Origin of the sequence: Chitinophaga jiangningensis, assembly GCF_900142605.1 — a bacterium.
GTDB classification, from domain to species: Bacteria; Bacteroidota; Bacteroidia; order Chitinophagales; family Chitinophagaceae; genus Chitinophaga; species Chitinophaga jiangningensis.
Genome location: NZ_FRBL01000003.1, coordinates 1 through 57,671 on the forward strand (window position 1 = coordinate 1; position 57,671 = coordinate 57,671).

Annotated in this window: 45 protein-coding genes (1 of these 45 running past the window's edge); 27 read left to right on the forward strand and 18 right to left on the reverse strand. The window is 48.8% G+C overall.

Annotation, left to right across the window (positions count from 1 at the left end; genetic code table 11):
* Positions 1-126: 126 nt before the first annotated feature.
* Genes BUB18_RS07610 through BUB18_RS07625 form a run of 4 tightly spaced genes read right to left on the reverse strand, consistent with a single transcriptional unit; the run spans position 127 to position 6,973 of the window.
* Positions 127-1,296, reverse strand: a complete 1,170-nt coding sequence (locus BUB18_RS07610) for a TlpA disulfide reductase family protein (protein WP_073079606.1) — start codon at positions 1,294-1,296, stop codon at positions 127-129.
* A 13-nt stretch (positions 1,297-1,309) separates the two neighbouring features.
* Complete coding sequence (locus BUB18_RS07615) at positions 1,310-2,542, reverse strand: TlpA family protein disulfide reductase (RefSeq protein WP_073079607.1); 1,233 nt, start codon at positions 2,540-2,542, stop codon at positions 1,310-1,312.
* A 22-nt stretch (positions 2,543-2,564) separates the two neighbouring features.
* Positions 2,565-3,902 (reverse strand): RagB/SusD family nutrient uptake outer membrane protein, encoded by a 1,338-nt coding sequence (locus tag BUB18_RS07620; protein WP_073079609.1) that lies wholly within the window; start codon positions 3,900-3,902, stop codon positions 2,565-2,567.
* A gap of 11 nt (positions 3,903-3,913) precedes the next feature.
* Entirely contained in the window at positions 3,914-6,973 is a 3,060-nt protein-coding gene (locus tag BUB18_RS07625) for a SusC/RagA family TonB-linked outer membrane protein (RefSeq protein WP_083549549.1), read from the reverse strand.
* A gap of 199 nt (positions 6,974-7,172) precedes the next feature.
* Between BUB18_RS07625 and BUB18_RS07630 the strand changes: the two genes are divergently transcribed.
* The 3 genes from BUB18_RS07630 to BUB18_RS07640 are packed head-to-tail and all read left to right on the forward strand — an operon-like array spanning position 7,173 to position 9,885.
* Positions 7,173-8,117: a histidine kinase gene (locus BUB18_RS07630; protein ID WP_143159868.1), complete on the forward strand. Its 945-nt coding sequence runs from the start codon at positions 7,173-7,175 to the stop codon at positions 8,115-8,117.
* A 9-nt stretch (positions 8,118-8,126) separates the two neighbouring features.
* Positions 8,127-9,188: a sensor histidine kinase gene (locus BUB18_RS07635; RefSeq protein WP_073079614.1), complete on the forward strand. Its 1,062-nt coding sequence runs from the start codon at positions 8,127-8,129 to the stop codon at positions 9,186-9,188.
* Between the two features lies 1 nt (position 9,189).
* Positions 9,190-9,885, forward strand: coding sequence for a LytR/AlgR family response regulator transcription factor (locus BUB18_RS07640; protein ID WP_073079615.1), 696 nt, complete (start codon positions 9,190-9,192; stop codon positions 9,883-9,885).
* A 77-nt stretch (positions 9,886-9,962) separates the two neighbouring features.
* Here the strand turns inward: BUB18_RS07640 and BUB18_RS07645 are convergent, their stop codons facing one another.
* Positions 9,963-12,443: a hypothetical protein gene (locus BUB18_RS07645; protein WP_073079617.1), complete on the reverse strand. Its 2,481-nt coding sequence runs from the start codon at positions 12,441-12,443 to the stop codon at positions 9,963-9,965.
* Between the two features lie 433 nt (positions 12,444-12,876).
* Between BUB18_RS07645 and BUB18_RS07650 the strand changes: the two genes are divergently transcribed.
* From BUB18_RS07650 to BUB18_RS07670, 5 genes are all read left to right on the forward strand, one after another.
* Entirely contained in the window at positions 12,877-15,498 is a 2,622-nt protein-coding gene (locus tag BUB18_RS07650; RefSeq protein WP_073079619.1) for a glycoside hydrolase family 2 protein, read from the forward strand.
* 54 nt (positions 15,499-15,552) lie between these two features.
* Positions 15,553-16,209: a GDSL-type esterase/lipase family protein gene (locus BUB18_RS07655; protein WP_073080412.1), complete on the forward strand. Its 657-nt coding sequence runs from the start codon at positions 15,553-15,555 to the stop codon at positions 16,207-16,209.
* 245 nt (positions 16,210-16,454) lie between these two features.
* Entirely contained in the window at positions 16,455-17,783 is a 1,329-nt protein-coding gene (locus BUB18_RS07660) for a sensor histidine kinase (protein ID WP_073079621.1), read from the forward strand.
* 293 nt (positions 17,784-18,076) lie between these two features.
* The gene (gene cfa / locus BUB18_RS07665; RefSeq protein WP_073079623.1) at positions 18,077-19,228 is read left to right on the forward strand and encodes a cyclopropane fatty acyl phospholipid synthase; all 1,152 of its coding nucleotides are present in this window, start codon (positions 18,077-18,079) and stop codon (positions 19,226-19,228) included.
* 26 nt (positions 19,229-19,254) lie between these two features.
* A complete protein-coding gene (locus BUB18_RS07670) occupies positions 19,255-21,765 on the forward strand; it encodes a cation-translocating P-type ATPase (RefSeq protein WP_073079624.1) in 2,511 nt (836 codons plus the stop codon).
* Here BUB18_RS07670 and BUB18_RS07675 read toward each other — a convergent pair.
* A complete protein-coding gene (locus BUB18_RS07675) occupies positions 21,762-23,021 on the reverse strand; it encodes an outer membrane protein assembly factor BamB family protein (protein WP_083549551.1) in 1,260 nt (419 codons plus the stop codon). The genes BUB18_RS07670 and BUB18_RS07675 overlap by 4 nt on opposite strands.
* Before the next feature lie 72 nt (positions 23,022-23,093).
* Between BUB18_RS07675 and BUB18_RS07680 the strand changes: the two genes are divergently transcribed.
* A complete protein-coding gene (locus BUB18_RS07680; RefSeq protein WP_073080413.1) occupies positions 23,094-23,477 on the forward strand; it encodes a VOC family protein in 384 nt (127 codons plus the stop codon).
* A 198-nt stretch (positions 23,478-23,675) separates the two neighbouring features.
* Positions 23,676-24,611, forward strand: coding sequence for a LysR family transcriptional regulator (locus tag BUB18_RS07685; RefSeq protein ID WP_073079626.1), 936 nt, complete (start codon positions 23,676-23,678; stop codon positions 24,609-24,611).
* On the opposite strand, the gene BUB18_RS07690 is transcribed toward BUB18_RS07685, so the two are convergent.
* Positions 24,608-25,354, reverse strand: a complete 747-nt coding sequence (locus BUB18_RS07690) for a LytR/AlgR family response regulator transcription factor (RefSeq protein WP_073079628.1) — start codon at positions 25,352-25,354, stop codon at positions 24,608-24,610. The two genes, BUB18_RS07685 and BUB18_RS07690, sit on opposite strands and share 4 nt — an antisense overlap.
* Positions 25,338-26,408 (reverse strand): sensor histidine kinase, encoded by a 1,071-nt coding sequence (locus BUB18_RS07695; RefSeq protein ID WP_073079630.1) that lies wholly within the window; start codon positions 26,406-26,408, stop codon positions 25,338-25,340. The genes BUB18_RS07690 and BUB18_RS07695 overlap by 17 nt, the downstream gene beginning before the upstream one ends.
* Before the next feature lie 204 nt (positions 26,409-26,612).
* On the opposite strand from BUB18_RS07695, the gene BUB18_RS07700 reads away from it, so the two are divergent.
* From BUB18_RS07700 to BUB18_RS07740, 9 genes are all read left to right on the forward strand, one after another.
* Entirely contained in the window at positions 26,613-28,469 is a 1,857-nt protein-coding gene (locus BUB18_RS07700; protein WP_073079632.1) for an alpha-amylase family glycosyl hydrolase, read from the forward strand.
* Between the two features lie 60 nt (positions 28,470-28,529).
* Positions 28,530-31,502: a SusC/RagA family TonB-linked outer membrane protein gene (locus BUB18_RS07705; protein ID WP_073079633.1), complete on the forward strand. Its 2,973-nt coding sequence runs from the start codon at positions 28,530-28,532 to the stop codon at positions 31,500-31,502.
* Between the two features lie 18 nt (positions 31,503-31,520).
* Entirely contained in the window at positions 31,521-33,104 is a 1,584-nt protein-coding gene (locus BUB18_RS07710; RefSeq protein ID WP_073079635.1) for a RagB/SusD family nutrient uptake outer membrane protein, read from the forward strand.
* A gap of 11 nt (positions 33,105-33,115) precedes the next feature.
* Positions 33,116-34,156 carry a SusE domain-containing protein gene (locus tag BUB18_RS07715; protein WP_083549555.1) on the forward strand — a complete coding sequence of 347 codons (1,041 nt, stop codon included), beginning with the start codon at positions 33,116-33,118 and terminating at the stop codon, positions 34,154-34,156.
* Positions 34,157-34,595: 439 nt separating this feature from the next.
* Positions 34,596-35,390: an MlaE family ABC transporter permease gene (locus BUB18_RS07720; protein ID WP_073079639.1), complete on the forward strand. Its 795-nt coding sequence runs from the start codon at positions 34,596-34,598 to the stop codon at positions 35,388-35,390.
* 4 nt (positions 35,391-35,394) lie between these two features.
* On the forward strand, positions 35,395-36,168 hold the full coding sequence (locus BUB18_RS07725) for an ABC transporter ATP-binding protein (RefSeq protein WP_073079641.1): 774 nt from the start codon (positions 35,395-35,397) through the stop codon (positions 36,166-36,168).
* Positions 36,169-36,171: 3 nt separating this feature from the next.
* Entirely contained in the window at positions 36,172-37,197 is a 1,026-nt protein-coding gene (locus BUB18_RS07730; protein ID WP_073079643.1) for an MlaD family protein, read from the forward strand.
* 117 nt (positions 37,198-37,314) lie between these two features.
* Complete coding sequence (gene rluF, locus BUB18_RS07735) at positions 37,315-38,082, forward strand: 23S rRNA pseudouridine(2604) synthase RluF (RefSeq protein WP_245805626.1); 768 nt, start codon at positions 37,315-37,317, stop codon at positions 38,080-38,082.
* A 12-nt stretch (positions 38,083-38,094) separates the two neighbouring features.
* On the forward strand, positions 38,095-39,243 hold the full coding sequence (locus tag BUB18_RS07740; protein ID WP_073079644.1) for a putative sensor domain DACNV-containing protein: 1,149 nt from the start codon (positions 38,095-38,097) through the stop codon (positions 39,241-39,243).
* 6 nt (positions 39,244-39,249) lie between these two features.
* On the opposite strand, the gene BUB18_RS07745 is transcribed toward BUB18_RS07740, so the two are convergent.
* The 4 genes from BUB18_RS07745 to BUB18_RS07760 all read right to left on the reverse strand — a co-directional run bounded on the left by BUB18_RS07745 (position 39,250) and on the right by BUB18_RS07760 (position 43,641).
* Positions 39,250-40,389 (reverse strand): lactonase family protein, encoded by a 1,140-nt coding sequence (locus BUB18_RS07745; protein WP_073079646.1) that lies wholly within the window; start codon positions 40,387-40,389, stop codon positions 39,250-39,252.
* Between the two features lie 95 nt (positions 40,390-40,484).
* Positions 40,485-40,886 (reverse strand): VOC family protein, encoded by a 402-nt coding sequence (locus tag BUB18_RS07750; RefSeq protein ID WP_073079648.1) that lies wholly within the window; start codon positions 40,884-40,886, stop codon positions 40,485-40,487.
* An 89-nt stretch (positions 40,887-40,975) separates the two neighbouring features.
* Positions 40,976-42,697, reverse strand: a complete 1,722-nt coding sequence (locus BUB18_RS07755; RefSeq protein ID WP_073079650.1) for an ATP-binding response regulator — start codon at positions 42,695-42,697, stop codon at positions 40,976-40,978.
* Between the two features lie 176 nt (positions 42,698-42,873).
* Complete coding sequence (locus BUB18_RS07760) at positions 42,874-43,641, reverse strand: nuclear transport factor 2 family protein (protein ID WP_073079652.1); 768 nt, start codon at positions 43,639-43,641, stop codon at positions 42,874-42,876.
* Positions 43,642-43,869: 228 nt separating this feature from the next.
* On the opposite strand from BUB18_RS07760, the gene BUB18_RS07765 reads away from it, so the two are divergent.
* Both BUB18_RS07765 and BUB18_RS07770 read left to right on the forward strand, forming a co-directional pair.
* Positions 43,870-44,451, forward strand: coding sequence for a dihydrofolate reductase family protein (locus BUB18_RS07765; protein ID WP_073079653.1), 582 nt, complete (start codon positions 43,870-43,872; stop codon positions 44,449-44,451).
* Positions 44,452-44,502: 51 nt separating this feature from the next.
* Positions 44,503-45,195, forward strand: coding sequence for a GNAT family N-acetyltransferase (locus BUB18_RS07770; protein WP_073079655.1), 693 nt, complete (start codon positions 44,503-44,505; stop codon positions 45,193-45,195).
* A 483-nt stretch (positions 45,196-45,678) separates the two neighbouring features.
* On the opposite strand, the gene BUB18_RS07775 is transcribed toward BUB18_RS07770, so the two are convergent.
* A complete protein-coding gene (locus BUB18_RS07775; RefSeq protein WP_073079656.1) occupies positions 45,679-46,560 on the reverse strand; it encodes an NmrA family NAD(P)-binding protein in 882 nt (293 codons plus the stop codon).
* A 78-nt stretch (positions 46,561-46,638) separates the two neighbouring features.
* Between BUB18_RS07775 and BUB18_RS07780 the strand changes: the two genes are divergently transcribed.
* Positions 46,639-47,055 (forward strand): winged helix-turn-helix transcriptional regulator, encoded by a 417-nt coding sequence (locus tag BUB18_RS07780; protein ID WP_073079658.1) that lies wholly within the window; start codon positions 46,639-46,641, stop codon positions 47,053-47,055.
* Between the two features lie 60 nt (positions 47,056-47,115).
* Entirely contained in the window at positions 47,116-48,198 is a 1,083-nt protein-coding gene (locus BUB18_RS07785; protein WP_083549559.1) for a mechanosensitive ion channel family protein, read from the forward strand.
* Between the two features lie 60 nt (positions 48,199-48,258).
* Here BUB18_RS07785 and BUB18_RS07790 read toward each other — a convergent pair whose 3' ends face one another.
* Positions 48,259-48,639 (reverse strand): YidH family protein, encoded by a 381-nt coding sequence (locus BUB18_RS07790; RefSeq protein ID WP_073079662.1) that lies wholly within the window; start codon positions 48,637-48,639, stop codon positions 48,259-48,261.
* 111 nt (positions 48,640-48,750) lie between these two features.
* Between BUB18_RS07790 and BUB18_RS07795 the strand changes: the two genes are divergently transcribed.
* Positions 48,751-49,506: a DUF72 domain-containing protein gene (locus BUB18_RS07795; RefSeq protein ID WP_073079664.1), complete on the forward strand. Its 756-nt coding sequence runs from the start codon at positions 48,751-48,753 to the stop codon at positions 49,504-49,506.
* A 24-nt stretch (positions 49,507-49,530) separates the two neighbouring features.
* Here BUB18_RS07795 and BUB18_RS07800 read toward each other — a convergent pair whose 3' ends face one another.
* From BUB18_RS07800 to BUB18_RS07810, 3 genes are all read right to left on the reverse strand, one after another.
* Positions 49,531-50,553 (reverse strand): LLM class flavin-dependent oxidoreductase, encoded by a 1,023-nt coding sequence (locus BUB18_RS07800; RefSeq protein WP_073079666.1) that lies wholly within the window; start codon positions 50,551-50,553, stop codon positions 49,531-49,533.
* A gap of 18 nt (positions 50,554-50,571) precedes the next feature.
* Positions 50,572-51,030: a DinB family protein gene (locus BUB18_RS07805; protein WP_073079668.1), complete on the reverse strand. Its 459-nt coding sequence runs from the start codon at positions 51,028-51,030 to the stop codon at positions 50,572-50,574.
* A gap of 87 nt (positions 51,031-51,117) precedes the next feature.
* Positions 51,118-52,425 carry a methyltransferase gene (locus BUB18_RS07810; protein WP_073079670.1) on the reverse strand — a complete coding sequence of 436 codons (1,308 nt, stop codon included), beginning with the start codon at positions 52,423-52,425 and terminating at the stop codon, positions 51,118-51,120.
* A 112-nt stretch (positions 52,426-52,537) separates the two neighbouring features.
* On the opposite strand from BUB18_RS07810, the gene BUB18_RS07815 reads away from it, so the two are divergent.
* Entirely contained in the window at positions 52,538-54,088 is a 1,551-nt protein-coding gene (locus tag BUB18_RS07815; RefSeq protein ID WP_073079672.1) for an MFS transporter, read from the forward strand.
* A 116-nt stretch (positions 54,089-54,204) separates the two neighbouring features.
* Entirely contained in the window at positions 54,205-54,831 is a 627-nt protein-coding gene (locus tag BUB18_RS07820; RefSeq protein WP_218588010.1) for an ankyrin repeat domain-containing protein, read from the forward strand.
* A gap of 31 nt (positions 54,832-54,862) precedes the next feature.
* Here BUB18_RS07820 and BUB18_RS07825 read toward each other — a convergent pair whose 3' ends face one another.
* Complete coding sequence (locus tag BUB18_RS07825; RefSeq protein ID WP_073079674.1) at positions 54,863-56,854, reverse strand: TonB-dependent receptor; 1,992 nt, start codon at positions 56,852-56,854, stop codon at positions 54,863-54,865.
* 244 nt (positions 56,855-57,098) lie between these two features.
* Between BUB18_RS07825 and BUB18_RS07830 the strand changes: the two genes are divergently transcribed.
* Positions 57,099-57,671: the 5' portion of a hypothetical protein gene (locus tag BUB18_RS07830; protein WP_073079676.1), read on the forward strand. It continues 543 nt past the right edge of the window; the window shows 573 of its 1,116 coding nt (coding positions 1-573); the start codon lies at positions 57,099-57,101; the stop codon falls past the right edge of the window.

The following is a 57,671-nucleotide window of genomic DNA, read 5'->3' on the forward strand; positions in this document are numbered from 1 at the left end:
TCCAATAAATCAAAATGAGAGAAAAACTCTCATAATGTGAGATATATACTTAAAAAGGAAAGAGGGCGTCTCAGGTATTTTTGAGACGCCCTCTTTTGCACTAAATAAAAAACCAACATCAGAAATTTACTCTCCGAATATCTTTTTCAGTTCCTGGTCCAGTCCTTCACCACCGGTACCTACTTCTTTATAAATAATTCTACCGGTTTTATCCAGCAGTAATTTTGTAGGGAATCCGGTTACCGCGTAAGATGCTACCAGGTCGGCTTTCACTTTGTCGTAGTTGTTGAGTACGTGTAACCATGGCAGTCCATCATCTTTTACAGCCTTTTTCCATGCTGCTTCAGCGGCAGGCAGCTCATCTGCTTTTTCGTTAGCTACACCCAGGATTTCAAAGCCTTTTGCATGGTATTTAGCATACAGCTCTTTCAGATGTGGGTTACCGGCTCTGCATGGGCCGCACCAGCTACCCCAGAAATCTACCAGTACATATTTCCCCTGTAATGAACTCAGCGAAAGCAGGTTTCCGTTTAAGTCAGGTTTAGTAAAGCCCGGTGCTTTAGAACCTACAGCGGTTGTTTTTACGCCTTTGATTCGTTCAGCAAGATATTTACCCATTTCGCTGGCCTTCAGTGAGGGCGACAATTTATTATAAGCCGCTTCATATTCATTAATCGGCATGCTCTCAAACAGGCGGGAAAGCAATACCACGCTTGCGTAAGACTTCGGATGTCTGGCAATGAAATCACGCTGATATTCTTCTATAACCTTGTTGTTGGCTTTCGTTTCTTCCCCGTATGCCTTGATCTGTACACTGTCGGTTTTCCATTTCAGCTTCATGGAAGTTTTCCTTATCTCCCAGTTCTTTTCTATCAGCGGCAAGGCTTTTTCCTTGTAGGCGTTAAACTCTTCATTGATTTTGCCACCTGTTACTTTCGCTTTGTAGAGTTCAGCTGCATTACCGGTAATGGTAACAGGCTTGTCTGTAACAAAAAAGTCCAGCGCTGGCCCCGGAACAAACATGCCACCTTTTACCACCTCGAACTTTGAAGAAGGGTGATTGCTGGTCATCATCACCAGTGTTTCTCCGTGATAGCTGCCCTTAAATTCCATGTGGTCTCCCTGTACAATTACAGGTGTATCAACACCCTTTTTTATACCGGTTACCATAGTGGCATTTAGTTTATAGCCTTCGATTCCTTTAATATCGGCATTGATATTATACGATTTCTCCTGCGCGTTGGCAAAAGTGGCCAGCAGTAAACTGCTGGCCAGGGTTAAGGTTGTTTTTTTCATGGTTGGTGTTTGATTAAAAGCTAGTCATTGGAATACTGGCGGCCTTTTTTGCTGCAGGCTTAGCACCTTTCTCCAGGATATTTTTTACTACTGCCTGTGCATCTTCCGTAAAGCCGGTGAAACGTTCTACAATGTTGCCATTCGGATCTACCAGGTACATAGTTGGAATGCCGGAGAACTGGAATACTTTCATGGTGGTATCTTTGTTATCGCTCAGGAGTTGCAGCCATGGCATGTTTTCTTCCTCCATCGCTTTACGCCATGCTTTGTCATTTGTATCTATGGAGATGCTGGCGACCTCAAAACCACGATCTTTGTAGGAAGTGTAGAGTTCTTTCACTTTCGGTATGGCCTGACGGCAAGGACCGCACCAGCTGGCCCAGAAATCAACCAGCAGGTATTTACCCTTGTACTGATCCAGACCAGCCAGTTTGCCATCCGGTGTCGGATAGTTGATGGAAGGCATAGGCTGACCATTCTTCAGCTTCTTTGCCTGATTAGTATTGTAGATGATGTTTTCTTTCAGCGCCTTCGCTTCTGTGAGCCATGGGTATTTCGCTACCAGATCATCCAGTAGTTTCATGGCTTTATCATACTTTTCACCTGCTTCGGTACCAGCCATACCGCGGATGGCGTATATCGTAACGGGACGGCCTTTGTATACGCGCATCAGCAGTTCCTGGCGTTGTGCATAATCCTGACCAATCGGACTATATACTTTTCTGTTATTCAGGTAAGATATAAAGTTCGTATCGGTAGATTTTTTCGCGTAGTACTCCATGTTATAGTCATCAATACTCCTGCGGTAGTTGTTTTCACTATTGAGGATATATTGATTAATGAAGTTATTGTCGGAAGAGCCTTCCACAAAGTTGTAATGTGGCACTTTAACTTTATATCTGGCAGTATCATAGCCACGCATAGCTACCTGTACATCCGCATCGCTCCAGAAGGTAGCACGATCCCAATGCATAGCATCAATCGTATAGGCACCCTGGTGGTCTTGCTTTAGCTGAAATTTGAAACTTTTATCGGCACCCACAATAGCGGAGTCAATCACCTCGCCTTTACCATAGAGTGACTCTTTCATTAACCAAACTTTGTTCTCAGGCTGCTTCGGGTCAATAAATTCTACGGTTCCCTTTACGGTTATGGATTTCACCACTTTCGTCTGCTGTGCCAGCAGGGCCGATGGTACGGCGATCAGCGCCAGTGGCATCCACATTTTTAATACTACTTTTTTCATTGGTGGTATGTTGTTTTAAAAGTTACTTACTGTAGTCCGGATTTTGTTCCAGATATGGGTTGATGGAAAATTCGCGGGAAGGCAATGGCAGCAATGCGTGGCTGGACGGTACGCCATAGGATTTTATCCAGGCTTCCCTTTTTCCAAATCGCTCCATGTCCTGCCAGCGCTGATGCTCACCCACAAACTCTCTCCTGCGCTCCGCTTCGATATCAACAAGGAAGGCAGCTGCATTGGCAAAATCCGTGTTATTTTTTATGCTGGCTTTACGGGCACTACGGAGCTGGTTATACGCAGTTACATCTACCGTTCCTTTGCGTGCCGTAGCTTCTGCAGCAATCAGGAATGCCTCACTGTAGCGGCAGATAGGGTAGGAGTTAACAGATTCCTGCGGGAACTTAGTGAGGAAATATACCTGTTCAGTAATACCGGCTCCTTTTACTTTCGTGAAAAATGGCCTGCGGATATCTGTTGACTCATAGGATTTGACAATTGCTGAATCAATCCAGTTGTTACCGTTGCCCGCTATGTTTGCACCTGCAGCAGCACCGGGTCCCAGCCAGTTGGGTAGGCCATATTTGTCAGTGGTAGGTGCAGGCGTTTCGTTTAATTTATATAGCGCCTCCGGGCTGTTTACGCCGGATTTAAAAATATCTCCGAAATTGGAAGTCAACGACAGTTTTCCGGAGCTGATCACCGTATTTGCCAGCGTCAATGCCTCTTCATTTCTGCCGGTATTTAAATACAACCTTGCCAGCAGCAGTTGTGCGGCCTGTTTGGAACCAATGGTGGCATTAGTATAATCCGGTAACAGGGTAATCGCTTTCTGGTAATCTTTTTCCATTTGCTGGCGTACCTCTGCAAGGGTATTGCGCGTGGCACGTTGTCTTGGATCTTCATTGCCGTACACCAGCGGAACACCGCCAAAATGGTCCGACAACCAGTTGTAAGCATAAGCACGCAGTAAATAGGCCTCGCCGGCAGCACCGCGGATGGTGCTGTCTCCTGCATGTTCCTGCTCATAACGGATCACCATGTTCACCGTAGCAATGGTGGCATATGGCTGCTTGAAAATATAGGTGAGGCCGTTATCCAAAGGAGATACATTATTCCCTTCCCAGGTAGGGAAAGTGAGGGAGGTAATATCGTCGGACATCACATCCTGGTAAGAATAAAAGAGATACAGGGAATTGTTGTTCATAAACGACAGCTTCGCACCATTGATCACCAGCGGCAGGTTGCTGCTGCTTAAATTGTCGAAACTGATCCTGGTATCTGGTACCAGGTCATCCAGCTTTTGGCTGCACGAAGCTGCCAGCAACAGGGAAGAAAGTAGGAGTGGATATATAAGCAATTTCATGGAAGTAGTTTTTAGAATGAAACATCAATACCAATAACAGCCGACTGTGGATTAGGCACGTTGGTGCTCACCACACCTGAATTGGAAGCTGCTTCCGGATCAAAGCCAATGTATTTGGTGATGGTAAACAGGTTCTGTGCCGCGACGTATATTCTAGCACTGTTAATCTTCGCCTTGCTGATCAGGGTTGCAGGCACGGCATAACTCAGGTTGACGTTGCGTAAGCGGAAATACGAAGCATTGTAGATGAACTGAGTAGATGGGCGGTAGTTCCAGTCCGCCGTTTGACCTGCACCATGTTTGCCGGTAATGGCGCGTGGCACATCTGTAACATCACCTGGTTTCCTCCAGCGTTTGGTTACCACGTCAAACATATTGGGCATTGCGCCATAAAAGTCACGGTCATAGCTTCTCAATGTCTGCTCATAGTAATCATATACCTTATTGCCCACTACATAAGTAAATAAGGCGTCGAGTGTAAAGCCTTTGTAACCGAAGGTAAGTGTGGTGCCACCTGTAAACTTCGGCATTGCAATCGGCACAGTGATCATATCATTCGTATTCCACAGCCCATCTTTATTGCGGTCGGTGTAAATCATATCACCCGTTTGCGGGTCCACCCCCTGGGATTCGTATACTAATACCGAACCTACGGACTGACCTACTTTTGCTTTAGATTGCGGACCGCCGAATACAAAGGTGCCATAGTTAGTCAGGGAGTCTTTCAGGCTGATGATCTCATTTTTGTTGATGTTCATGTTGGTGGATACTTTCCAACTGAATTTTCTTCCTGCCTTGCTGCTCAAACCCATTTCAAGATCAACGCCCTTGTTGCGGATATTACCGATGTTATCCGGGGTAGAGGCCGCGCCATATACCCAGGATACCTGGTTGGAGCTCATTAGCCCGTCGGTAGTTTTATTGTAATAGTCCAGCACAATGGTGAGCCTGTTACCGAACATGGTAGCGTCAATACCTGCGTCTACCTGCCGGGTACGCTCCCACCTGATGTTGGGGTTTCCGATGATACTGTTGATCTGGAGGGCCGACAAGCCATTATAAGAAGTGGCCAGCAGCAGGTTTTGTGCATCCCAGTAACCCAGCGGACGGATATTACCACTCATGCCATAGCTGGAACGAAGTTTCAGTTGACTGATCAGCTTATTGCCATAGAGGAAGTTTTCTTTCGCGATATCCCATCCGCCTGAAATGGAAGGGAACCAGCTATATCGGTTATCAGCCAGCAGTTTTGAGGAACCATCTCTTCTGAGGGAAGCGTTTAGCAGGTACTTGCCTTCCCAGTCAAACCCGGTGCGGGCAAAAAATGCATCCGATAATTCTTTGTTATAGATATTATAGTTCGCAATAGCACCAACGCTGCCATAAGCAGAACCTGCACCAGCACCCGTGATACCATCTACCACAGGATAGCCGTTCAGGTCATAACCGATCGCATTCAACTCCGTGCTATAGTAGGTGTAACCAGCCACTGCATTGATGCCCAGCTTATTGACTCTTTTGGTGTAAGTAAAGTAGTTATCAAAAGTAAAATTGAAATTATCCTGCCCGGAAGTTTTGGTACTGCCCTTGGAAGAGGTACCAAGATAAGTGAGAGGAGAGTAGAAATCCCTGCTGAGTGAGTTATATTTGCTGGCATTGAAGGAGGAACGGAACTGCAAATCTTTGGTAAAGCTGATATCTGCCGTCAGGCGCCCAATATAACTAAATACTTTATTCCTGTTCTTATTGTCTTGCATCACTCCCAGCGGATGCTGCTGCATACCTATATAATATCCCAATGAACCATCCGCGTTACGAACCGGTTCATCCGGTGTATCAGGCCTGGCCTGGAAGGCAGTGGCAATCGGATTGGAGAGGTTTTTAAGCACACTCTGATTAATGGATAAGCCACCGTTGAGTTTCAGCCAGTTGTTTACGGTTTGCGTAATGTCCAGCTTTGCCGTATAACGCTCATAGTTGCCGGAGCCCCATACCATCTCTTCCGCATAGCGGCCGAGCGACATATAATAACTGCTCTTTTCACTGCCGCCGGACATGCTGGCCTGTATATTGTTGATGGGTGCATTTTTATTCTTAATCCTGTCAATCCAGTCGGTACTTCTATTGGCCATATTCAGGCCGGCTATCTGGGATTTCAGGTTATTAATTTCATTGTTTAGCTGCGTGATCTCATTAGCAGGAGTAGTAGGATCTTTCAGACGTTTATCAATATCCGCCAGCCGGTTGTTGCGTGCATCATTGAAGGCGGAAGTATATTCTTCGGTATTCAGCATTCTGCGGGAGGTAGGCACGTTATTGACGCCGGTATAGGCATTCAGACTAAACGCAGGTTTGCTGTTGGTTTTACCTTTTTTGGTGGTGATGATGATAACGCCGCCACTGCCCCTGGCGCCGTAAATAGCGGCTGATGCGGCATCTTTCAGCACTTCCATGCTTTCAATGTCCTGAGGGTTGATGGTGTTGAGATTGACGGTATTGCCTTCCACTATCAATCCATCTATAACGATGAGTGGATTGGTACCAGCCGCGCTTACTGACTGCGCGCCCCTGATCTGAATGTTAGGTGTGGCGCCGGGTGTACCGCCGGTGCTGGCTACGTATACACCAGCCACTCTGCCCTGCAGGGCTTTTGCCGCGTCGCTTACAATATTTTTTTCCGGAGTGAGGGAACTGCTGCTAACAGTGGAGATGGCGTTAGTAACTGTAGCCCGTTTCTGGGTACCATAACCCACCACCACGGCGCTGCTTAAGTCTACAGCCTGTATCTTCAGGAGTACCGGGCCGGTGGAGATGAGTGCCGCTTTCACGATCACATTCTCAAATCCCATACTGGAAATCTGCAGCTGTGCGTTGGCGGGCACGTTCAGCTCAAATTCGCCGGCAGCATTGGTGGTGGCGCCTTTGTTACTACCTACTACTTTTACTGTGGCGCCGGGGACCGGCTGTTTGGTCAGGGAATCTTTTACCGTTCCCTTGAGTACTTGCTGTGCCGCAGCGGTCATGCTGCCCCCTAAAAGCAAAGAAAGGGATAAGACGATTAGCTTTCTCATACAATAGTTGGTTGATTTTTGTAAAGGATACCCAGCTGGAATAGGCTACCAAGTTAAGTATCAGCAAATTATATGCTCCCGGAAAAAGGACGTACACGACTCAAAAATGTACGATCAGGTTTTTCACGGGGACGAAAAAAAGAAAGGCCGGTTTACTGCGTACTCCCGTCAGATTGGTGTAATTTCATTGTTCTTAATTATGAAGGCACACAAGGAACCATACCGCTACCTCGTACATCTGGCCATCGTTATGGCGTTGCTGTTGCTGTATACTTACAGGCAACTGCCTGCTGCTTTTACAGGAGCCTTTGCTGCCCGGTGGTTGTTCATCCGGTATTACCTGTATGGCTTTATTAACTTTAATTTGTTTTACCTATTGGTTTTCTGGCTGATCAATCAACCGGTAAAGCAGCATAGGTACGCCCGCTCCATAACAATTGCCCTGGGAGCGGCGGTTGTTTTTTCATTGCTCAAATATGCCATCGGCATGCTATGGGGCCATGATGTGATCATCCAGCGCATGATTACTATTAAACCCGCAAATGGTGGAAAGCCTCCTGCTGAATATTTATTCTCTTTCTGGGAATATTTCAGGGTGGCCTTCAAAACCAGTATGGGAGTGGTAATTCTGGCTTTTGCCTATCGCCTTTTCCTGGATTATCGCAACGAAGATCCTTTGGCAAATCAGCTGGCCCAGGTGGAATCCAACGCATCCAGGCTAAGTGCCGGGTCGCAGTTATTGCTGCTGCATCTCAAAGCACTCACGCCGCTACTCACTGATCAGGTGCGACGCAGCGAAGAGGGGGTACAGGCAATTTTATTGATTTCCGAATTACTCCGCTACCTGCTTTACGATAAAGAAACCACCCAGGGAGCCACCACGCTAAAAAAAGAATTATATTTTTTACAACAATACCTCTCCCTCCGTGCCTGTCTTTATCCGGATCAAACCATTACTTTGCAGGTAACAGGGGAGGAGGATGGAGCAACGGCGATGCCTATGCAATTACTTTTACAGGCAGAAAAACTGTTGCGCCAACGCGAAAACTGTAATGGCGCCTTACAGATCGCCGTTAATGTTGAAAATAAAATGCCGGTAATGCGAATGTATGAAGTATCCGGTGCGCTTACAACCATTGAATAAAATAAAATTGTGAACCGGAAAGATATCTCAGGATTTTTTATATTACTCCTGCTGTTTATGGCAATAGTGCTGGGGATAAACCTTTTTACTCTCAGCGTATATTCCCGTGAAAGCCTGATCAGTCTTGCCATTCGGGACGGATTGTTTGGGCTGGTTAATTTTTTTCAGTTCTATATTTTTTTCCGGTGGATTGTTCCTTCCTTTCTGCACTCGCGCAACTGGCAATTGTTGTTACTACGGGTGTTCCCTGTGGTAGCGGCTTTCAATAGCTTTAAATATCTACTGGCCTCCGGCGTATTTCCGAAAATAATGCTGTACCAGGGCTATAGGTACGACCTGGGCAGCAAACGCCGTATTGAACTATTCACCACTTTCGGAGCCTATTTCACCAATGCGTTATGGACCAGCCTTGTACTGCTGGCAGCAGCATTTGCTGTACACCTGTTTCTGCACTGGCTCCGCGAAGATAAAAGGAGAGCGCTCCTGCAACAACAACAGGTGAAGGCGGAATCCGGGTTTCTTAAAATGCAGCTCAATTCTCATTTCCTGATCAACAGCCTGAACAGCATCTATTCTCTCGCTATAACAGGCTCCCCGGAAGTAGTGCAGGCCAATAATACGCTGGTGCACCTGCTAAGTTACATGCTCGATCAGCCGGATGATATTGATTTCCGAAGCCCTATCCGAGATGAAATTCAATATCTGCAGGATTTCATCAGTCTCCAACAACTGCGTACAGGTATCAAAGAAGGTATACAGGCGGATTTCGCCGGCACCCTGCCTGACAAGCAAATTGCACCCATGCTGCTCGTACCGTTTGTAGAAAACGCTTTTAAACACGGTGTCACCAATCATCCTGCGCATCCTGTAACCATTGTGCTGGCAGGGGATGAACAAATGCTTAGCTTTGTAGTAAGTAATAAAAAATCGATTTTTAATAAAGATAAAACCGGTGGCATAGGACTGGAAAATGTAAGGAAACGCCTGCAGCTGATTTATCCGCAAAAGCACGACCTGCAAATAACAGACACGGAAGCAACTTATCAATGCCACCTGAAAATATACTGGTAATATGGCTTTAAAATGTATTGTGGTAGACGACGAGCCGTTGGCCATACAGGTGCTGCTGGCATTCATCAAAAAAATGCCGGAGCTGGAATTGCTGCGTAGCTTCAATAATCCGCTGGAGGCGCTGGCATTTGTAAAAACCAATCCGGTGGACCTGGTATTTCTCGACATCCAGATGCCGGAACTCAGCGGCATGGAATTTATGCAACTCCTGCAGCAGGATGCATCCGTGATCATTGTTTCGGCTTACGACGATTACGCCATCGAAGGTTTCGAGAAAGAAGCACTGGACTACCTGCTGAAGCCTGTTTCATTTGAACGTTTTGTGAAAGCGACGCAACGGGCCATTAACCGCCGGGCCTTGCCGGAAAAGCCTTCCGCCAACCTGGGCAAGCACTTGTTTGTACGGACAGACAAGCGCATCATTCGACTGGATATCAGCGATATTCTTTACATCGAAGCGCTGCGCAATTACGTAGCCATACAAACGCCTACCCAAAAAATTATGACCCTGCAAAACCTGCGTAGCTTTGAAGAAGCGCTGGGTAAGGAGTTTATGCGGGTACACAAGTCTTTTATCGTGGCGCTGAATAAAATCGACAGCATCGAAAGGCAGCGCATTTTTATTCAGCAATACCATGTGCCTATTGGTGATGCCTATTTTAAACAGTTTATGGAGGCCATTGCCATGTTGAAATAAAAGAGCGGGCGCGGGGCGCCAGCCCCGAACCCGCTCTTCCATCTGGTGCCGAAGGCGCCAGATGGAACAAAATAAAATTATCCTCTCCTCGGTCTTCCGCCACCACCACCGGAAGGAGCTGCCCTTGGTGCCTGCCTTGGCGGCGTACTGAAATTCTGCTGCCGCATACCACCTCTCTCACGTTGCATCTGGATCCGCTGCATTTGTTGTTGCTGCTGCTGTGGCGCTACCCGCCAGCCATTGTTCTGTCTTTGCTGCCAGCCATTATTTTGTCGCCGGTAGATGTTACCGTCCCCGTCACTCATAATATTATTCTGTCCCCGGCTGGGCCTTGCCTCTGGCCGGGTAGGTATGCGGTTGTTATTACCCGGGAAGGTGCTGTTGCCAGGCTCTCTGCCGGGGCGGGTATTATTTCCGGGAGATGTAGCACCAGGCACCCGGTCATTACCACCGCCAGGGGGCACGTTCCCAGGCTCTCTGCCCGGACGGGTTGTGTTACCGGGAAGGGTAGATCCGGGTGTCGTATTTCCGGGCTCTCTGCTGGGCCTGCCGGTATTGCCCGGTAGGGTGCCACCGGGTACGCGGTTGTCGTTACCGGGTTCCCTGTTCGGGCGGCCTGTATTGCCCGGCACGGTACCACCCGGAAGGCGATTATTCCCACCCGGCATTGTGGTACCGGGCTCTCTGCCTGGGCGGCCATTATTACCCGGTAGGCGCGACGGGCGATCCGCCGTTTGAATATTCACGCGGTCGCGGTATAAATTATTACTGATGCCGGGCCTACCAGGATAGGTATTGCCTGCCCGCACAGGTCTTGTACCGGCATTAATAGGACGGTTGTAATTGATGTTAGGCCGGTTGATGCTCCAGTGCGGCCGTCCATAATACCCGCCGTTGTAACCCCAAGGCCTGAACGGAGGCCGGTAAAGTGGAGGGCCAAACCATCCGCCATAATAGCCGCCACTCCAATACCTGAAATTCATCCAGCCGAAGTTAAACGTCCAGCCAAAGCCCAGGCTCCAGCCATACCAGGGATTATAGCTTACGCCAAAGCCCCAGGTGAGTGGTCGTGGATAATAGATGGGCCCCCACCATGGCCGGTACCGCCAGCCGGTGCCCCACACTACAGTAGGCCCGTAGATGAAGCAGTTCAGGTATCCCGGCGTATAGCCGGTATAGATATACTGGGGAGTTACCTCATAAATGTATACATACTTGGTGTTGTAAGCCTCGCTGGTAGCGGGAATCCGATCCACATCAGCAGGGCGGTCGGTACTCAGCTCCCAGGGGCCGGTAGCGGAATTACTGGTAAACCATACGCCATTGTCCACCGCATAGAAGCGGTTGCCCGACTGCATCACCGTGAGGTTACTATTTTCCGCAAGTGTTAGATTAGTCCCTTCGATGGGTTGAAATTGCGGGGTGCCATCGTAGGTAACGTTGGTTTGGGCACTGGAACGGTCTACCTTGGCGGTTTGCGGTATCTCTGCATCCACAATCGCTTCCTCCGCAGCGGAGGTGCCCGCTACGTTGGCCAGCACACCATCTTTTTCGGAGCCTTCCGGAATTTTCGCGAAATCTGCCGGCAGCTCATCGCTGGGAACATATTTCCATGGCCCTTGCAGTGATGCGGAAGCATACCACCTGCCGGCCAGCAGGATGTAGTTTAATTGGGTGTTGATGTCTTTGAAAATATCTTCCAGGGAGTTATCTACATACAGCAGGCTGGTGCCTTGCAGGTTTTTGTAGGAAGCCGCACCATCCGTTTGTATCAGTTCCGCTGGGCTGGTACGCACAATAATATCAAGAGGCAGCGGGTTATTAAATTTAGGGAGAGAATCATTTTTTCCTTTTGCTTTAAGGTCCGCGTCTATGGCCCGGATGGTAGCAGGGAGATTGCGATTCACCACATACCCGCTTTTTACATTGTTGGAGGTGTACCAGAACGTGCCACCATAGAGGTAATATTTTTTGTCGGTTGGATTTTGCACAATCAGGTTTGGGGTATTCACTACCCGCTGCATGTTCAGGTCTTTATCGAGCTGGAGTCGTGGCTCCCCGTCCATGATCACCAGCAGCGAGGGTTTGGTGCGGTAAATCACTTCCGGTGGCTCCGTGCTGATGTTGTTATCGCGGATACGCTGCTCCGACCGGATGGAGGTCAGCAGCTCGTCCAGCGACATCGTCAGGTCCCATTTGGGTACTTCCTTTTCGAGCAGACTGGAAATTTGCATCAGTCGCGAGTTATCCGTGATGTCCGGGATTTTTATGCGTGTAACACTGACTGTTTCCAGCGTAGCCGTGCGCCTGGTCTTGTCCGTATTCAGCAGGCAGTTGGCCCACACCACTCCAAAAATTGGTTCTGAGCTGGCAGTTTCCCTCACCGATACGGCTGCACGAAGAAAGAGATTATTGCCCTGCAGGTTCTCGGGCTGGGGCTGATAAATGGTGATTTTGCCTCCGCCGCTGACAGGTATTTCTTTTGGCCAGCTGATATCTTGCGCACGCACCTGCGATAGAAAGCAAAACAACAGCAGTCCTGAGATGAATTGACGCATGAACTGGATGTTAACTGGTGAAAAAAGACAATCTGGTTTGATAATAACAGTAATGGCGGGGAGATGGTTGTTTTGTCTTTTTTCTCGCAGAGGCGTGTAAGTAGGTAAAGAACGCAAAGGCGCCTTCGGCGCCGGGAGAGCGATCTTTTTTTCTCGCAAAGCAGCCAAGCAGGTAAGCAGCAAAGAATTGTGTTATGTTAGTAAAACGGATTCAGGTCCGCCCTTCGGCGGACCTGAATCCGTTTTAGGAGAGACCTTCGGTCTCTCCTAAAACAAACAAAAACAAACACCCTAAAATAAAACGCAGGCCTTTGCTGCTTACCTGCTTGGCCGCTTTGCGAGAAAAAAAGACCACAGGGGCCGAAGGCCCCGGAACAAAACGAAGGCAATAAAACCCAATAAAAAAAGTAATTTGAACCGTTAAATAAAGATTATGACGCGTAGACTAATTGTATCAGGGCTGCTGCTCTGTGCCGCCGCCACCGGCCAGGCACAGGAACAGTACGAGCTCAATAGCGGATGGAAGTCCATGCCGGTAAAGGAAGTAAAGCTGGATGGTACTAAAATTTCCCAGCCTCAACAGGCACTCAACAACTGGGATGCTGCCATTGTGCCAGGCACAGTATTAACTACCATGCTGCACAACAAGCAGGTGCCCGATCCCTTCTTTGGCATGAATAACAACCGTATTCCCGATATCTATACCACCGGACCGGAACACTATACCCGCTGGTTTGTAAAGGACTTTACTGAAACCGCCCCCGCTGCCGACGGGCAGGTGTGGCTGCACTTCAGAGGCGTTAACGACGGCTGTGACATCTACCTGAATGGAAAAAAAGTAAACGCTGAAAGACATTATGGTGCGTACCTGCGCCAGACCTATAATATCACCCCTTTCCTCGCCAAAGACGGCCGCAACAGGCTGGCAGTAATCGTTTATCCGCCGGCTGTAGTGGGAGATCCTAACGGCGGCCAGGGCGGCGATGGTACCATCGCCCGGAATGTAGGCCCGCAGTATACCGCAGGGTGGGACTGGATTCAGCCCATGCGCGACCGTAACACCGGCATCTGGGATCAGGTGACTATCGAAAAAACAGGCGCTGTTCGTATCAAAGACCCGCATGTAGTCACCCTCGTACCAGGCACTCGCCAGCCGGAAGGCAGGCAGGCGCCCGCTACTATTCAGGTGACCGCCACGCTGGAAAATGCCGCTGCTACCACTGTGACAGGTCAGCTTAAATATGTACTGAATGGTAAATCGATTCAGCAAACGGTAACGCTTTCCCCTAAAGGATTTACGAAGATTACGCTTCCGGATCTGCTGCTGGAAAATCCCCGGCTCTGGTGGCCTGCCGGCTACGGCCCGCAAAATCTCTACGAGCTCCCGCTGGAATTTACCGCCAACGGAAAAGTTAGCGACATGGAAGCCGTGGAATTCGGCATAAGGGAAATCCAGACCACCTGGAACACCCATACCCGCAGCCGTGAAATAAGTGTCAACGGCCAGCGCATCTTTATCAAAGGGGGCAACTGGATTACCTCCGACGCCATGTTCCGCTTCAGCAGGGAACGCTACGACGCGGAAGTGCGCTTCCACCGCGATATGAACCTCAACCTCATTCGCATATGGGGCGGTAGCCTCACGGAAAGACCTGAATTCTTCGAGGCCTGCGATAAATACGGGCTGCTGGTGTTTCAGGATTTCTGGATGTCGGGCGACTGCAACGGCCGCTGGGTGGACCCTAAGAAAAAGGAAGACCAGTGGACCCGCCGTCAGTACCCGAATGATCATGGGCTGTTTATCAGCAGCGTAGCCGACCAGGTGAAAATGCTGCGTAACTACCCATCCCTGGCCTTCTGGTGCGGTGGTAATGAAATTACGCCGCCGCAGGATATCCTGGCGGCTATCAAAGATAGTATCCTGCCTTCCCTTGATGGCACCCGCTACTTCTTCGACTTCTCCAACTCCGACAGTATGTCCTACAACTTCATCGGCGGCAACGGCGACGGCCCATACGGTATTCAAACCATCGAGCATTTCTGGGCACACCGCACCTTTCCGTTCAACTCAGAAGTGGGCTCCGTTGGCGTAGGAGACATCACCAGCCTGAAAAGATTCCTGCCAGCTGAAAACCTCGTAGCGCCTGACTTTGCAGCCAATAAGGTGGACAGCGTTTGGGATTACCATAAATACATCTCCTATAACAACAGCCTGGAGCCTTATGGCCGCGCCAAAAACCTGGAAGACTGGGCCAACAAAGCGCAGCTGGTCAATTACGATCAGTACCGCGCCCTGATGGAAGGCTTCAGCGCACATATGTGGGACTGGTATACCGGTACCATCATCTGGAAAACACAAAACCCATGGACGGCCATGCGCGGACAGATGTATGATTACTACCTCGACCCCAATGCCTGCCTGTACGGACTCCGCAGCGGCAGTAAACCATTACATGCGATGTACGATCCGGTGAATAAAATTATCATGGTGGTGAATAATACTTTTCAATACCACCGCGACCTGATGCTGGAAGTAAACGCTTATGATATGAACGGTAAGCAGTACCCGGTGGAGCAATTATTTGTAGAGGCCTCCCCATCCAGTGTACAACGGCATATTGAACTGAAAACCAAGCTGGACGCGTTAAAGGAGAAAAAAGGCTTGTTCCTTTCCCTGCGGCTCCGCACTCTTCATAAAGAAATATTAGATGATAATTTCTATTGGCTGCCTGCGGCAGATGGCCAGTACAGTGGCTTGCAGGAATTAAAACCGGTGAAACCAACCATCACGGCTCAACGTAAAAGCAAAGAGATAGTTGTTACCATCTCCAACCCAAAAGATGCACCGGTCGCATTTTTTAACCGCGTGTCGCTGGTAGATGCCAATACTAAAAATAGGATACTGCCTGTTTTTTATTCTGATAACTACATATCTGTATTACCCGGTGAACAAAGGGAAATCCTGATCAGTGGCGAAAAAGTAAGCACCGCCGGCAATGCGTTGGTAGAAGTATTCGGACAAAATGTAGCCACCCAACTGGTGAATATTAAATAAACTTTCAAATGTAATTTCATAATTTGTATGCCGATTTTTAAAGCAATCCATGTTATGAAGCAATTACTATTAGTGATGCTGCTGGCTGTACAAGTGCTTACAGCAGCAGCACAGGAGAAGCCACGTTACTGGGAGGATGTGCAGACGATCAAGAAATTCGATCAGATGTACACACCTCCGGCACATCCGTTACTGTTTATCGGAAGTTCCTCCATCCGTAAATGGGGTGATCTGGAGCGCACCTTTGCGTCCTATACAGCCATGAACAGGGGAATAGGCGGGGCCATTGTCAACGATATTATCTTTTACCTGAACGATATTGTGTTTCCTTACCAGCCCAAACAAATTGTGATTTATGTGGGCGACAATGATGTGGCAAAAGAAGAGTATACCGCTGACACCATTCTTCAGCATACGAAAACGCTGCTGACTGGAATCCGCGCTAAATTGCCGGAGGTGCCGGTAGTGTATATTTCCATCAAACCAAGTCCTGCCCGCGCAAAATGGATAGAGAAAATTAAAACAGCGAACAAGCTGATCCGCGAGTATATAGCCACCCAAAAAAATATGCAGTTCGTGGATATTTTCCGCCCGATGCAGGATGCCAAAGGAAACAACAGGCCGGAGCTTTTCCTGCAGGATATGGTGCATATGAATAGCAAAGGGTATGATATCTGGCGCAAGGCTTTGTTACCTTATCTTAAAAAATAAATAAATTTTTAATTCAGCAGCATGTCCGCCGCTGGCGGACGTGCTGCCAGCGCAAAATAAAAGAGACCGAAGGTCTCTTTTATTTTGCGCTGAAATCGGCTTGCAGCAAGCCTTCTACGGTTTGAGGAGCAGGCAGATTTTTATTTCGTAATTTGAAATCCTACCCGAAAAACACCCACTTCATCTTATTACAATAAATCTACATCTAAATATCCATCGAAAATTCCGGGTATATTTGTAGTCCTATGCTTAATGACCTGCAGCGTATTGCTCATGAAAAGATTGTCCTGCTCTGGAATGCCATCGTCAACGTTGGTATCCATCCGGGCATGCCTTTCATGGAAATCCGCCGCACCAAAATGTTGAATCTGCTGGCATTACCCTGTATACCGTGCATGTTCTTTTTCTGCCTGCTCAATCTTTACCAGGGCAGATACCTTTTATCCAGTCTGAATCTTTGTACTACACTAGGCGCGTTAGGTGTATTATACCTGCATTATAACCGTAAGTATTTGTCTGCCCGCCTGTCCCTGATCGTTAGCAGCGCCATCGTATATACGTTTACGGGCTTTTACTTTCACAATGGTTCGGAATACTTTCTGATTAACATCGTGATTGTGATTGTGCTGGTGTACGACAACTGGTGGATCATCGGCATTGCGAGTTTATGCCTGATTACCATATTCCTCGGCATCGTGTATTTCCCCCAGCATATGGACGGCGTGGTGCCGGTCCCTAAGGAACGGGTATGGCTCAACGCTACCATCTCCCTGGCTTTCCCCGTGATTGGGCTTACGTTTTTCAAATCCATACAGGCCGATTACCAGAAGGAAATTGAACATTCCCGTTCCAATCTGGTAACCATGAATAAGGATAAGGAAAAGTTGTTTTCCATCGTTGCGCATGATGTAAGGAGTCCTCTCGCTACCCTGGAAGTATTGCTGGATATGTATCTGAAAGGTGAGTACCCGGAAAAAGATATGAAAGAGGCTGCTCAGGTTTTGCATGAAAAAGTGGCCCAGCTGGGAGGTTCACTGGATAATATTCTTCGCTGGAGCAGCCGGAGCATGAAAGGCATTCATGCCAATCCTTCGCTGTTCCCGTTGTTGCCGCTGGTAACGGATGTTCTGTATTTCTTCCGCCTGCAACTGATGCAGAAGAATATTGCGATCCGGATGAAAGTAGAGGAAAATGTGGTGTTATATGCCGACAGAGATCATGTTTCAGTGATACTGCGTAATTTCATCAGTAATGCGCTGAAGTTCAGCTATGCCGGCGGAGATGTGGTGATTGAAGCGAAGTTGCAGTCGGATCAGGTAGCAGTCAGCATTACTGACGAAGGAAAAGGCATGAGTCCGAAACAGGTCGGGGAGCTGTTTTCCTATAGCAACCATCCGGAATATGGTACCAACGGAGAAAGAGGCACCGGTCTCGGCCTGGTGCTGTGCCGGGAGTTTGCCATTCAAAACGGCGGCAGTATCAACGTGGAAAGTATGACCGGCAAAGGCACCAGTTTCACCATTTCACTCCCTGCGGTAGCGCCCGGCGATGAAGAGGATGATTGTTTTAATTAGAAACGTAAGCCATACGCTTATTAAATATTTTTTATTTATTTCATTGTTGATATTCATTTTTTTATTATTTTACGGCCCCCAAAAAAATATTGACATTCTCTCTATAGGATTAACAGGGAATGTCCGGAACTAAGGTTCTGAAAATTTAGATTTTGCTTATGAGGTAGACGGGCCGGAACTTATTCTTATTCACCGGCCCCTCAATAACGACCTCGCCTATACGACGGGCCTACCAGGAGCCGATAACCTTTTTCCTCTCGCAGTTGTTAACCAGCATATAGCCCATTCAATTTATGGAAAGCAGTAAAAATATGGTAATCAGGCTGTTGTCAGCTGCCGGCATCAACATCAACGGGGATATGCCCTGGGATATTCATGTGCACGATGAACATTTTTACCCGGCCGTCCTGAAGTACGGGTCGCTGGCGCTGGGGGAATCCTATATGGCCGGCTGGTGGGACAGCCCCGAAGTAGACGAAACCATCCATCACATGCTCAAAGCTCGTTTGGATGAGCAAATAAAAGCCAGCTGGGCGCTTAAAAGGGATATCCTGCTATCGCGGTTGTTTAACTTCCAGCATCCGGAACAGGCGTTTAAAAACGGTCGCCGCCACTACGACCTCGGCAACGATCTCTTTAGCCTCATGCTGGATAAACGCATGACGTACACCTGCGCCTTCTGGGAACATGCCGATACCCTGGATGCCGCCCAGGAAGAAAAGCTGGATCTTACCTGTCGCAAACTTCATCTGCAACCAGGTATGCGAGTACTCGACATTGGCTGTGGCTGGGGCAGCTTCGCGAAATATGCCGCCGAAAACTATGGAGTGCACGTTACCGGTATCACCATCTCCGAAGAGCAGGCTCGCCTCGCGGCCGAACGCTGCCAGGGGCTGTCCGTGGATATCCGCGTAATGGATTACCGCAGCATGACGGAGAAATTTGACGCCATCGCCTCGCTCGGCATGTTTGAGCACGTAGGCTACCGTAACTACCACGCCTATATGAAAATGGCCCGGACCTGCCTGCGGGATAACGGCCTGTTTCTGCTGCACACCATAGGCGGCAACCGCTCCTTTACCATGGCCGATCCCTGGCTGGGTAAATACATCTTCCCCAATACCACTATCCCATCCATTGCCCAGATAGGCAAAGCCATAGAGGACTACTTTGTGATGGAACACTGGCAAAATTTCAGCGTGTACTACGATAAAACACTGATGGCCTGGTACCGGCAGTTCAATGACCACTGGGATCAGCTGAAAGACCGGTACGACAACACCTTCCGCCGCATGTGGAACTATTACCTGCAATCCTGCGCAGGTTCCTTCCGGGCACGCTGCAGTCAGCTCTGGCAGGTGGTTTTATCGCCCTACGGCGTACCCGGGGGATATAATATCCCCGAAAAGCAGGTGGCGACCGCCGAAAAAATCCTACATTCATAGCCAAACCTTATTTCAACCTGCCGCTTATGGCCGATTACAGGAAGTTACCCGATCATATTACCGGCCTGGATAACGAGGCGGTGCTCCAGTCCCGCCAACAGTACGGAAAAAATGAATATGCCGGCAAACAGCAAAACCGGTTGCTGGCCTTGTTGTCCGAACTGCTGTCTGAGCCCATGCTCATCCTGCTGGTAGCCGTTACCATCATTTATTTTATTCTGGGAGAAACCAGTGAAGCCTATTTCATGCTGGCGGCCATCATCGTGGTATCCGGCATCTCCATATACCAGGAGGGCCGTAGTAACAAGGCCCTGGCAGCACTCAAAAAGATCAACCAGCCGCTAACCCTCGCGGTGCGCAATAAAAAGATTATCGGCATCCCCACTGCCGACATCGTAGTGGGCGATATAATGGTAGTGGAAGAAGGTAATACCATCAATGCAGACGGTACCGTGATCCACGCTAATGATTTTTCTGTAAACGAGTCCGCCCTCACCGGGGAAGCCTATACGGTATTTAAAACGCCCGATGGCGATAAAACCGTGTATAGTGGTACGCTGGTAGCCTCGGGGCTCGCGTTTGTACAAGTGGAGAAAGTAGGTGCACAAACAAAAATAGGGGAGCTCGGTAATGCCATCCTTACTATGAAAGATGAGCCCACTCTGCTGCAAAAGCAAATAACCCGCTTTGTAAAAGGTATGGCCATCATTGGCCTGGCAGTGTTTCTGGCCGTGTGGGGATATAACTTTTACATCAGTGGTAGTTTAATCGGTAGTCTGCTCAAAGGCTTAACCCTGGCTATGTCTATACTGCCGGAAGAAATTCCCGTGGCATTTACCACGTTTATGGCATTGGGTGCGCGGCGACTTATGCAGCTCGGTATTATCGTGAAAAAAGTGCGCACCGTGGAAGCGCTGGGTAGTGCTACGGTGATCTGTACCGATAAAACCGGAACCATAACTGAAAACAGTATGCAGCTGCATAATGTGTATGATCTTGCCACCAACAAAGTATATACATCGGACAACTGGAATACCGAAGCAGCAAGGAAAATCATTACCTGGTCGATGTGGGCGAGTGAGCCCGTGCCGTTCGATCCAATGGAGAAAACACTGCATGCAGTATATGGCAAGATAACGGATCAGGATATACGAAGCAATTTCCATTTCGTACATGAGTACCCGTTAGGCGGCACTCCGCCGATGATGACGCATGTGCTGGAAGATAATAGCGGGCAGCGGATCATTGCTGCTAAAGGTGCGCCGGAAGCGATATTCGCTGTGTCGAACCTGGATGAGGCAAGCCGGAAAAAAGCAATAGAACAGTTGCAGGCTTTCACGCATGAAGGCTACCGTGTTTTGGGTGTAGCCGCTGCTACCTTTAGTGGTAATGATTTCCCGGCGGAGCAGCAATCGCTTTCATTCCGCTTCCTGGGGCTGATCACCTTCTATGATCCGCCCAAAGCCAATATCAAAGAGGTGTTCAATAAATTTTATGATGCGGGTATTATTGTAAAAATAATTACGGGAGATAACAGTGCCACTACGAAAGCCATCGCGGCCCAGGCTGGCCTGAGAGGGGCAGGAGCCAGTATCGATGGGGACGTGCTGATGCAGCTGGATGAAAAAGAGCGGCAGGTGAAAATGGAGTCGGTGAATATTTTTACCCGCATGTTCCCGGAAGCCAAGCTGGCGGCGATCAATGCACTTAAGGCGGATAATGAAATAGTAGCTATGACCGGCGACGGCGTCAACGACGGCCCCGCCTTGAAAGCTGCGCACATTGGCATCGCCATGGGGCGCAAAGGCACGGAAATCGCCAAACAGGCGGCAGCGCTCATTCTCAGTAACGACGACCTGAGTGGCATGGTGGATGCGGTAGCAATGGGGCGAAGAATTTATAATAACATCCGCCGCGCTGTACTGTACATCGTGGCTATTCATATCCCGATCATACTTACGGTATCATTGCCACTGTTTCTCGGCTGGATATACCCGGATATATTCACGCCTATGCACGTGATTTTCCTGGAAATAGTGATGGGGCCTACCTGTTCCGTAGTATATGAAAATGAACCACTGGAAAAAAATGCCATGAAAATACCGCCGCGTCCCATCGATGAAACCTTCCTCAGCTGGGAGGAAATGGGGCGCAGCATCCTGCAGGGATTGCTCATCACCGCCGGTGTACTGGGCGTGTACCAATGGGCAGCCGCGCAGGGATATTCCGAACAGCTTACCCGTAGCATGGTATTCACCACACTCATCATCGCCAACGTGTTTCTCACCCTGGTGAACCGTTCCAATTATTACTCCTTCATCACCAGTATGAAAAACCGGAATATGTTGATGGTAGGCGTTATTGGTGTTACGCTGCTGCTCACGTTAATGATGCTGTATGTACCACCGGTGGCGGCACTGTTTAGTATCGAACCATTAACGGTTACACAGCTGGGTATATGCGTAGCCGTAGGACTGCTCAGTGTCATCTGGTATGAAGCGGTGAAAGCCTGGAACCGCCTGCAATATAAGGATTAGCGAAGCGGTATGGCGTACAGGTGACCGTCGGCACTGCCAATATAGGCAACTCCGTTAGTCACCACCGGGGCTGATGTAATAGGTCCGAGTTGATATAACTGCTCCATGAAATTTACGGTTGTCTGAAACAGGGCAGGATCAGCCTTGCCGGCGTTGTGCATAAAGTCGATCAGGCCGGCGCTGTTCAATACGGTGCCTGCATGTTGCCTTCTGCCGGGCATATCCAGCGTGTCCAATACTTTGCCATCTGCTGTATTTAACATGAATAGTCTGCCTGTGAAGTCCCCGTACAGCAAAGTATTTCCGGCTAAAGTTGGTGCGCCGAATACATAGCCGCCACCTTTATTGTTATAATATTCTTTTCCGGTAGCTGCGTCCAGGTCCACCAGCAGGTAGCTGTCGGATGTGCCTACGTAAATATGCCCGTCTTTAGCTACCGCGCTGCCTACAATCCAGGGATCACCTGCATCCCAGTGCCATTTTTCTTTACCGGTTTGTAAGTCCAGTGCATAGAGTTTGGTATCGCGGGTGCCGAGGTAAATGGTATTGTTATACACTAACGGTGTCGCCTGTATGCCTTCCAGGATATGATGGTATTTCGCATCTTCGTCTGTCTTGAATTTCCAGCGTACCTGGCCATTGTCCGCGTTCAGTGCGTAAATGTAGGTATCCCAGCTGCCGGCGATGATAATGCCGTTGCTGGTGGCTACGCCGCCATGTACCGGGCCATTGGTTTTATATTTCCAACGCAGTTTTCCGCTATGCTTATCCAGCGCGTAAATGTGATGGTCGCTGCTGCCGAAGTAAACGTTTTTATTATCCGTAGCAGGGGCGGAGAGGTAAAGGTCGTACTGATCTTCCATGTACAGGCTGTCCGGTTGCATGGTGTACAATCCTTTGCCACCAATCCTTTGCTCACCGCCTGTTTTGAAGTGCCACAAGTGTTTGCCGTTGCGGGCGTCCACGGCATAATAACCGTTATAAGTGCCGAAGTACAACGTATGGTTATCCAGGAGAGGCTGCGCCACTACAGGGCCGAACGCACTCGCCTGCCATATAGCCCTACCGGTGGCTGTATCCAGTGCCTGCAGGTTGCCCGCAGCAGAACCAATGATTACCTGCTTATCGTGCAGCACAGGGGCGGTAAATATCTTGCCACCAACAGGTGACGACCATTTAACAGGGCCAAATCCTTTGTATTGGGAAAAAACAGCCGAAGGGAATAGTAAAAATAAGGCTAAGGAGCTCAGTTTCATAAGGTGTGTGAAATTAGGGTGGCCGGCAAGGTATAAAAATAATCCCGACCTTCATACACTAATCCGATGCGTATGGACATTGCAAGACTGGATCACCTGGTGCTTACGGTAGCCAGTATTGAGGCTACCTGTAATTTTTACAGAGAAGTAATGGGCATGGAGGTAGAAACCTTCGGAGAGGGGCGTACTGCCCTCCGGTTTGGCCACCAGAAGATCAACCTGCACCAGCAGGGCCGGGAAATAGATCCGAAGGCTGCCTATCCCACGCCAGGATCGGCAGATCTCTGTTTTATTACCGATACGCCCCTGGAAGTAGTCATCGTGGAGCTGGCCGAAGCAGGTATTCCCACTATTGAAACAGATGTACGCCGAACCGGTGCTACCGGTCCCATCCGCTCGGTATACTTCCGGGACCCCGATCAGAACCTCATCGAGGTGAGCAATTACCTTCAATAGGCGCCGCCAGGAGAGCTGAATCACCATCTTACCTCTTTCCTTCGATAGAGCGGCATCTGCTTATTGGCAACGCCCGGGTGAGGAGGAGCGCCGGCGGCGCTCCTCCTCACCCGATTTTCCGTGGCCGAAGGCCACGGAAAATGGGAGAATTATAATAATGATATAAATCGTATCTTTGCATCATTAAAATAATGATGTATGTTATTGAACTTTGAATGGTTCCGTACCTTTAAAACCATCTACGAAACAGGCTCACTCACCGCCACCGCGCAAGCGCTATACGTGTCACAGCCAGGCGTTAGTCTGCACCTGAACTCACTGGAAGCCTATGTTGGCTATAAGCTGTTCGACAGAACCGCCCGTAAAATGGTGCCTACCGAACGCGCCAAAGTGCTGTACAACTACATTCTGGAAGCAGTAAACAAACTGGAGGACGCGGAAACGCACTTCCATAAAAGTGCAGCCACCAATAAGTCCACTATCAGCGTGGGTATGTGCCTGGAAACTTTTCAGTTTACCCTGGAACAATATATCTCTTCCCTGCCTTTTAATATCAATATTAAATTCGGGGAATACCCCGAAATGCAGCAGGACCTCGACCATGGCGTACTGGACCTGATCATCACCCCGCAAAAAGGTATTCAGCCCAACCTGGAATACAAGCCGTTTTCCAAGGAACGCATTGTGCTGGTAGCCGGCGGCGCCCAGGATCTGTCGGAATTTAACGCCCTGATCGATAACAATAAAATCGCCGAAGCGGAAGCCTGGCTTAAGGAACAAACCTGGTATACCACCGCGGCGGATATGGAGAATATGCGCAAATTCTGGCATCTCAATTTCAACAAACACCCGGATTTCAGGCCTAACTACATCGTGCCCAACAAATGCTCCATTGTACGCTGTATGAGCGATGCCAACGGTTTCGCCATTATACCCGACTTCCTTTGCCGCCACGAACTGGCAAGTGGTAAGCTCAAAGTGGCATGGGCCGGTAATAAGGTAATGGAAAATACCCTTTACTTCGGTAAACGCAAGAAAACTATGTACGGCAAGGAAATCGGCATGATCGAAGCAGTGTTCGAAGACCAGGCTGCTGAATTCACCAGCGTTACAGCTGATCTGATTCCTGCTTAAATATTAAAAGTGGGATGCATTAACTGATAGTTTTTCAGCGCCTGCGTGGTAGTGCTGCCATAATGCCGACCTATGGGGATGATCGTCTTATTGATCTCTATCTCATTGCTGTTAAACTTCTCAATCTTGGGAATCGACACGATAAACGACCGGTGAATCCTTACAAACATGGACTCCGGCAGCTTTTCCTCCATCTCTGAAATGGAATGATAGGTTTTATACACCTCTTTGGTAGTGGTAATCAGCAGGTAATTTTTCTGCGATTCGAAATACAGGATATCATCGAGGTAAATCTTCACCATCTTTTTATCTGACTTCACAAATATAAACGGAGGCTCCTTCTCAGGGGCTTCCGGCTTAGCAGGCTCCATCAGCTGCTTGTTGTCCAGCTTGATGAAGCGATTTATCGCTTTCAGGAAACGCTCAAAGGGTATAGGTTTCAGCAAAAAATCCACCGCATCCAAATCAAATCCATCTACTGCATATTGCGCATGCGCGGTTGTGAAAATCACATTGGGCGCGGGTGTCAGGGAACGAATGAAATCCACCCCGCTGATGCCCGGCAGATTAATATCTGTAAAAATTAAATCTATTTTATGGGTATTAAGGCATCGCATTGCCTGTGTGCCACTGGTAAAAGTGCCCACCAGGTTGAGTAACTCAATTCGGCTGATATATAGCTGTAACAGATCCGACGCAGGTTTCTCATCTTCAATAATAATGCAATTAATACTGTGATTCATTGGATTCTAATTTCAATTTCAGGTACACAAAATAACTATCCTCGTTCTGACTGATCTTCAAGGTATGATTTTCTCCGTAAATGAGGTTGAGTCGCCGCTTCACATTTTCCAGTCCCACACCGCCACCATTGCTGTTGTGCAGCTGATGCCCGCTGTGCCCCATCACCGCACTGTTCTCAATTTTTGCCGTCAGCCATTCCTGTTGTATGGATATGGAGATGGTAATCCAGCTGTCGCCATATTCATTCGGCATGCTGTGTTTGAAGCTATTCTCCACAAACGCCATCAGTATAAACGGTTCGAGAAATTTATGATCAGGAGTCCCATCTATATGGAAGCTGATTTGCTGGTGATGATCAAATCGTACTTTTTGCAAGGCAATGTAATCTTCCAGGTATTTGATTTCCTTCTCCAAAGGAATACGAGTAGTGTTGATTTCATAAATGGAAAACCGCAGCAGTGAAGACATCCGCGCCACTATCTCCGCCGATTCCGGACTGGTGACCAGGGTTTTGGCATACAATGTATTTAACACATTGAAGATAAAATGCGGGTGAAACTGGTTACGCAAAATCAGCAGCTCGGCCTGTGTTTTTTCCTCCGCCATCCGCATGGAACGGTGCTGCTCCCGCATCCAGTTGTAAAATAGTTTTACAGAAAAGGGAACAGTGACCACAAATTGCAGTTTGATCACACTGTAAATAAAAGGGGAGATGCTGAGCAGTGGCTCTTTTTGCCACTGGGTTAAGAAATACTCCAATATAAAAGTATTGTCGATCCAGCGCTGTATTACCGCGAAAAGCAGGATCAGCGGGATATAGAGCAGTACAAACAGCCAGCCTTTTTTGCGAAACAGCAGCCGCTCCATCATTACTTCCAGCACGATCGCTACAAACAGCGCACGCATAGGCAAACTGATAAGCTCGGATGCAAACGCATTCCGGTAATCATGGAAAGGGCCAGCCTGAATAAATCCGAAAATCAGGATGTAAAAAATCCAGTAAATGGCGTAAATACTCTTTTTCCCCAGCCTCGAGCGCGGTATAGCTATCATAAGTGGACGCGAAATTACCATTTAAGCTAAAAAATAATTGTTAAACAACCACTTTTTTATACGAACGACGTCATTTTTTATACTAACTGCATGAAACCCGCATCCCCCGATTTATGTAGCAGGAACGGGGTTGTAAGTATAAGCACCCTTTACGGATGAAGCAGGTTTACATAAATTGCCTCACTGAATTTTTACGTTCCACTTATGACGAAAAAACTGATAGCCGGACTGCTGATAATGTGTGCTACTATTATTGCCTATGCCAAACAACCTGCCGTTTACCCGGTAAACTGGTGGGCGGGCATGCAAACCAACAAACTGCAACTACTGCTCAAAAGTGATGACGCTGCATTTAGCAAAGGAAAAATCGATGTAAACTATAAGGGTATCCAGGTGCTTGGTACACATAGGTTCGAAAACGGAAAATACCTGGCCATGGATATCGAAATCGCGCCGGACGCAAAGCCGGGTAACGTAGATTTTATTCATACCATCAACGGTAAAAAGTCACATATCTACTGGCCACTCAAAGCCCGTACCGGCCAGCCCGGCCGCACGTTTGCCCAGGGGGTGAGCTCAGCCGATATGATCTATTTTATGCTGCCGGACCGCTTCTCCAACGGCGACACCACCAACGACCGTATTAAAGGGTACAGGGATCAGTCGCTCGATAGAAGTGATTATTACGCCCGCCATGGGGGCGACTTTCAGGGTGTTATCAATCACCTGGACTACTTTCAGGAATTAGGTGCCACCGCCATCTGGATGACCCCCGTGATGGAAAACGATATGCCTTCCCGCACGGAGCACGGCTATGCCATCACCAATCCTTACCAGATCGATCAACGCTATGGCGGCAACGAAGGGTATAAAATCCTCAGCGATTCCCTACATAAAAGAGGGATGAAGCTCGTGCAGGACGCGGTATACAACCATACCGGCACCTGGCATTTTATAGTGCAGGACCTGCCATCGGCCGACTGGCTAAATCAATGGCCCACTTTTACCGGCACCAGTGCCCGTGAACAGGCCCTGTTTGATCCACACGCCTCCGCAATGGATAAGCGCCGCATGACTGATGGCTGGTTTGTGAAGGAAATGCCGGACTGGAATCAACGCAACCCGTACGTGGCCAATTTCATCATACAGAATGCTATCTGGTACATCGAGGAATTTGGCGTGGATGCAGTACGTATTGATACCTATATGTACAACGACCAGGAATTTGGCAATATCTGTAATGCCGCGCTGCTAAAGGAATACCCGCAGCTTGCCATCTTCGGGGAAGTACTGGTGCAAAACACGCCTAACCAGGTTTACTTTGTACAAAACAATATCAACACGCCTTTCAAAAGTAACCTGCCAGGCGTACTGGATTTCCAGGCGCTTTTTAACGGCATTGTACCGGCGCTTACACAGGAACTGGGTTGGAACACAGGCGTGATACAGCTTTACAATGTACTCGCTTACGACTTCCTCTATAAAGATCCCACCAAAAATGTTTTACTGCTGGATAATCATGACCTCAACCGGTTTTTTTCAGTAGTAAAGGAAGATGTGGCCAAGCAAAAGATGGCCTACACGTGGTTGCTCACCAGTCGCGGTATACCTCAACTCTACTACGGTTCAGAAGTGCTGATGAAAGGAGAAACCAAGCCTGACGGCCTGGTACGACTTGATTTCCCGGGCGGATGGAAAAATGATCCCCGCAATGCATTCACCGGTGCAGGCATGAGTGAAGCGGAAATAGAGGTACAGCAGCTTGTAAAGAAATTAGGTACATATCGCAAAAATTCTTCTGCATTAAAATTCGGACAATTGATGCAATTTGCGCCCCAGGACGGACTCTACGTCTACTTTCGTTACAACAATGATCAAACGGTGATGTGTGTGATGAACACATCAAAAGTTAGCAGGAAGATAGATTTTAACTACTTCAACGAACGTACAGCAGGATTCTCTGCCGCTACAAATATCATTACGGGCGATAATATTAAACTGGATGGTAATACGGAAATTCCGGCCATGCAGTCATGGGTTTTTGAAATGAAAATAGAATAGCAAATGGAGATGCCACTTAGTAAAACTGTAACTATATATCATCCAACAATTCACTTCGTTATGAAAAAGTTCTACCGTAGGCTTTTTATGGCTGTAACGGCACTGTTGCTATGTGCGTTTTCCGTGCATGCGCAGACGCAGGTCAGCGGGAAAGTCACTGATGCCGAAACCGGCGAATCCCTGCCGGGCGTGAGTATCCAGATCAAGGGTACTAACCGCGGCACGCAAACTGATGCACAAGGACATTATTCCATTGTAGGAACCACCCCAACCTCCGTGCTGATCTTCTCCTTTTTGGGTAAAGCACCACAGGAAATTACCGTAGGTAATCAGTCATCCATCGAGGTGAAACTCGGAGATGACCATCGCACCTTAAACGAAGCAGTAGTGATCGGATACGGTGTGCAGAAAAAGAAAGATGTGACCGGTAGTATCACCACCATCTCCTCAAAAGATTTCCAGAAAGGTACGATTCAAACGCCTGATCAACTCATTGTAGGTAAGGTAGCCGGTGTGGCTATTACTTCCAACAGCGGACAGCCTGGGGTGGGTAGTACCATCCGCATCCGCGGCGGGTCATCCCTCAACGCCAGCAACGATCCGCTGTTTGTGATCGACGGGGTGCCTTTAAGTGGTTCCACTATCAATGGAGCACCGAACCCGCTGGCACTGATCAACCCGAATGATATTGAGAGCATGACGGTGTTGAAGGATGCTGCTGCCACTGCTATCTACGGTTCCAGGGCTTCTAACGGCGTCATAATGATTACCACCAAAAAAGGTAAATCTGGTGCACCTAAAATTACTTTCAATACTAATATCGGTGTCGGTAAAATCACTAAAAAGGTAGATGTTTTGGACGCAGCCGAATACCGCCAATATGTCGATTCATTAGGTACACCGGCGCAGAAAGCACTGATGGGCAAAGCCAGCACCGACTGGCAGGATCAGATCTACCGCACCTCCATCAGCAACGATAATAACCTGAGTGTTGCCGGGGCTTTAAAGAACATGCCTTACCGTATTTCTGCCAACTTTACCAATCAAACCGGTGTGCTCATCACTGATAACCTGAAACGTAGCTTCCTCGGGGTAAACCTGAATCCTTCCTTTTTTGATAACCACCTGAAAGTGAACATCAGCGCCAAAGGAGTGATTTCAAAAGCACACTATGCCAACCAGCAGGCTATCATCAGCGCCGTGCAATTCGATCCCACACAGCCGGTATACGATAGCACCAGTCCTTTCGGTGGCTACTTCGAATGGTACACCAAAGACGCAGCAACGGGTGCGGTTACACTTAATCCAAATGCGCCCCGCAACCCCGTTTCCCTGATCCGCATGCAGGACAACAACAGCGAAGTAAAACGCAGCTACGGTAACATCGAATTCGATTACAAATTCCACTTCCTGCCGGAACTGCGCGCCAACTTAAACCTCGGCTACGATGTATCCCAGGGTACCGGCACCACCTTCGTACCAGCGGATGCTGCCCAGCAATACACTGTAGGGGGGCAGAATAACCACTTCCTGCAAAAAATGAATAATAGAGTAGGAGAGTTTTACCTGAACTACGTGAAAACGCTGCCGGGTATTAAATCCAATATCAACGTACTGGCGGGTTACGGCTATTACGATAATAAAACAACCAACTACAACTACGCCAGCTATAACGCCAAAGGGGAAGTGATAGAAGGCAGCGAGCCTAAGTTCCCGCTGGATATTCCGCAGAACACGCTCATCTCTTACTATGGCCGTTTGATTTATACCTTCGATGATAAATACATCTTCGCAGGATCTATCCGTACGGATGGTTCCTCCCGCTTTGCGCCTGAAAACCGCTGGGGTGTATTCCCTTCCGCAGCGCTGACCTGGAGAATCAACCGTGAGAATTTCCTGAAAGATGCCAAAGTGCTCAACGACCTGAAATTGCGCCTGAGCTACGGTATCACGGGTAACCAGGATGGTATCGCCAACTACTCCTACATGGCAATCTATTCCACCAGCTCCAACAGCAGCATGTACCAGTTTGGTAACAACTGGTACAACATGCAGGCACCGGCAGCATACGATAAAAATATCAAATGGGAACAAACCGAAACTTATAACGCGGGCGTAGATTTCGCCTTCCTCGACGATCGCCTGAGAGGTAGTCTGGATGCATACTGGAAGAAAACCAAAAATCTCCTCAATACCGTTCCAATTCCTATCGGTTCCAACTTCAGTAATCAGATACTGACCAACGTTGGTAACATTGAGAACAAAGGGGTGGAACTAAACCTGGAAGCTATTCCGATCGAAAAAGGTAAGTTTTCCTGGAATGTGAACTTTAATCTCACCCTGAATCAAAATAAAATCACTAACCTAACCGCAGTAACAGATCCAAGTTTTGTAGGTAACCTCACCGGTGGTATCACCGGCGGTACCGGTCAGTCCATCCAGATCCATTCAGTAGGTTATAATACTTTCTCCTACTACGTTTACAAACAGGTGTATGATGCCAGCGGCAAACCGATCGAAGGCGTATACGAAGATCTGAACAAAGACGGCGTGATCAACGAAAAAGATATGTATCGCTACAAATCCCCGGCACCTAAGGTGTTCCTGGGCTTCGGTACCTCGTTTACCTACGACCGCTGGGTACTCAGCACCAGCCTCCGCGCCAACCTGGGCAACTACATGTATAACAATGTGGCGTCCAACTTCGGCGTAAGGAGGAATATACTGAACCCGCTGGGACTGCTCAACAACAGTACCACCGACATCTACAACACCAACTTCTTCAACAACCAATACCAGTCTGACTACTATGTGCAGAATGCCTCTTTCCTGCGTATGGATAACCTGAGCATTGGTTACAACTTCGGTTCCCTGTTTAAAAACACGGCACATCTGCGTTTGAATGCATCCTGCCAGAATGTGTTTGTGATCACGAAGTATAAAGGACTGGATCCGGAAATCAGCAGTGGTATTGACTACAACCTGTACCCAAGGTCAAGAACATTTACACTGGGCGCTAACCTGGAGTTTTAATTAAAAAATTTTGGTAAGATGAAAAAGAACTTTCTCAAAATATGTGTGCTGGCGGCAGTGGTAGGTTTTAGCTCCTGTACAAAGGACCTGGACAGGATGCCGACCAACTCCACCACTTCCGATATTGCCTACGGTACCCTGGCGGGATACAAGCAGGTGCTGGCAAAGGTGTACGGCAGTTTTGCACTGGCCGGTAATAATGGTACTTCCACTTCCGACCTGGCAGGTATTGATCCGGGCCAGGCCGATTTCCTCCGCCTCTACTGGAACGCCCAGGAGCTGCCTACCGAAGAAGCCATGTGCGTATGGAATGATCCGGGTATTCCTGACTTCCATTACATGAATTGGACCAGCAACAACGTACTGCTGGCAGCGTTATACAACCGGGCGCTGTTCCATGTTACCGTGGCCAATGAATTCCTACGCGAGTCAACCGATGATAAAATTGCTTCCCGTGGTTTTTCAGGTAAAGATGCGGACGAGATTAAAACCTATCGTGCGGAAGCGCGCTTCCTGCGTGCGTTTGAATATTGGGTGCTGATGGACCTGTTTGCAAATCCTCCGTTTGTAACAGAGAATGATCCAATAGGTAAATATATTCCGCCACAAACTACCCGTGCGGAGCTTTTTAAATATCTGGAGTCGGAACTGCTGGCAATTGAACCACTGGTGGTAACGGCAAGAAATAACGAGTACGCCCGCGTGGATCAGGCAGCAGTATGGGCCCTGTTGGCCCGCCTGTACCTCAATGCGGAAGTTTACCTGGGTAAAGGCAATGGCAAATACACCGAGGCAATCACTTATTCCTCCAAGGTGATCAATGCCGGTTACTCCTTAAAAACTGATTACAAAGGTTTGTTCCTGGCAGATAATAATACCGCCAATCCTGAGGTCATCCTGCCGATTGTATACGACGGGGTGAATATGCAGAATAACGGTGGTACTACCTTCATCATCAATGCGGCCATCAATGGGGATATGAACCCTGCTTCATTTGGCGTACCAGGTGGTGGCTGGGGTGGTAACAGAAGTACCAGTGCCCTGCCTGGCCTGTTTGCGGATAAAACGGGTGCTACCGACAAGCGCGCCATGTTCTATGGCGATAAGCCGGAGATCGTGGATGTGTCCCAATTTGCAGAAGGACTGAGAGTAACAAAATACCGTAACGTGACCTCAACAGGCGTAACGCCTCCGGCTCCGGGTGGTGCTTTCAGCTCCGTTGACTTCCCGCTGTTCCGCCTGGCAGAGCAGTACCTGATATACGCAGAAGCAGTGAAACGCGGTGGTACCGGCGGCAATGAAACAACCGCACTGGGTTACCTGAATGCACTACGGCAACGCGCCTACGGAAATACTTCCGGCAACATCAGCTCCTATACGCTGGATTTTGTGCTGGAAGAAAGAGGCCGTGAATTATACTGGGAAGCCTTCCGCCGTACGGACCTTATTCGTTACGATAAGTTCACTGCTTCCGGCTATGTTTGGCCATGGAAGGGCGGCGTGAAAGACGGAAGAGGAGTGGAGTCGTTCCGTAATGTTTACCCGCTGCCAGCTACTGACCTGACAGCCAACCCGTCTCTCAAACAGAATACCGGTTACTAAATCACGTTATCATGAAAAAGACTATTTATCAATATATCATTGCCGGTATGTTCGCAGCTGCGCTGTGGTCCTGCAAAAAAGATGAGGTAAAAACCATTGCACAGCCGGGGACTGCGCCCGCGCTCAGTGCCACCGCAGATACTGTGATCCTGCAAAAGGACCATGCCGGGGACAATGCGGTTACCTTTAAATGGAACGCTTCCAGCTTCGGCTTCAATGGCGTGGTAAAGTACAGCCTCGAGTTCGCAAAGAAAGGTAACAACTTTGCTACGGTGAAGTCGGTGACGGCGGATACACTCAGTAAAACGCTGACGATTGCTGAGCTGAATACCATCGCCAATGGGTTGGAAGTGGACAATGGTGTACTGGCGAACCTGGAGGTGCGGGTAAAAGCTATTATCAGCAACAACTACCAGGCAGCATATTCCAACACACAGCAACTGGTGGTGAGTTCTTACCTGGACCTGATCGATTACCCCACGATGTACGCGCCGGGCGATTACCAGGGATGGAATCCTGCAGGTGCCGTAAAGGTGGTATCGCTGAAATCCGATAAAGTGTATGAAGGGTATGCCTATTTCTCCGCAGCCACTACCACCTTCAAATTTACATCTACTGACAGCTGGAGTGGTACCAACTATGGTGGTACCAGTGCCGGCAACAAAGGAGTGTTATCTACCACCGGCGATAATTTGCAGATAACCGGTGCCGGTTATTATTACCTCACGCTGGACCTGGGTTCCAATGCCTGGTCGGCCACTGCTACCACCTGGTCCATGACCGGTAATGCAGCTAAAGGCTGGGGTGAGGACCTTGACCTGACCTATGACGCTGCAAAAGGACTATGGTCGGTTACGGCGGATCTTTCTGCCGGAGAGTTTAAATTCAGGGCTAATCATGCTTACGATATCAATTACGGCGATAACAAGCCTGGTGATCCGTTCCTGAACAGGGATGGTGGAAACATCGTTGTTGCTGAAGCAGGCACTTATGAGGTGACACTGAACCTGGGTATTGCAGGCAACTACTCCTATACCCTCAAAAAGAAATAGTTTTTAACGTGGAGGAGCTGGCAACGGTCAGTTCCCATATTCAATAAGGGCAAACGGAATGAAGGGCTGTCTCTGCAGAAGGGGCGGCCTTTCATTTTTTGTGGCGGCATTGAGGAATTTATTGCCCGCTTCGGGCGGCCTGGCAGCACCCGGTGCAGGAATCAGGCAGGTTATTTTTGGGTTATGTTCACAGATAGGTGAAAATTTCAGGTCTTAAAAAATGAAGCTTTTGCAACCGGCTGAAATGCCCCTACATCCTTGTGTATGAAGGAAATAAGTGTCCTGTTAACCCATGATTTTCAACCCCTCCCGGTGTGAAACTTTTCATTTTTCTTTTCCACATGTAACAATCTGAGAACCAAAATTGTAATTTAGCGGGATGGTTGTGTCATGAACGTACTGCGTATAGGCATAATTGATATAAAAAAAATTTCGGCAAATGGATTCCAGCAGCGGACAACCGGAGAAGCCAGTTGTGTCCAGGGGGTTAGATAATTTCTTCCTGGATATCTACAGTATCTTCCAGTTTATCAAACGCTTTTTCAGAGAGGCGTTACGCCCTCCATTGGAGGTAAAAGAGTTTATCAGGCAGTGCTACATGGTAGGGTATAAGTCCCTCGCGTTAATCACCATGACGGGCTTTATCACAGGATTGGTATTTACCAAACAATCACGTCCTTCCTTATCTGAATTCGGGGCCACTTCCTGGCTGCCTTCCCTGATTGCCATTGCGGTGGTAAGGGCGCTGGCGCCACTGGTAACTTCCCTGATATGTGCAGGTAAGGTGGGCTCCAGCATCGGTGCGGAACTTGCTTCCATGAAGGTAACAGAACAGATCGATGCGATGGAAGTATCTGCCATCAACCCATTCAAATACCTGGTAGTAACCAGGGTATTAGCTACCACGGTTTGTATCCCCATTCTGGTTTGTTACACCGGTCTGGTAGCTATGCTTGGTTCTTATCTTGATATTCATCTGAATGAGCATACCAGCTTTGTCACCTTCTTCCAGAATGCATTTAAGAACATCACTTTCCTGGATTTTGGGACCACGGTATTCAAGGCGATTGCTTATGGATTCACCATCGGTATTGTAGGCTGTTTCCAGGGATGGAGAGCTTCACAGGGCACCCAGGGCGTAGGTAAAGCTGCCAACGTTTCCGTAGTAGTGTCCATGTTCCTCATCTTCCTTGAAGAAGTAGTAATTGTACAGGTGGCAAACGCTTTCAGATAACAGTATGAAGAATTTTAAACCAAATATCGACTGGCAGGACAAGGTGATCGATATCAAGGATCTCTTTAAATCCTTTGGCTCCAACCATGTACTCAGAGGCATCAGTCTTGAAGTACACAAGGGGGAAAACGTGGTGGTTTTAGGGAGATCAGGAACCGGCAAATCGGTATTGATCAAGATCATGGTAGGTTTGCTCTCGCCGGATTCCGGTGAGGTAAATGTACTCGGTAAGGAAGTGCCCACCCTCTCTGTCCAGGAATTAAGAGAGCTGCGCCTGCGGGTAGGCTTCTGCTTCCAGAACGGGGCCTTGTATGATAGTATGACCGTCGGCGAAAACCTGGCCTTTCCCCTCAAACGCAATACCCCTGGTATCAGCAGGGCAAAGGTGAAAGAAATGGTAGCCAATGTACTGGATGCAGTAGGATTGTCTCAAACCCTCGACCAGATGCCGTCCGAACTATCCGGTGGCCAGCGTAAGCGTATCGGTATCGCCCGTACGCTGATCCTCCGCCCGGATATCATGCTCTATGATGAGCCTACGGCCGGACTGGACCCGATCACCTGCACGGAGATCAATAACCTTATTAATGAAGTTCAGCAACGCTTTAATACCACCTCCATCATTATTACCCACGACCTCACCTGCGCCAAGGCAGTAGGCGATACCATCGTGGTAATGAAGGAAGGTAAGTTCATCAAACGCGGACCCTTCGATGAAGTGTTCGATTCCAACGATGAACTGATCAGGGAGTTTTATGATTATAATTTTATCCAGTAATTTATGAAAGATACAAGTAACAGAAGGTCGGTCATTGTAGGGATATTCATCCTGATCGGTGTCCTCATTTTTATCGCTGCCATCCTCACCCTTGGTGGACAAAAGAAAGCTTTTGTATCCGCCATCAGAGTGAAGGCAATCTTTAAAGATGTGAATGGCCTGGCCGAAGGAAACAACGTATGGTATTCCGGTGTAAAGGTAGGTACCGTTAAAAAAATCACCTTCGTACGCCACGACGAAATTCTCGTAGAGATGAACGTTGAAAAGAGCGCCGCTAAATACATCCATAAGGATGTAGCCGTAAAGGTGAGCTCCGATGGCTTCGTGGGTAACAAAATCATTGCCTTAACCGGTGGTACGGATAAAGTACCGGATATTGAAGATGGGGACCAGCTACAGGTAGAAACTACTGTAGGCGCGGATGAAATCATGAACACCCTCCAGGTAAATAATAAATCACTGGTAGAAATCACCTCCAACCTCAAAGTGATCACCAAGAAAATGATGGACGGGGAAGGCACCGTAGGTAAACTCCTCACCGATGATGCGCTGTACAATGAATTACAGGGTACCATTGCTGCACTGCAAAAAACTGCCGGTAATACCCAGCGCCTCACCGAAGGCCTGTCGGCCTACGCAGCCAAACTGCAAACACCTGGTTCACTGTCTAATGACCTCGTGTCCGACACTGTGGTATTTGCACATCTGCGCAGCACCATGCGCCAGCTGGATGAAGTAGCCGCCAACGCCAACACCATGGTGGAAAGCCTGAAATCTACCACCAACGGCTTAAATCAGAACCTCAACAGCAGCAATACGCCGGCAGGGGTATTGCTAAGCGACAAACCAACTGCTGAGGCCCTGAAATCTACCATGCAAAACCTTCAGAGCACCAGTGTGAAACTGGATGAAAACATGGAAGCGCTGAAACACAACTTCCTCCTCCGCGGCTATTTCCGTAAACAGGAAAAAAGAGCCAGAAAGGAAGCCGCTAAACAAGCAAAAGATTCCGCAAGAGCAGCACAATAGTCTTATACTTGATCATATTACGGATGATGGTGAGGGCCTCCGGCACTCACCATCATCCGTTTTAAGGCCTGTCTTCGGCAGGCCTTAAAACGGATGACAAGCGCAAAATCATTACTTTTGCTGTCTGACTTACAGCAAAATATGAACACCAGCGTTAATAAATATATCAGTGATACCGGCTTTTGCAGCCGCAGAGAGGCAGATAAACTAATAGAACAGGCCCGTGTAACCATTAACGATAACATCGCCCTAAAGGGCGACCGCGTCAATGAAGGCGACGTGGTAGAGGTGGACGGCGAACCGCTCAAAAAAAAGAAAACTACCGTTTACATTGCCCTCAACAAACCCAAAGGCATTACCTGCACTACCGATAAAAAAGATAAAACCAATATCGTCGATTTCCTGAATTATTCCAGCCGCGTATTTCCGATCGGCCGACTGGATAAATTGTCGGAAGGACTGATTTTCCTGACCAATGACGGCGACATCGTCAATAAAATTCTGCGCGCGGGCAACCAGCACGAGAAGGAATATGTTGTTACGGTAGACAAGCCCATCACACTGGACTTCATTAAGGCGATGCGCAGCGGCGTGAAAATCCTTGGTACCACCACCTTACCGGCATTCGTAAAGCAGGAGGGTACCAATCGCTTCCGCATCATCCTCACCCAGGGGCTGAACCGGCAAATACGCCGCATGGCCGAAGCGCTGGACTACCGCGTAACAGCGTTGAAGCGGGTACGCATTATGAATATCGCCCTGAAAGACCTGCCACCAGGCAAATGGCGTTATTTTACAAAAGAAGAGATCAATACCATCAACAGTATGGTGGCTAACAGCAGCAAAACGCAGCATAGCACCGACAATAGCGGAATGGACGAATAATACTACGATACTATGGACCTTACTTTTAACTCCACATACCAGGCTGCCGTTAAAGTGGCGGAACCCGTTTCCGACCATTTTCAGCAGCATATGTATACGGCACAGGAAAACGGGGAAGATGACCTCGCCACCGTGCCTACGGCAAAAATAATTGAACGCATGATCGACATTGCCTTCTGGGCCAGCCTGCGCCGCGAAGAAGGTAATGCCACCCGCATATCCCTGGCTTTCCTGCAGCCCTCCCAGGCTGGTAAGCCGCTGTTGCTGGCTAACAGGATTCCCCTCACGCCTTATGCGCTCACTAAACTGGCGCCGGGTGTGGAAAGAGCAGGCATTCATATCGGCATCTGGTATGAAGATAATGAACTCTACATCTGGGGTACTACCACCAAACTGCCTAATCTCTGCTTTGTGCTGGATGTGGCAGAACCAGGCCTGCTAGTGGTGAAACACCGGCGCCTGCTGGGACTGGGCAAGTTCACCAACGTGGCTGTGCTCAAAGGGGATCAGGTGAAAATCGTGGATGAAGGCTGTAGCATGAAAAGAGATATCCCCGATATCCTCAGCTCGCTGCTGGGCCATAAATCCTCCCCGGTATGGAATAACCCTACCAATGTGCTCATCCAGATCGCTGTATCTATGCGGGCCCATGGCAAAGGAGGCATCCTGCTCGTTACCCCACCGGATACGGATGAGTGGCGGGATTCCATTATCCATCCGTTGTCGTACCCTATTTCACCGGCATTTTCCGGGGTGGCGGACCTCGTTCGCAGGGACGACCGCAGTGTGAGCGAAATTTTCTGGCAGAATGCGCTGCGCAGGGAAGTAGATAATGTAAGCGGACTCACGGCAGTAGACGGTGCTACCATCATCAACTCCCGCCATGAGCTGCTGGCATTTGGCGCTAAAATTACCCGCTCCTATAACTCCACGGCAGTAGAGCAGGTGATGATGCTGGAACCAGTGCTGGACGGGCGTCCACACGTAGTGCATCCGTCGGGCATTGGAGGTACCAGGCATTTATCGGCCGCACAGTTTGTACACGACCAGCGTAACTGCCTGGCCCTCGTAGCTTCACAGGATGGTTATTTCACGATCTTCTCCTGGTCGCCGTCTATACAAATGGTACAGGGGCATAAGATCGATATCCTGCTTATGTAAAATCGTTTATTCTTTCACGTTATAAGCACGAATCTTAATACAGGAAGGTGCTTTGATGTGATCTATCTTACCGGCAGGCGTCAACGCGCCTGTCTTTTTATTTCTGCGAAACAGTACAATGTCGTCACTCATCTGATGGGCTACCAGCAGGTAGTTGCCCGTTGGGTCTATCACAAAATTGCGCGGGTGGTTGCCACCGCTGGCGGTGATAGCGGTTTTGGTGAGTAGTCCCGTGTGTACGTTTACGTTATAGGTCACAATAATATTTTCGTTACCTCTGGTAGTAGCATACAAATATTTTCCATCCGGTGAGAGATGAATGTCGCCCGCACCATAATCTTCCACACCTTGCAGCGCATGCGCCGCGATCGTTTGCAGCGGCGTAAGGCCGCCATTTGCATAGCGGTAAACTACCACGTTCCCACTGATTTCCTCTACGCAGTAACCAAATTTTCCGTTGCGATGAAACTCAAAATGCCGGGGCCCTGCGTTGCGCGCTGTTAGTGTAAAAGGTGGCGTGGCAGGGACGAGGGTAGTGGCGCCGCCCTGTAAGCGGAACCAGTGGATCTTATCAGCACCGAGGTCTGGCGCATATACGTATTGCTCGTCCGGACTAAACCCGATGGAATGCACATGGGACTGTTTTTGTCGCGGCCCGGTACTGCTGTCTTTTATAACAATCGTTTGCCCTGATGCACCGATGGACCCATCACTGTTCAGGGGATGTATGCGCAGGCTGCCGGCAGTATAATTCGCATTGGCGAGCCAGGTGTTGGCGTGGTTAACGGCAACGTACACCGGGTTTTCGCCGCCGCTGGTTTGACTGTTGATGAACTGCAGCTTTCCCTGTATGCTGTCGAAGCTGTAGCTGCTAACCTTTCCGCCGTTGGGCACCCTGGATTCCGTGGCGGCGTACAGGTATTTCCCGTTAAAGCTCAGGTTGAGGTAGGAGGGATTTACGACATCCGTTACTGCGGATACTTTGCCGGCAGTGCCATTGGAAGGGTGGAAGCGGTACACATAAATGCCCTCCTGGCCGGTGCTGTTATTGTAGGAGCCCACAAACATGTAGTGGCGTTGTGCATGCGCGGATATGGTCAGCAGGCAGGCTGCGGCGAGGCATGATAATCGGTGGAATTTATTCATAGCCCGCAAAATATAAAAATCAGCCCAGCAATAAAAGCCAGAAAGCCCCCCAATTGGGAGGCCTTACTGGTATGGTTGCTGAAAATCCGGCGATGTTATTGGGCAGCTGCTGTGTCCATGTACACGTATTCCCACAGGTGACCGTCGAGGTCTGCAAATCCATACGTGTACATCCATCCGTGGTCCTGTGCTGCTCTTGGAATGGAGCCACCTGCGGCAACCGCTTTGCTGACTTTATCGTCTACTTCTTCCCGGCTGCCCGCAGAGAGGCAAAGGATGGCTTCCGTTACATTATTTGCATCGGCAATAGGCTTATTGGTAAACGTCTGAAAAAACTCTTCTACTATCAGCATGAAGTAGATGGTATCTGATACTACCATGCATGCTGCTTTTTCGTCCGTAAACTGGGGGTTAAAATCATAGCCCAGCTTTGTAAAAAAGTTCATAGTATTGTCGAGGTTCTTCACCGGTAAATTCACGAATATTTGCTTGTTCATAGTTCAGTATTTTGTCTGCTGCAAACATACAATCGGCGTGGTTGCCGGGTGCTGTGGTATAGCGACAAATACCGGGTTGATTCCGACATTCACACAGCCTGTGCTGCGCCGATGATACTGCCCGGCGTGTATTCATTACCGATAGCAGCAAACAGTGCTTTTTTAGGCAGTGGTTTCAGCAGGTAGTTCTCTGCGCCCTCGTCGAGGAAGCGTAGTTGTTCCTTTTCACAGGCCGATCCGCTGATGATGATAATCCGCGACTTGGGAGACAGTACCTGTACCTGTTGAATTATTTCGTGGCCGGTCATGTCTCCGAGGAAGGCATCCAGCAGGATGACGTCCGGTTGCCACTCCCAGGCTGCTTCCAGGCCTTCCTTTCCACTGTAGGCCTGTTTCACCTGTATGCCGGTATCGTCAAAATATCGGCGCAGGTATTTCTGACTGAAAGAATCATCGTCAATCGATAACACCTTAAGGCCATGCAGTGATGCTTCGTTGATCACCGGTTTCAGCGGTGGCGCTGCCGCTGCAATCAGCGGGAAGCTCAGTGTAAAAGTGGTTCCTTTCGATTCCACACTATCCAGTATTAAGGAGCCGCCTATCACTTTAGACAAGGTGCCGGCTACATACAAGCCGATGCCGGTACCTTGCAGGAAGCTGTTCTGTTCAGTTTCGTAGAGGTTAAATATCCTGCTCATCTTTTCCTGCGACATGCCCATGCCACGGTCTCTTACCTTTAACAGGAGCGTATCATCCTGCCTGGCCAGCGTGATCGTAACTACAGTATTGTCGCGCGTGAATTTAATGGCATTTACTACCAGGTTGATCACGATTTTATTCAACGAGGTTTTGCAGGCGTAAATAAAACCTGGCACCTCATCGTCTGTTTCTACAATCAGTTTCACATGTTTTCTGTCGGCCTGGTATTGAAATGAGCGGGCAATTCCTTTGAGCCATTCTGCCGGTGCAAATATCTCCGGCTGGATTTGCTGGCGTTGCGACTGCTCCAGTTCCAGGAAATTGTTGACCACCGACATGGCATAACTGCTGCTGGTGTTGAGGTCGTGCATATATTCCAGTAGTGGTAAGTACACTTCCTTGTTTTCAATTTCTTTTGTCAGTACTTCTGTTATGCCAGTGAGAGAATGGAGTGGGTTCCGGATCTCGTGGCTAAGTACCTGCGACAATACTGACTTTTCATCCAGCGCTTTTTTTAGTGCCGCGTTGGAGGCCTTTAATGCTTTAATGAGCCGGTTTACGTGATTGCTGAAAAAGGCAACCGCTGAAGTGGTTAGTATAAACAGGCAGAAAGCGCATATATCTTTAAACAGGGCTACTGACTGGAGGCCATCTACCGGGATGGGCCGCAGGAAACCTGTTCTGAAATTTAGTTTGATGACCAGTAGCACCAGTACACAGGCGATGGAACTGATCAGAATGGTCCTGGCTTGCTTAAACAGCAGCAGGGTAAAAATGATGAGGAAAACCGCCAGCATGGTTTCGCCCACTATGGCCCCCTTGCCGATAGCCAGCGTCATGGCCGCCATATTCGTCACTATCAAAAAACATATAGCCGCCAGACTCTTCTTATTCATTTCCACGAGGATCAGCAGGCAGGTATATGCTAGTGCTGTGGCGGTGCCCATGATCATAAAAAATGGGTCTTTGGTAAAGCAAAACAGCAGCGCACAATAACAAAAGGTGAGCGCAGCAGCCAATATGCTGAGGGTAGTAATAACAATGTTGCCATCACCGCCAGCAACGGCCGGTGCCCCTGTAACTTCTGGTGTATCAGTTTTAAATAGGATCATGGTACTGAGGGGTTTAATAGATAAACGAGAAAAACGGGAGTACGTATTTTTTAAATATGTTAATACGATGTTAATCTAATGTCGGAGCAGTTGTAATTAACAGTTTAAGGAGGACTGGTAAGTCCGTTCGGGAACCTGGCTGATTGGGAACTATGTGCTCGAACTGTCGGCTAAAGTTAAAATTTCCCGTGCCCGTTGCGGCGTTCCGCCACCGGGGGGATGTATTGAATCGTATCCCAGTGTTCCGCAATTCGTCCGTCCTTCACCCGGAAAAGGTCGTAAAAGGCACAGTGCACTTTGTCCATATACCCTTCACTAACCGCCAGCACAAAATTGCCTTCTCCCAACACCTTATGTACCCGCTGATACTGCATGGTTACCCCGTGCTGCGCCCAGTCGGCCAGCGCCCGGCCCAGGCCTGAAACGCCGTCGCCAATGCCCGGATTATGCTGGATGTAATAGTCGCCGTCGAAATAGTTATCCAGTTCCTCCATCTTACCCTGTATAAGAATCGCATTCACGAAGTTGCTCACCAGCTCCTTATTTGCGGCGGTTTTCTCCAGGTCGGTGATTTCCCCGCTGCCATCTGTCATCGTATGCCCGCTGGGGTTATGAAGGTCGGGCCGTGGCTGTAGATTATCCCAATGTTCGCAGATAGTATCTCCTTCAAAACGGAAAATATCGAAGCCCACTTTGGGCCCGAAGAAATGATAATCACTGTGTGCAAAAACATAGTCATGGTCCTGGAATACCCGCACGGTATTCACCCGCGTGCTGCCGGGCTCCAGTTGCTGCAACAGCTCACGGAAGCCTTGTAATCCCCCGGCCACGGCTGTGTTGTGCTGGATGTACTGATGCGGATTAATGTAATCAATAGGGGCAGCAGCTCCTGTTTCGATGGATTTCAGCAGATCTGTTACCATCTGCTTACGGTTGTTTTTCATAAAATTATTGCTTGCTGTGGGAGAAAGGAAAAAGTGTCATTCACTACATTCAAACAAGCGATGGGAGCAATATTTACCAGGTGTATCGTATACCATTATAAAGGTACGGCTATTTATTGGATGTTGGCGGCGGCAGGCAAATATTGGTTCCCAGGCTGGTACCTTATTTGCGCAATTTCGAACTAAACTTGTAACCGGAAAGTTCTTTATTGAATAAAAACCTCCTGTATGCGAAAACTAATCTCCTTTCAATTCCTCACGCTAAACGGCTATTTTGAGGATGGTAAAGCACATACCGACTGGACCTCGCAGGGCGGGGAGCAGCGGGATTTCGCCCTCTCCATGCTGGAAAAGGAAAACGTACTGCTGTTTGGCCGCATCACCTACGAGCACATGATTGCCTGGTGGCCCACGCCCGCAGCCGCACAAATGGACCCGGAAATGGCCGCCGGTATGAACAACGCCGATAAAATCGTTTTCTCCAACACCTTACAGGCCGCCGCCTGGAAAAATACCACCATCAGCAGCGGGGATCTGATTGAGTCGGTACAGCACCTGAAAAAATCCGCCGGTCCCAACCTGGCACTCCTGGGCAGCAACAGCATTTTAACCCAGCTGGCAGCACATAACCTGGTGGATGAGTTCCAGCTGATGATACATCCGGTAGCTATCGGGAACGGGCATACGCTGATGGGTGGACTGCGGCACCGCATCCCGTTGCAGCTCACCACTACACAGGCTTTTTCCAATGGCGTGGTGCTGCTGACGTACATTCCATCCGGCAAAAATATTCCGGAGGAAGCGAGATGATTTCGGTAAATTCGATACCTCATCGGTATTAAGAATTTAAAGACAGCAACTATGACCCAGGAACAACATCTGCCACTGGATAACCCGGCGTGGCACTCACTTCAGACTATTCAAAGATATTTTGCACAAGGCACCGAAACCGTGCAGCGGTACATGAGTAATGTTTTGCCGTTTATGGCATATAATACAGCGGAATTTTCCGGGCTGGAAGGCCTGCAACCCTGGATTGATCCGGCAGGAGAATCCCTGTTTATCATCGGGGAACTGCCGGCATTGCCTAAAAACTGGGCACTGGAGTCGGAACTGGTGTGCGCACAGATGATTTCTACCAATACTCCTGCCACGCCCACTCACAACGAGGAAGTGATCCAGCTTACGGAGGCAGACAAAAAGGAGATGGTAGATTTTGTGAATGAAGGTCAACCAGGTTATTTTAAAGAAGACACCCCTTCACTCGGGAACTACTATGGCATCCGTAAAAACGGAAAGCTGGTAGCACTGGCTGGCCAACGAATGAAGCTGCCGGGTTACACGGAAGTGAGCGCGGTGATTACCCATCCTGATTACAGAGGTAAAGGCTTTGCGCAACTACTTACCACCGTGGTATGTCGGGATATCTATGCCGCCGGTGATGTGCCGTTCCTGCATGTGGTGAGTAATAATCGCACCGCCATTGGCGTTTACGAAAAAGCAGGGTTTGAAATACGAAGAGAGATTTCCTTCTGGAAAATAAAAGCGGTATAAAAAAATAAGGTAGCGTCTTAGACAAGACGCTACCGTTCCTAAGCATAAACAAATTAGCAATCATCAAAAGTTTATCTGCACTGTTCTAAATGAGAAAGTGAGCTATAAATAATATAACTACAGGAAATCCATTATACGTAAATGGTGAAAATTTAGTTTGTACACACTCGTTACCCCGTCAGTTTTTACAGTTTGATTTACTTCGTTAACCATCTCTGTGAAATGCTACTGATTGCTTTGTTTTCCTCTTATTAAAAATCTTGATGCCACATTTGTTTAATGCTTCGGAAACGGGGCGGATTTTTCATAATACGACGACCGTAAGTTGATAATCATGTGGTTTTACAGTGGTTATGGTCTATTACTAACATGGAAATCAATGGAATGTTTATATGGTTCAAAAAAAATAATTCAGCGTTGTAACAAATAAACCCCAGCAGGTATTTTCTGCTGAGGTTTATTAATGATACCAGGTACTGGCTACTAGCTATTGTATATTGCAGCAAACTCTTTTGCAAAGTCTTCCAGCTTTATTTTTCCGGCTGTAGGGAGATGTTGGTCAAATTCTGACCACAGTATTCCGTTACGCAGCGCCTGACCAATTTCCACAAATCTGCCCGCCATATCCTCAGACATCCCGTTATCCAGCAGGGCTTTTTTCGTGCCTTCATCATCAAAATTTACCCATGGCAGATCTGCTTTGCCAATGGCGCTGCCCAGGGTGGCCGCTATATCAGCCGCCGTGCGGTCGTCGCTGTAGATGTATTTTACAGTAACACCCTCCACCGGTTGTTGCAATGCCTCGGCCACGGTGGCGGCAATTTCTGCCGGGTGTACCAGCACTATACGCGTATCTGCCGGATAGTTGTTGCCAATAATCCCCATATGCCTTACCATCTCCACATTATTTAAGAAATTATAGTAGAAGAATGGAGCCCGCACATGCGTAAGACCGATGCCCGGAATTTTATTTAAGATTTTTTCCGACTGGTGAATGCCGGCAATCGGACCATTGCCACTTGCCAGGTGTGCACCAATGCTGCTCAGGTTAACCACGCGTTTTACGCCCGCAGCGCCAATAGCCTGCGCATAGCTGTTGCCAATATTTACCGCATAGGCAATAAAATCATTGGTGTTAAAAGATGGAGGCGTCATAGTGTACACGGCATCTGCGCCGGAGAAAGCAGTGGTGAGGAAAGCAGTATCTTCCAATGCGCCAATAGCAGCGCTGGCCCCCAGCGCTTCAATGGCTGCCGCCTTAACGGGATTGCTGCTGATGATAGTAACGGCATGGTCGGCAGCGATTAATTGTTTAGCCAGTGGCTGACTGATATTTCCGATAGAGCCTGTGATTACGATTTTCATATGTCTTGTTTTATTTGTTTCACAAAAGTATTTTTATACTTACTTTTGTACAAGTACTTACCCTAAAGTATGTAGGATATGACAGCTATTAAGGAAAGCTCCACCATACAGGAAAATAAGCAGCAGGCCTTTCAAACCTGCCCTGTCACCTTTGTAATGGATAAAATAGGCGGCTACTGGAAGCCGATCATCCTCTTTTACCTGCTCTCTGGCCCTAAACGCTATTCGGAACTGCGCAAGGCCATTCCCGGCATTACGGAAAAAGTATTGATCCAGCACCTTAAACAACTGGAAGCCGATAACCTGCTGATACGCGAAGCCAAACCGGTGGTACCACCTTACGTGACCTACACCTTGTCCGAAGCAGGTGCCGGATTACGAGGGGTGTTACTGGCCATGGCAGAATGGGCCTTTGGCCCCGGCGGTTTGGATGCAGGTGAAATGGGCAAAAGCCTGGACGACTTCCCCGGTGGCGTTAATATCTCCCTACATTAAAATACGGTAAGAATCCGCCGTTAGCAGACCTAACGGCACCATCTTTGTGCGATGCCGCACATGTGGAATAAATTATTAGAAAGTGTAGACCACCTGCCCAGCTTCTTCTGGAATCTGCTACTGGCAGGCATCGCCGTACTGGCCGGATTACTGATTAAAGCATTGTTGTCGTTTTTTATTCACCGTTCTGTTAAAAAATCAGATCGGTTTTCGCTGGTGCACAGTGTACTGCTGCGACTGGGAAAAGCATTCAATTATTTCCTGCCCATCCTGCTGCTGAACATGAGCATTCCCCTGATGCGGCTCCAGCCCCGCTACCAGGAAGCATTGAGCCGTGTCGCTGAAATTGCACTCACGCTTTCCTTTGCAGCCATCGTAATCGGAATCATTCATGTGCTGGAAGATTATATCTACAGCACCTACGATCTGAAGAAATCCAATAACCTCAAAGAAAGGAAGATCCGTACCCAGCTGCAGTTTATCCGTAAACTTTCCATCGGCATCATCCTCGTGGTAACAGCCTGTATCATCCTGCTGAGCTTTGATAGTATGCGCAAACTCGGCGCCGGCTTACTCACAGGCGTGGGTGTGGGTGGTATCATTATTGGTTTCGCCGCGCAAAAATCTTTAGGGAACCTGCTCGCCGGCTTCCAGATAGCCTTTACACAGCCTATCCGTATTGATGATGTGCTGGTGGTAGAAGGAGAGTGGGGAAGAGTGGAAGAAATCACCCTCACCTATGTGGTGGTCAACATCTGGGATCAACGTAAGCTCATCCTGCCCATTAATTATTTCATAGAAAAGCCGTTCCAAAACTGGACAGGCAGCAGTGCTGAAATACTCGGTACCGCTTTCCTGTATCTGGATTACACCGCTCCGATCGACAAGCTTCGAGAGGAATTCGAACGCTATATTGTTACCCATCCGCTCTGGGACAAACGGGTCAAAACCCTCGTGGTCACTAACATTACGGAGCGCACCATCGAGGTAAGATGCCTGATCAGTTCCAGAACTTCCGGTGAGGCGTTTGACCTCCGTTGTGATATTCGCGAGCACATGCTCCGCTTCGTGAAAGAGCATTACCCGGAAAGCCTGCCACTGACCAGGGCCGCGCTGGACAAGAACGAAACCAGTCCTGCATAAAACATTCGAAGCCGCACTGCCGCGGCTCCTTTTTTACTGGTTTGAATTTTGATCTGATTTTTATCGGATGCTATCCACAAGGTACACCAGCAAAAACAGGCTCATTAAAACAATAAAAATGGTGAGGGTAGTTAACAATCCGGCGGTATGATAGTACCTGCCGGATTCCAGTTCTTTTTTTACGTCCTGGTAACGCTTGTAGGAAAGGATGGCAGTGAGCATGCCTACTGCTACTAAAATAATCCCTGCAATGCCGGAATAGCCATGTGAAGGCAACGTCACATCTCTGCCCAGCGCAAGACCTATCTGTTTTACAAACAGGGAGAACTTGACTACTACAAAGCCAAAGGCCATCAGGCCTACGGCCGTGCGTATCCAGGCCAGAAACGTCCGTTCATTAGCCAGGTGATCATTGGGTCCGCCGGGTTTTCCCTGTTCCATAAGCAACTATTTTATACTAAAAGTTACAGAATTTTTTGCTGGTATATCAAACGCACGCATCTTTATTCAATCGTATTACGTATATACATTCAAGCTATTTTTTGATTTTGCATGAGAAAAGGAAGTTATTATACCGGCACCAGCGGGTTAGTACTGCCATACAAGAATAAACAGTTTTACCCTGAGCCACTTAGAGAAAAAAGTCGCCTCGAGGTATACGGCACGCTATTTAATTCCATTGAGATCAACAGCTCCTTCTACAACATCCCTATGCTGAAAACCATGCAGCGCTGGGCTGCCGGCGTTCCTGATCATTTTAAATTCACCTTTAAGCTCTGGCAGGGCATTACACATGTAAGAGACCTGGACTTCAAGCCGGCAGATGTGACCCGGTTTATGGACGTGATTGCTGGTGTAGGTGAAAAGAAAGGATGCCTGCTGATACAATTGCCGCCATCACTACGGGCTGGTGCTTTACAGCGGGTGGAACAACTGCTGGCAGCGGTAAGGGAAGCGGATCCGGAAGGAGCGTGGCGACTGGCAGTGGAGTTCCGCCATCTTTCCTGGTACCGGGAGGAAAGCTACCGGCTGCTCAACGAATTCCAGGCCACCATGGTGGTGCACGATAAAGCAAACGTAGGCTCACCGCTGGAAGATATGGACGCCGATTTCGTATATGCGCGCTTTCACGGCCCGGAAGGGAATTACCGGAGTAGTTACGAGGATAGCTATCTGTATGAATATGCTTCCTATGTGCGCGACTGGCTCCATGCCGGCAAAGATGTATATGCCTATTTCAACAACACCATCGGTGATGCCATCAATGACCTCCGGGTGTTGGAAGCGTATGTACGTGAGCGTGAGTAACGCCCACGTACATACGCAGCAGGATTATCTGACGAGAGGAATAATATCTTTTCCGATCAGGGAGATGGAATTTAGCAGCTTCTCGTGCGACATGTTTGCGTTGTCCATCTGGAAGGTAAGCCTGGAAATGCCACCCAGCGCTTCGCTGTGGCGGAGAATTTTTTCAGCCACCTCCTGCGGACTGCCCACCAGCAAAGCACCGGTAGGCCCTGTCTGGGCATCAAACTGAGCCCTGGTTACAGGTCCCCAGCCACGTTCCTTGCCAATTTTGGTAAACGTTTCTGCATAGCCGGGGAAAAATTCATCCCTTGCCTGCTGGGAAGTTTCGGCTATGTAGCCGAGGGAATGCAGGCCCACCTGTAATTTTTCCGGGGCGTGACCAGCCTTGCGACCCGCTTCGCGGTAAAGGTCGATCAGTGGCCGGAAACGATGGGTTTCGCCTCCAATAATGGCTACCATCAACGGCAGTCCGAGCGTACCCGCCCTGGCAAAGGATTGTGGCGTACCACCCACGCCAAGCCATATAGGAAGTGGTTCCTGTACCGGCCTTGGATAAATGGGCACCCCATTGAGCGGGGCACGGAACTTCCCTTTCCACTGTACCGTTTCGTACTCGCGGATCTGCAGCAGCAGGTCCAGCTTTTCTACAAACAGCTCGTCGTAGTCGTTCAGGTTGTAGCCAAACAGGGGATAGGCTTCCACAAAAGATCCACGGCCAACCACCATCTCTGCGCGGCCTTTGGAAATAATGTCCAGCGTAGCAAAGCTTTGGAACACCCTCACCGGATCGGCCGCGCTCAATACCGTAACGGCGCTGGTAAGCCTGATTTGTTTGGTACGGGCAGCGGCGGCTGCCAGTATCATGGTAGGCGCGGCATCCATAAACTCTTTTCGGTGATGCTCACCGATACCGAATACATGCAACCCCGCCTGATCGGCCAGGTCAATCCGTTGCAACAGGTTTTCCATTTCCCGCATGTCCGCGGCTGCATCATGTGCTTTGCTCTGCGATTTGGTCGCAGCGAAGCTGTCTATTCCTACTTCCATACCTACCTTCTATTTTGATTAAATAAACTTCCTCAGATTATTAATGGCCGCTGTATGCAAGCCATGGTGATAACCGGCAAAAGCAATAGCATCCCCGATGTTGTTGATCACAATACCGCTGGAAAGCGTCATGGGCGTATAGGCAGCAAATTTTCCCTGTTGGTGATCCTCCTGCACTCTCAACAACGCATGTTGCATTTCCTGTTTGATCTTTTCGGTATCCGCTTCGCTCAAAGCGCCTTCAGGCCTGGTGCCCCTGCGGAAGCGCGCAATAAATTGTTCATCCAGATTAGCAGGCCTGCCGGCAGCCTGGTAAAACATGATTTCGTCTGTCACCAGCAGGTGCCCAAGGTTCCAAAGGATGTTATTGTTAAAGCCCTCAGGTACCTTGTTCAGTTGTTCGGTGGAATAAAGGTCAAATAATTTTACGTAATTACTTCTGATGTGGCTGATGATGCCAATATTGGTGGTGATCATAGTGAATTTTTAAACTACCGGTGAAAGTAGTAAAAATTCAAAAGAGCCTCATCCTCCTCACCGACAATTAATAAACAGATTACGCCATTAAAACTGTATGATAAACACATACCACATGGTATTGTTCTGTGAAGTGGCGTGCATGGTATAATGATAGTTCAATACCTGCAATATGCTCAGCACCGGTGCGGTGGGGGCAAAGGAGGCCCAGCTGAACAGCAACCGGCCACCGGGTAAAATAAATTCTTTTGCTTCGGCCAGGAACCGTTGCAGCAGTAGCACAGGAGGATTGCTGATTTGCCAGATATCTTCCAGGATGGGGAGGTTCCCGAATATATAATGATACTTGCCATGGATGTTGTTGAACAGATCGGATTGCACCACGGTGATTTGCTCCTCGTATTGGTGCATGCTCACGTTCAGCCGGGTATTGGCCACTGCTTTGGGGCTAATATCTGCAGCCACCGCTGCTTCAGCCCCGTTACGAACGGCCAGGATACTGATAATCCCGGTGCCGCAGCCAATGTCCAATACCCGGCGGCCCTGCATGTCTGGCAGATGGGTTAACAGCAGGGGGGTGGAATTGGTCAGTTGTCGATCGGGAGAAAATACACCATCCAATACCCAAAGGCGTATATCCTGCAGCGTTATTTCGTAATCGGGGTGGTCCAGGAGGTAGCGCCAGGGCATGATCTTTTTACTGTGAAGGATGATTTTCTGATAGAGCTTAAAAGGCCGCTGGCCTAAGGTTTGACGGAGATAAGTGATAATGTTGTGCTGGTGCAACCTGTATGGCGTTGGATACTGATCGAAAAACAGGGAAAGGGAATGGTATAAGGTTTCATGATCCGGATAATGAATGGCTGCCGGCACGGAAAAGGTTAAGTGGTTTTTGCCGGCCAGCGCACGCATTACCTGTGGGTAAGTTGGCTGATAGTCCCGTTGTATGTTTTGGTAGAAATATTCCTTCAGCGGTCCATAGTCTTCTTCCTGGCCATTGACCACGATGATCAGCATACCGTTTTCCGTAAGGCAGGACAACATTTTATCTATAGCCTCCTGCTTATGCTGGAAGTAATAAAACACATGTGAAGCGATAATAAGATCGTATTGCCGTGACAGTTGTGCTTCCTCCCAGCTGCAGGTAATGACCTGCACCTCCGCCGGCAGCGGTACTCCGTCCGTATTTTTTTCAACGACTGTATAGTGCTGAAAATAGGGTCCCAGCTGCTGATGGAAAACCGGTGTGGTGCCCATGCCTATTTCCAGGCAGGATTGCGGTTTTTCGTGCGCGATTAGTTTACGGATACTGTTGATGATGATGGTTTTTTCATCGGACTGCCGGGTGAACTCGTTGAAGTACTGCTGGTTAAACAAGAGGGAATCAGTGGTCATTGTTTTGGGTATTTACCTTAATTTACTGGGTACGACTGCATTACCCCGGCAGGTAAATGTTCTTGTACCGACAGTGGAACAATTCCTATCGTTCGATGTTCTACATGTCAGTATGGAATCAGTTGCTTTAAACAGTGCGGCCGGGCGCTGGATTATGATATCGGCCATTATGGCCAGCACGATGGCGTTTATTGATGGCACGGCGCTGAATGTGGTGCTACCCTCGTTGCAGCATGCGCTGGATGCCAGCGCTGCAGAACTTTTCTGGGTGCTGAACGCCTATATGCTGATGCTGGCTTCGCTGATATTGATTGGCGGTGCGCTGGGCGACCGGCTGGGTCGCAAGCGTGTATTCATGGCCGGTATTATGGTGTTTATCATTGGATCTGCCTGTTGCGGTTTTTCGGCCACTGCGGCGCAATTAATTGCTTTCAGGGCCTTGCAGGGAATAGGCGGTGCATTTATGATCCCCGGCAGTTTGAGCCTGATATCGGCTACTATCAACGAAAATGAGCGGGGTAAAGCCGTAGGTACGTGGTCCGCCGCAACCACGTTTGTAACGATGGCGGGGCCGCTGCTGGGCGGCTGGCTGGCAGATGCCGGTTGGTGGCGGTATATCTTTTTCATTAATGTGCCGCTGGGGCTGGCGGCGTTGTTTATTTTATGGCGACACGTAGCGGAGAACCGCGATGAGGAAGAAGTGGAAGGCCCGATAGATTACCCGGGGGCGGTGTATATAGCGGTGGGCTTAGCATCGCTTACCTATGGTTTTCTCACGATGCCTACCGCCGGCTGGCAGCATCCAAAAGTTTTTATCACAGTGCTGGTGGGGGTAGTGTTGCTCATTGCTTTTATAGGGAGAGAATCACGCATCCCGTATCCGATGATGTCGCTGCACCTGTTTAAGAACCGCGTTTTTCTCGGTGCGAATCTGCTCTGCTTTTTCCTCTATGCAGGATTAAATGGTGCGATGTTGTTTCTTTCGCTCAACCTGGTGCAGGTGCAGGGGTATTCGCAGTTGCAATCCGGACTTACCTTTCTGCCTTTTTCATTGATGATGATTTTGTTTAGTCGCACCATGGGTGCGCTGGCGGATAAATATGGCCCGCGGTTGTTTCTTACCATGGGGCCGGTGATAGCCGGCGTGGGTATGCTGCTGATGTCCACCATTAAGGAAACCCGTGGTTTTGCTGATTACTTCACTACCTATTTTCCGGGTATTATGATTTTTGGTGCGGGCATGGCCATTACGGTATCGCCGCTCACCGCTGCCGTGATGGGGGCGGTAGGAAAGCAGCTGGCAGGTACAGCGTCCGGCGTTAATAACGCGGTAACACGCATTGCCACGGTATTTTCCACGGCCGTATTCGGTGGCCTGGCCGTGGTATTTTTTTCTGCCTATACCCAACATGCTATCAGTGATATGGGGCTGAGTGCCGCGGAACAACAGCAGGTATTGCAACAGGCTACTGCCCTGGGCGATGCCAGGGTGCCCACAGGTATTGCCCTGCAGGACCAAATAGCTGGCATATACAAGGCCGCGTTCATCAGCACTTATGGCCACGTGTTAAAAATATGCGGGGTACTCGGCATTATTGCCGGCGTGCTGGCATTCATCTACCTAAAAAACAATACGGGCAGTGATAAAAAATACTCCCAATAGCATGGTTTGTACCGATGCAAACAAGGGGTAAGTGTTACTTTTACAGTGAGCCTAATGTACTGGTTATGAAACTGTTTAGATATCTTATTTCTTGTATTCTAATAATTAATCTGAGTATGACTGCATGTTCCCAGGATGAAAGGAGAAGCACTGTCAAAGATCTGTTGACTGCCGCCGCCGACAATGATACAACTACCATTAAATCGCTCTTGCAGGCGAATGCCAAATTGGAAGTGCGGGATAATAAGAAACGTACACCCTTGATGGTGGCTACCTATCATCATCATACCGATGCTGCCGCGCTGCTGATTGCCGCAGGTGCCGATGTGAATGCCCAGGATGATATGTTGAACAGCCCTTTCCTGTATGCAGGTGCCGAAGGATATGTAGATATTTTAAAGCTGTGCCTGCAGGCAGGCGCCAGGTTTGACGTATTCAACCGGTATGGTGGTTCTGCGTTAATCCCGGCCTGTGAAAGAGGGCATGTGGAAGTGGTGAAAACATTACTGGCGGTAAAGGATTTCCCGATTGACCACGTCAATCGCTTAGGGTGGACTGGCTTGCTGGAAGCCATTCTGCTGAGTAATGGCGGGCCTAAACATGTAGAGATTGTGCAGTTGCTGGTGAATGCAGGCGCCAATGTGAACCTGGCGGATGGGGATGGTGTTAGTCCGCTGGCGCATGCACGCAGCAAGGGTTTTACAGAGATCGTCAAAATCCTGGAAAAGGCAGGTGCAAAATAACGGGAAGCGATTTTATCGCTTCCCGCCTTAATTAAAAACTGTACTTCACTGCTGCGTAAAAGTTAGCTGGCGCCTGTACAAAATAGCTCACATTCCCACGGCCGTCTGTTGCGCCGTTATTGTAATAATGTGCGTTCGTCACATTGTTAACGAAAACAGAGAAGGTATAACGTTGCAGGCTATACTGTGCACGCGCATTCAGGAGGAAATACCCATCCAGCTGAGCTGTATTGGCAAAGTCGATGTAAGCGCTGCTCTGGTAGCGGCCTGTTACAGCCAGCACCCATTGCCTGTGATGGTAAGCCACTTCCTGGTTGATGATCAGGCTGGGTGTAAGCACTGGTTTGAACGTAGTTTTATCTTCCTTGATAACACTGTGGTTGTAGGCGCTGTTATTAGTTAAAGTAAAACTTTTACTGAGCTGATAAGTGGCACTGAGCTCCACACCTGTTCTGTAGCTGCTGTTCACATTATTCGTGAGCAGCAGGCCGTTAGGACCTATCTGACCATTGAGCACGATTTCGTTGTGGAAGTTCATGTAATAGCCGTTTAGCTGCAGCGCGAATTTTTCGCATTTAATTTTGAGCCCCAATTCCTGGTCAATTACTGATTCAGGGTCTTTGTTAATAATTGGTTTTCCTGCACTACTATCTATAGGGAGGTCATCATTGCCAGCGAACATGTCGTTGCGGGTGGGCTCCCTGCTGGTTTTGCCGATGCTGTAATAAAAGCTCAGGTGATCGTTCGCTGCAAAATCAATCCCTCCGCGTGGGTTCAGGAACTGCCAGTTGACCTGCGGTAGTCCTACGCTTCCTATATAATCAAACGTTACATACCGGTATTGCAGGTCGCCAAAAAAGGTGAAGCGTTGCAGGCGGTATTCCAGTCGGGTAGAGGCGCTTGCTTCATTTTTGTTGCCGCGGTTGCGGTATAATTCGCCCAGTGCATCATCTTTTCCGAGGTGGCGCCTGGTGTATAAATTAGCGTGTATGCCGGTAGTCCAGCTGAAATGATCATTGTACAGTGTGTAGTTACTGAATATACCTGCAAAGTGGGAACGGAAGTTATAGTGAAATAAATTTCCGTCGGATGCTTCGCCGTAGTAGTTGTTTACATCCATGCCATAGCCGCCATTGAGGTAGGTGTAGTATACGGAGGAGTTGAGTATGCTGTGGTTATTGGGCTGCCATTGATGTTGCACCTGGAGCAGACTTTGCAGAAACTCATCTTTTTCTGCTTTGGTGTTGGCGTTTGTTTTCCTGTTTTTAGCAATCAGTGTATCCGCTACCGGTAGCCAGGCCATGCCGTTTTGCTGGTGGCCGGCCATCAGGTTTACCTTCCAGGTGCTTTTAGGGAGGAAGATGGCGCCGCTTACAAAGGCCGACTGTGAGTTGTTGAATGCGTGATCCTTGTAGCCGTCGGTATAGATTTGTGAGGCTCTTGCATAAAATGCCTTATTGTTTTTTACACCGCTTTTATGTTCCGCAAATGCACGGAAGCTGTTGTAGGAGCCATATCCCAGGCCGAAGGTGGTGGACTGCGGATCTTTCAGGTCCGGCGAAAACAGCTGTACGCTTCCGGCGTAGCTGGCCGCACCATTTTTGGAAGTGCCGGTGCCACGCTGAATTTGTACCGCGCTTAAGGAAGTAAAGAGGTCGGGGTAGTTGGAAAAATAGGCGCCCTGGTCTTCCGGTTCATTTAACGGCATACCGTCCAGCGTCGTATTGATCCTTGTTTGATCGATCCCACGGATACGGTAGTACGAATATCCCTGTTGGTTACCGGCGTCGGAGTAGTTGGTAACAGCCGGTGTGGCGGTGAGCAGAAACGAAGGCTCCTGTCCGGTGTTTTTTTCCCGGATGGATGTCATGTCCAGGTTCTGATAGGTGACAGGGGTGTTTTTTCCTGCCTGGTAGATGACAACGCCATTTAGCTGTCGGCTGCTGTCTTTTGTTTCGGTGTGTTGCGCCTGGAGCTGTTGGGTCAGTACCAGGGCGGGTAATAATAGCAGGTGATTCCTCATTACGTACAGTCGGTCAGGTTATAATTTACTCAATTATTGTAATTTATACACAAATGTAGTAGATTTTTGTTTACCTCCAAAAAATAACGGGCTCAGGATAAGGTGGGTGCTGAAAGTTCACATGACTGTCTGGTGTCGTTATACTTCAGTAGCAGGTTTTAACTTCATATCTCAACCGTAATAACAAAGCAAATCGCCCTATTTGTGTTTGAACCCGATTTATCACATCCCTCAAAAGAATTCCATGAGCCTAAATTCCATTTACCTGGCAGGAGGCGTTGCTGCGCTCCTGCTTTTTGGTGCCTGTACCAAGCAAGTGAAAAACGATGCACAAGATCTGTCTGTAGCCCGCGCCTCCACTGAGGAAGCGGCCCCCGATCCTAACGGCCTTCGTTTACACCAGTTTCTCCGTGCCAACGGTCCGGCACTGGAGCGTTTTGATGTAGTTATGCAGGAAGGCGTAACTGTAAGAACCAAGAGTGGCAAGACCTACAACATTGGTCGTAATGCCCTGGTTAAACCAGATGGTAGTCCTGCTACCGGCACTATCACCCTGTACATTAAAGAGGTGAGTAATGCTGCCGGGATGATTTTCGCGGACAAGCCAACGGCAACCAGTGCTGGTCAGCCGCTGGAATCATTCGGTGAATTTTATGTAGCAGCCAAACAGGGTAGTGTGGACCTGAAGCTGCGCCCCGACAGTGGCGTACGCGTACAGGCCCCGGCGCCAAAAGTAAACGCTGATCGTATTCCGATGTGGAATGGTGATACTACCATTACCATGGATCTCAGCGGTTACAACTACGTGAACCAGTTG

Bases quoted from the DNA above. Each gene is read 5' to 3' on its own strand.
- BUB18_RS07755 (WP_073079650.1), bottom strand. From the start codon at position 42,697: ATGATCCTATTTAAAACTGATACACCAGAAGTTACAGGGGCACCGGCC.
- BUB18_RS07760 (WP_073079652.1), bottom strand. From the start codon at position 43,641: ATGAAAAACAACCGTAAGCAGATGGTAACAGATCTGCTGAAATCCATC.
- BUB18_RS07780 (WP_073079658.1), top strand. From the start codon at position 46,639: ATGACAGCTATTAAGGAAAGCTCCACCATACAGGAAAATAAGCAGCAG.
- BUB18_RS07610 (WP_073079606.1), bottom strand. From the start codon at position 1,296: ATGAAAAAAACAACCTTAACCCTGGCCAGCAGTTTACTGCTGGCCACT.
- BUB18_RS07615 (WP_073079607.1), bottom strand. From the start codon at position 2,542: ATGAAAAAAGTAGTATTAAAAATGTGGATGCCACTGGCGCTGATCGCC.
- BUB18_RS07715 (WP_083549555.1), top strand. From the start codon at position 33,116: ATGAAAAAGACTATTTATCAATATATCATTGCCGGTATGTTCGCAGCT.
- BUB18_RS07765 (WP_073079653.1), top strand. From the start codon at position 43,870: ATGCGAAAACTAATCTCCTTTCAATTCCTCACGCTAAACGGCTATTTT.
- BUB18_RS07680 (WP_073080413.1), top strand. From the start codon at position 23,094: ATGGACATTGCAAGACTGGATCACCTGGTGCTTACGGTAGCCAGTATT.
- BUB18_RS07800 (WP_073079666.1), bottom strand. From the start codon at position 50,553: ATGGAAGTAGGAATAGACAGCTTCGCTGCGACCAAATCGCAGAGCAAA.
- BUB18_RS07695 (WP_073079630.1), bottom strand. From the start codon at position 26,408: ATGATAGCTATACCGCGCTCGAGGCTGGGGAAAAAGAGTATTTACGCC.
- BUB18_RS07820 (WP_218588010.1), top strand. From the start codon at position 54,205: ATGACTGCATGTTCCCAGGATGAAAGGAGAAGCACTGTCAAAGATCTG.
- BUB18_RS07690 (WP_073079628.1), bottom strand. From the start codon at position 25,354: ATGAATCACAGTATTAATTGCATTATTATTGAAGATGAGAAACCTGCG.
- BUB18_RS07725 (WP_073079641.1), top strand. From the start codon at position 35,395: ATGAAGAATTTTAAACCAAATATCGACTGGCAGGACAAGGTGATCGAT.
- BUB18_RS07770 (WP_073079655.1), top strand. From the start codon at position 44,503: ATGACCCAGGAACAACATCTGCCACTGGATAACCCGGCGTGGCACTCA.
- BUB18_RS07790 (WP_073079662.1), bottom strand. From the start codon at position 48,639: ATGGAACAGGGAAAACCCGGCGGACCCAATGATCACCTGGCTAATGAA.
- BUB18_RS07670 (WP_073079624.1), top strand. From the start codon at position 19,255: ATGGCCGATTACAGGAAGTTACCCGATCATATTACCGGCCTGGATAAC.
- BUB18_RS07700 (WP_073079632.1), top strand. From the start codon at position 26,613: ATGACGAAAAAACTGATAGCCGGACTGCTGATAATGTGTGCTACTATT.
- BUB18_RS07625 (WP_083549549.1), bottom strand. From the start codon at position 6,973: ATGAGAAAGCTAATCGTCTTATCCCTTTCTTTGCTTTTAGGGGGCAGC.
- BUB18_RS07685 (WP_073079626.1), top strand. From the start codon at position 23,676: ATGTTATTGAACTTTGAATGGTTCCGTACCTTTAAAACCATCTACGAA.
- BUB18_RS07645 (WP_073079617.1), bottom strand. From the start codon at position 12,443: ATGCGTCAATTCATCTCAGGACTGCTGTTGTTTTGCTTTCTATCGCAG.
- BUB18_RS07640 (WP_073079615.1), top strand. From the start codon at position 9,190: ATGGCTTTAAAATGTATTGTGGTAGACGACGAGCCGTTGGCCATACAG.
- BUB18_RS07785 (WP_083549559.1), top strand. From the start codon at position 47,116: ATGTGGAATAAATTATTAGAAAGTGTAGACCACCTGCCCAGCTTCTTC.
- BUB18_RS07775 (WP_073079656.1), bottom strand. From the start codon at position 46,560: ATGAAAATCGTAATCACAGGCTCTATCGGAAATATCAGTCAGCCACTG.
- BUB18_RS07630 (WP_143159868.1), top strand. From the start codon at position 7,173: ATGAAGGCACACAAGGAACCATACCGCTACCTCGTACATCTGGCCATC.
- BUB18_RS07730 (WP_073079643.1), top strand. From the start codon at position 36,172: ATGAAAGATACAAGTAACAGAAGGTCGGTCATTGTAGGGATATTCATC.
- BUB18_RS07650 (WP_073079619.1), top strand. From the start codon at position 12,877: ATGACGCGTAGACTAATTGTATCAGGGCTGCTGCTCTGTGCCGCCGCC.
- BUB18_RS07815 (WP_073079672.1), top strand. From the start codon at position 52,538: ATGGAATCAGTTGCTTTAAACAGTGCGGCCGGGCGCTGGATTATGATA.
- BUB18_RS07675 (WP_083549551.1), bottom strand. From the start codon at position 23,021: ATGAAACTGAGCTCCTTAGCCTTATTTTTACTATTCCCTTCGGCTGTT.
- BUB18_RS07720 (WP_073079639.1), top strand. From the start codon at position 34,596: ATGGATTCCAGCAGCGGACAACCGGAGAAGCCAGTTGTGTCCAGGGGG.
- BUB18_RS07745 (WP_073079646.1), bottom strand. From the start codon at position 40,389: ATGAATAAATTCCACCGATTATCATGCCTCGCCGCAGCCTGCCTGCTG.
- BUB18_RS07655 (WP_073080412.1), top strand. From the start codon at position 15,553: ATGAAGCAATTACTATTAGTGATGCTGCTGGCTGTACAAGTGCTTACA.
- BUB18_RS07710 (WP_073079635.1), top strand. From the start codon at position 31,521: ATGAAAAAGAACTTTCTCAAAATATGTGTGCTGGCGGCAGTGGTAGGT.
- BUB18_RS07740 (WP_073079644.1), top strand. From the start codon at position 38,095: ATGGACCTTACTTTTAACTCCACATACCAGGCTGCCGTTAAAGTGGCG.
- BUB18_RS07750 (WP_073079648.1), bottom strand. From the start codon at position 40,886: ATGAACAAGCAAATATTCGTGAATTTACCGGTGAAGAACCTCGACAAT.
- BUB18_RS07620 (WP_073079609.1), bottom strand. From the start codon at position 3,902: ATGAAATTGCTTATATATCCACTCCTACTTTCTTCCCTGTTGCTGGCA.
- BUB18_RS07795 (WP_073079664.1), top strand. From the start codon at position 48,751: ATGAGAAAAGGAAGTTATTATACCGGCACCAGCGGGTTAGTACTGCCA.
- BUB18_RS07805 (WP_073079668.1), bottom strand. From the start codon at position 51,030: ATGATCACCACCAATATTGGCATCATCAGCCACATCAGAAGTAATTAC.
- BUB18_RS07810 (WP_073079670.1), bottom strand. From the start codon at position 52,425: ATGACCACTGATTCCCTCTTGTTTAACCAGCAGTACTTCAACGAGTTC.
- BUB18_RS07660 (WP_073079621.1), top strand. From the start codon at position 16,455: ATGCTTAATGACCTGCAGCGTATTGCTCATGAAAAGATTGTCCTGCTC.
- BUB18_RS07825 (WP_073079674.1), bottom strand. From the start codon at position 56,854: ATGAGGAATCACCTGCTATTATTACCCGCCCTGGTACTGACCCAACAG.
- BUB18_RS07705 (WP_073079633.1), top strand. From the start codon at position 28,530: ATGAAAAAGTTCTACCGTAGGCTTTTTATGGCTGTAACGGCACTGTTG.
- cfa (WP_073079623.1), top strand. From the start codon at position 18,077: ATGGAAAGCAGTAAAAATATGGTAATCAGGCTGTTGTCAGCTGCCGGC.